Annotated in this window: 50 protein-coding genes and 3 pseudogenes (1 of these 53 cut by a window edge); 10 read left to right on the top strand and 43 right to left on the bottom strand. The window is 39.4% G+C overall.

Features of this window, described 5'->3' with window-relative positions:
• The 37 genes from atpC to F606_RS0112670 all read right to left on the bottom strand — a co-directional run.
• Window positions 1–278: ATP synthase F1 subunit epsilon (atpC, locus tag F606_RS0112850; protein ID WP_019554299.1), on the bottom strand; the 278-nt coding region annotated here is incomplete at its 3' end.
• Between the two features lie 3 nt (window positions 279–281).
• On the bottom strand, window positions 282–1,694 hold the full coding sequence (atpD, locus tag F606_RS0112845) for a F0F1 ATP synthase subunit beta (protein WP_019551799.1): 1,413 nt from the start codon (window positions 1,692–1,694) through the stop codon (window positions 282–284).
• 15 nt (window positions 1,695–1,709) lie between these two features.
• Window positions 1,710–2,567: an ATP synthase F1 subunit gamma gene (gene atpG / locus F606_RS0112840; protein ID WP_019551798.1), complete on the bottom strand. Its 858-nt coding sequence runs from the start codon at window positions 2,565–2,567 to the stop codon at window positions 1,710–1,712.
• Window positions 2,568–2,587: 20 nt separating this feature from the next.
• The gene (gene atpA / locus F606_RS0112835) at window positions 2,588–4,105 is read right to left on the bottom strand and encodes a F0F1 ATP synthase subunit alpha (RefSeq protein WP_019551797.1); all 1,518 of its coding nucleotides are present in this window, start codon (window positions 4,103–4,105) and stop codon (window positions 2,588–2,590) included.
• Window positions 4,106–4,131: 26 nt separating this feature from the next.
• A complete protein-coding gene (locus tag F606_RS0112830; protein WP_019551796.1) occupies window positions 4,132–4,671 on the bottom strand; it encodes a F0F1 ATP synthase subunit delta in 540 nt (179 codons plus the stop codon).
• Window positions 4,665–5,168 (bottom strand): F0F1 ATP synthase subunit B, encoded by a 504-nt coding sequence (atpF, locus tag F606_RS0112825; RefSeq protein WP_019551795.1) that lies wholly within the window; start codon window positions 5,166–5,168, stop codon window positions 4,665–4,667. Before atpF ends, F606_RS0112830 begins: the two co-directional genes overlap by 7 nt.
• A gap of 84 nt (window positions 5,169–5,252) precedes the next feature.
• The gene (atpE, locus tag F606_RS0112820) at window positions 5,253–5,504 is read right to left on the bottom strand and encodes a F0F1 ATP synthase subunit C (protein WP_019554298.1); all 252 of its coding nucleotides are present in this window, start codon (window positions 5,502–5,504) and stop codon (window positions 5,253–5,255) included.
• A gap of 51 nt (window positions 5,505–5,555) precedes the next feature.
• Window positions 5,556–6,227: a F0F1 ATP synthase subunit A gene (atpB, locus tag F606_RS0112815; protein WP_019554297.1), complete on the bottom strand. Its 672-nt coding sequence runs from the start codon at window positions 6,225–6,227 to the stop codon at window positions 5,556–5,558.
• A gap of 14 nt (window positions 6,228–6,241) precedes the next feature.
• Window positions 6,242–6,628, bottom strand: coding sequence for a hypothetical protein (locus F606_RS0112810; protein WP_019554296.1), 387 nt, complete (start codon window positions 6,626–6,628; stop codon window positions 6,242–6,244).
• Between the two features lie 308 nt (window positions 6,629–6,936).
• Window positions 6,937–7,176 carry an AtpZ/AtpI family protein gene (locus F606_RS0112805; protein ID WP_019554295.1) on the bottom strand — a complete coding sequence of 80 codons (240 nt, stop codon included), beginning with the start codon at window positions 7,174–7,176 and terminating at the stop codon, window positions 6,937–6,939.
• Window positions 7,177–7,257: 81 nt separating this feature from the next.
• Entirely contained in the window at window positions 7,258–8,424 is a 1,167-nt protein-coding gene (gene wecB / locus F606_RS0112800; RefSeq protein WP_019554294.1) for a non-hydrolyzing UDP-N-acetylglucosamine 2-epimerase, read from the bottom strand.
• A 93-nt stretch (window positions 8,425–8,517) separates the two neighbouring features.
• Window positions 8,518–9,546 (bottom strand): glycosyltransferase family 4 protein, encoded by a 1,029-nt coding sequence (locus F606_RS0112795; protein ID WP_019554293.1) that lies wholly within the window; start codon window positions 9,544–9,546, stop codon window positions 8,518–8,520.
• 147 nt (window positions 9,547–9,693) lie between these two features.
• Window positions 9,694–10,353, bottom strand: coding sequence for a nucleoside triphosphate pyrophosphohydrolase family protein (locus tag F606_RS23495; RefSeq protein ID WP_019554292.1), 660 nt, complete (start codon window positions 10,351–10,353; stop codon window positions 9,694–9,696).
• Between the two features lie 347 nt (window positions 10,354–10,700).
• The gene (locus tag F606_RS0112785; protein WP_019554291.1) at window positions 10,701–11,159 is read right to left on the bottom strand and encodes a deoxycytidylate deaminase; all 459 of its coding nucleotides are present in this window, start codon (window positions 11,157–11,159) and stop codon (window positions 10,701–10,703) included.
• Window positions 11,160–11,227: 68 nt separating this feature from the next.
• Complete coding sequence (gene upp / locus F606_RS0112780; RefSeq protein ID WP_019554290.1) at window positions 11,228–11,863, bottom strand: uracil phosphoribosyltransferase; 636 nt, start codon at window positions 11,861–11,863, stop codon at window positions 11,228–11,230.
• Window positions 11,864–11,882: 19 nt separating this feature from the next.
• Complete coding sequence (glyA, locus tag F606_RS0112775; RefSeq protein WP_019554289.1) at window positions 11,883–13,127, bottom strand: serine hydroxymethyltransferase; 1,245 nt, start codon at window positions 13,125–13,127, stop codon at window positions 11,883–11,885.
• Window positions 13,128–13,217: 90 nt separating this feature from the next.
• Window positions 13,218–13,661: a ribose 5-phosphate isomerase B gene (gene rpiB, locus F606_RS0112770; protein ID WP_019554288.1), complete on the bottom strand. Its 444-nt coding sequence runs from the start codon at window positions 13,659–13,661 to the stop codon at window positions 13,218–13,220.
• 53 nt (window positions 13,662–13,714) lie between these two features.
• Entirely contained in the window at window positions 13,715–14,179 is a 465-nt protein-coding gene (locus F606_RS0112765) for a low molecular weight protein arginine phosphatase (protein WP_083924034.1), read from the bottom strand.
• A 129-nt stretch (window positions 14,180–14,308) separates the two neighbouring features.
• A complete protein-coding gene (locus F606_RS0112760; protein ID WP_019554286.1) occupies window positions 14,309–15,355 on the bottom strand; it encodes an L-threonylcarbamoyladenylate synthase in 1,047 nt (348 codons plus the stop codon).
• A gap of 69 nt (window positions 15,356–15,424) precedes the next feature.
• A complete protein-coding gene (prmC, locus tag F606_RS0112755; protein WP_019554285.1) occupies window positions 15,425–16,294 on the bottom strand; it encodes a peptide chain release factor N(5)-glutamine methyltransferase in 870 nt (289 codons plus the stop codon).
• Window position 16,295: 1 nt separating this feature from the next.
• Window positions 16,296–17,363, bottom strand: a complete 1,068-nt coding sequence (gene prfA, locus F606_RS0112750; RefSeq protein WP_019554284.1) for a peptide chain release factor 1 — start codon at window positions 17,361–17,363, stop codon at window positions 16,296–16,298.
• 38 nt (window positions 17,364–17,401) lie between these two features.
• Window positions 17,402–18,313: a DUF1385 domain-containing protein gene (locus F606_RS21125; RefSeq protein ID WP_019554283.1), complete on the bottom strand. Its 912-nt coding sequence runs from the start codon at window positions 18,311–18,313 to the stop codon at window positions 17,402–17,404.
• Window positions 18,314–18,411: 98 nt separating this feature from the next.
• Window positions 18,412–18,612 carry a 50S ribosomal protein L31 gene (gene rpmE / locus F606_RS0112740; protein ID WP_019554282.1) on the bottom strand — a complete coding sequence of 67 codons (201 nt, stop codon included), beginning with the start codon at window positions 18,610–18,612 and terminating at the stop codon, window positions 18,412–18,414.
• 13 nt (window positions 18,613–18,625) lie between these two features.
• Window positions 18,626–18,844, bottom strand: coding sequence for a hypothetical protein (locus tag F606_RS23490; protein WP_091828312.1), 219 nt, complete (start codon window positions 18,842–18,844; stop codon window positions 18,626–18,628).
• Window positions 18,845–19,281: 437 nt separating this feature from the next.
• On the bottom strand, window positions 19,282–20,019 hold the full coding sequence (locus F606_RS22365) for a nuclease-related domain-containing protein (protein ID WP_019554279.1): 738 nt from the start codon (window positions 20,017–20,019) through the stop codon (window positions 19,282–19,284).
• 34 nt (window positions 20,020–20,053) lie between these two features.
• A complete protein-coding gene (locus tag F606_RS0112720; protein WP_019554278.1) occupies window positions 20,054–22,069 on the bottom strand; it encodes an LTA synthase family protein in 2,016 nt (671 codons plus the stop codon).
• A gap of 95 nt (window positions 22,070–22,164) precedes the next feature.
• Window positions 22,165–22,944: a DeoR/GlpR family DNA-binding transcription regulator gene (locus F606_RS0112715; RefSeq protein ID WP_019554277.1), complete on the bottom strand. Its 780-nt coding sequence runs from the start codon at window positions 22,942–22,944 to the stop codon at window positions 22,165–22,167.
• Window positions 22,945–23,011: 67 nt separating this feature from the next.
• Window positions 23,012–23,923, bottom strand: coding sequence for a glycyl-radical enzyme activating protein (locus tag F606_RS0112710; protein ID WP_019554276.1), 912 nt, complete (start codon window positions 23,921–23,923; stop codon window positions 23,012–23,014).
• Window positions 23,924–24,086: 163 nt separating this feature from the next.
• Entirely contained in the window at window positions 24,087–25,130 is a 1,044-nt protein-coding gene (locus tag F606_RS21115) for a tetratricopeptide repeat protein (RefSeq protein ID WP_019554275.1), read from the bottom strand.
• 184 nt (window positions 25,131–25,314) lie between these two features.
• On the bottom strand, window positions 25,315–26,418 hold the full coding sequence (locus tag F606_RS0112700; RefSeq protein ID WP_019554274.1) for a M48 family metallopeptidase: 1,104 nt from the start codon (window positions 26,416–26,418) through the stop codon (window positions 25,315–25,317).
• Between the two features lie 163 nt (window positions 26,419–26,581).
• Window positions 26,582–28,018, bottom strand: coding sequence for a 6-phospho-beta-glucosidase (locus F606_RS0112695; RefSeq protein WP_019554273.1), 1,437 nt, complete (start codon window positions 28,016–28,018; stop codon window positions 26,582–26,584).
• 35 nt (window positions 28,019–28,053) lie between these two features.
• Complete coding sequence (locus F606_RS0112690) at window positions 28,054–28,371, bottom strand: PTS sugar transporter subunit IIA (protein ID WP_019554272.1); 318 nt, start codon at window positions 28,369–28,371, stop codon at window positions 28,054–28,056.
• A gap of 41 nt (window positions 28,372–28,412) precedes the next feature.
• The gene (locus F606_RS0112685; RefSeq protein WP_019554271.1) at window positions 28,413–28,712 is read right to left on the bottom strand and encodes a PTS sugar transporter subunit IIB; all 300 of its coding nucleotides are present in this window, start codon (window positions 28,710–28,712) and stop codon (window positions 28,413–28,415) included.
• 132 nt (window positions 28,713–28,844) lie between these two features.
• Window positions 28,845–28,970 (bottom strand): hypothetical protein, encoded by a 126-nt coding sequence (locus F606_RS23830; RefSeq protein ID WP_281166773.1) that lies wholly within the window; start codon window positions 28,968–28,970, stop codon window positions 28,845–28,847.
• A gap of 12 nt (window positions 28,971–28,982) precedes the next feature.
• The gene (locus tag F606_RS0112680) at window positions 28,983–30,422 is read right to left on the bottom strand and encodes a glycoside hydrolase family 1 protein (RefSeq protein ID WP_019554270.1); all 1,440 of its coding nucleotides are present in this window, start codon (window positions 30,420–30,422) and stop codon (window positions 28,983–28,985) included.
• 246 nt (window positions 30,423–30,668) lie between these two features.
• Window positions 30,669–31,235 carry an RNA 2',3'-cyclic phosphodiesterase gene (gene thpR, locus F606_RS0112675; protein WP_019554269.1) on the bottom strand — a complete coding sequence of 189 codons (567 nt, stop codon included), beginning with the start codon at window positions 31,233–31,235 and terminating at the stop codon, window positions 30,669–30,671.
• A 40-nt stretch (window positions 31,236–31,275) separates the two neighbouring features.
• Window positions 31,276–31,569 carry a hypothetical protein gene (locus tag F606_RS0112670; protein ID WP_019554268.1) on the bottom strand — a complete coding sequence of 98 codons (294 nt, stop codon included), beginning with the start codon at window positions 31,567–31,569 and terminating at the stop codon, window positions 31,276–31,278.
• 300 nt (window positions 31,570–31,869) lie between these two features.
• On the opposite strand from F606_RS0112670, the gene F606_RS0112665 reads away from it, so the two are divergent.
• The 3 genes from F606_RS0112665 (at window position 31,870) to F606_RS23965 (ending at window position 33,560) form a co-directional block, all read left to right on the top strand.
• Complete coding sequence (locus F606_RS0112665) at window positions 31,870–32,757, top strand: sugar phosphate isomerase/epimerase family protein (RefSeq protein ID WP_019554267.1); 888 nt, start codon at window positions 31,870–31,872, stop codon at window positions 32,755–32,757.
• 88 nt (window positions 32,758–32,845) lie between these two features.
• Window positions 32,846–33,166 (top strand): PTS lactose/cellobiose transporter subunit IIA, encoded by a 321-nt coding sequence (locus F606_RS0112660; protein WP_019554266.1) that lies wholly within the window; start codon window positions 32,846–32,848, stop codon window positions 33,164–33,166.
• 298 nt (window positions 33,167–33,464) lie between these two features.
• A complete protein-coding gene (locus F606_RS23965; protein ID WP_071595054.1) occupies window positions 33,465–33,560 on the top strand; it encodes a transposase family protein in 96 nt (31 codons plus the stop codon).
• Between the two features lie 167 nt (window positions 33,561–33,727).
• Here the strand turns inward: F606_RS23965 and F606_RS23700 are convergent, their stop codons facing one another.
• The gene (locus tag F606_RS23700) at window positions 33,728–34,033 is read right to left on the bottom strand and encodes a hypothetical protein (protein ID WP_245542122.1); all 306 of its coding nucleotides are present in this window, start codon (window positions 34,031–34,033) and stop codon (window positions 33,728–33,730) included.
• Between F606_RS23700 and F606_RS23695 the strand changes: the two are divergent.
• The 4 genes and pseudogenes from F606_RS23695 to F606_RS21965 form a co-directional block, all read left to right on the top strand.
• Window positions 33,942–34,442: pseudogene (locus tag F606_RS23695) on the top strand (transposase); the annotation flags it as partial. The gene F606_RS23700 and the pseudogene F606_RS23695 overlap by 92 nt on opposite strands.
• A gap of 176 nt (window positions 34,443–34,618) precedes the next feature.
• Window positions 34,619–34,699 (top strand): annotated as a pseudogene (locus F606_RS23690) (hypothetical protein); the annotation flags it as partial.
• 45 nt (window positions 34,700–34,744) lie between these two features.
• Window positions 34,745–35,026: a hypothetical protein gene (locus F606_RS23685; RefSeq protein ID WP_245542121.1), complete on the top strand. Its 282-nt coding sequence runs from the start codon at window positions 34,745–34,747 to the stop codon at window positions 35,024–35,026.
• 412 nt (window positions 35,027–35,438) lie between these two features.
• Complete coding sequence (locus tag F606_RS21965) at window positions 35,439–36,560, top strand: glycoside hydrolase family 3 N-terminal domain-containing protein (RefSeq protein WP_051083350.1); 1,122 nt, start codon at window positions 35,439–35,441, stop codon at window positions 36,558–36,560.
• Window positions 36,561–36,753: 193 nt separating this feature from the next.
• Here F606_RS21965 and F606_RS0112645 read toward each other — a convergent pair whose 3' ends face one another.
• Together F606_RS0112645 and F606_RS0112640 are read right to left on the bottom strand one after the other, a co-directional pair.
• Window positions 36,754–37,161, bottom strand: coding sequence for a ferritin family protein (locus F606_RS0112645; protein ID WP_019554264.1), 408 nt, complete (start codon window positions 37,159–37,161; stop codon window positions 36,754–36,756).
• 67 nt (window positions 37,162–37,228) lie between these two features.
• On the bottom strand, window positions 37,229–37,579 hold the full coding sequence (locus tag F606_RS0112640; RefSeq protein WP_019554263.1) for a hypothetical protein: 351 nt from the start codon (window positions 37,577–37,579) through the stop codon (window positions 37,229–37,231).
• 225 nt (window positions 37,580–37,804) lie between these two features.
• Between F606_RS0112640 and F606_RS0112635 the strand changes: the two genes are divergently transcribed.
• The 3 genes from F606_RS0112635 to F606_RS22730 all read left to right on the top strand — a co-directional run bounded on the left by F606_RS0112635 (window position 37,805) and on the right by F606_RS22730 (window position 39,556).
• Entirely contained in the window at window positions 37,805–38,131 is a 327-nt protein-coding gene (locus F606_RS0112635; RefSeq protein WP_211210074.1) for a hypothetical protein, read from the top strand.
• Complete coding sequence (locus F606_RS0112630) at window positions 38,110–38,397, top strand: hypothetical protein (RefSeq protein WP_019554261.1); 288 nt, start codon at window positions 38,110–38,112, stop codon at window positions 38,395–38,397. Before F606_RS0112635 ends, F606_RS0112630 begins: the two co-directional genes overlap by 22 nt.
• Window positions 38,398–38,866: 469 nt before the next feature.
• Window positions 38,867–39,556: an IS4 family transposase gene (locus tag F606_RS22730; protein ID WP_071595053.1), complete on the top strand. Its 690-nt coding sequence runs from the start codon at window positions 38,867–38,869 to the stop codon at window positions 39,554–39,556.
• A gap of 131 nt (window positions 39,557–39,687) precedes the next feature.
• On the opposite strand, the pseudogene F606_RS24115 reads toward F606_RS22730, so the two are convergent.
• The 3 genes and pseudogenes from F606_RS24115 to F606_RS0112610 form a co-directional block, all read right to left on the bottom strand.
• Window positions 39,688–39,902, bottom strand: a pseudogene (locus F606_RS24115) (IS5/IS1182 family transposase); the annotation flags it as partial.
• Window positions 39,903–40,177: 275 nt separating this feature from the next.
• A complete protein-coding gene (locus F606_RS0112615; protein WP_019554257.1) occupies window positions 40,178–41,188 on the bottom strand; it encodes a Gfo/Idh/MocA family protein in 1,011 nt (336 codons plus the stop codon).
• A 76-nt stretch (window positions 41,189–41,264) separates the two neighbouring features.
• Window positions 41,265–41,421 carry the 3' end of a sugar phosphate isomerase/epimerase family protein gene (locus F606_RS0112610; RefSeq protein ID WP_019554256.1) on the bottom strand. The gene runs 677 nt beyond the window's last position, so the window shows 157 of its 834 coding nt (coding positions 678–834); the start codon falls outside the window, past its right edge; it ends in the stop codon at window positions 41,265–41,267.

Genomic DNA, 41,421 nt, shown 5'->3' with positions numbered 1-41,421 from the left:
GCACGATTGATATCAATATTGATTGGCAGTTCAGCCGCCGATGCTAAGATCGTAATCTTATCTGGCTGCACTTCCATAAAACCGCCGCTCACAGCAATAAGCTGCTCACCAGCATCTGTCTTAGCCCTCATAGCATGAGGAATCAATCCAGTAATAAGCGGAGCATGATGCGGTAAAATGCCAAGTTCACCACCCGTACTACGGACAATAAGCATATTAACATCGGTTGTATAAACAACTTTTGTTGGAGAAACAATTTCCAGCTTTATTGTAGCCATGAATTATTCCCCCTTTTTCATTTTGCGATCTGCTTCTATAACCTCATCAATAGTACCAGCCATATAGAAAGCGGCTTCTGGAATATCGTCATGTTTACCTTCTAAAATTTCTTTAAACCCGCGAATCGTTTCTTTCAGTGGAACATATTTCCCTGGTGAACCAGTAAATACTTCCGCTACGAAAAACGGCTGGCTTAAAAATCTTTGAATTTTACGCGCTCTGGCAACAACGAGTTTATCATCATCTGATAATTCTTCCATACCCAAAATCGCAATAATATCCTGCAATTCTTTGTATTTCTGAAGGACTGCCTGTACACCACGAGCTACTTCATAATGATCTTCACCAATAACATGAGGGTCAAGAATACGAGAAGTAGAATCCAGTGGATCCACTGCTGGATAAATACCTAATTCGGCAATTTGACGAGAAAGTACTGTCGTTGCATCCAAATGGGCAAATGTTGCAGCTGGAGCGGGATCTGTCAAATCATCAGCCGGTACATATACGGCCTGTACCGAAGTAATAGACCCTTTTTTCGTTGATGTAATACGTTCTTCAAGCGCACCAACATCGGTTGCCAGTGTAGGCTGATACCCAACTGCAGACGGCATACGACCGAGCAATGCAGATACTTCAGACCCAGCTTGAATAAAACGGAAAATATTATCAATAAACAAAAGTACATCCTGACCTTGTACGTCACGGAAATATTCTGCCATCGTAAGACCTGTTAATGCTACACGCATACGAGCACCTGGTGGTTCATTCATCTGTCCATAAACAAGTGCTGTCTTATCAATAACGCCGGATTCTGTCATTTCTGACCACAAATCATTACCTTCACGCGTACGTTCACCTACACCAGCAAATACGGAGTATCCACCATGCTGTGTTGCAATGTTATGAATCAATTCCATAATCAGAACTGTTTTACCAACACCAGCACCACCGAACAAACCGATTTTACCACCACGGGAATACGGTGCAATAAGATCGACAACCTTAATCCCCGTTTCGAGAATCTGTGTTGAAGTTTCCTGTTCGTCGAATTTTGGTGCAGAACGATGAATTGACCAAAATTCTTTATTGCCAACCGGCGCTGGATTATGATCAACCGTTTTACCAAGTACATTAAATACTCGACCAAGGGTTTCATTCCCAACAGGTACTTTAATTGGAGATTTCGTATCGACTGCTTCCATTCCACGAGTCAAACCATCGGTAGAACTCATTGCGATACAACGAGTGACACAATCACCCAAATGCTGCATAACTTCAACTGTCAAATCAATCTTCACTTCACCTGCGACCCCCTGAATGGTGATCGCATTTAAAATTGCTGGTAGTGAATCCGCTGGAAATTCAATATCTACGACAGGTCCAATGACCTGTACTACTTTACCATTAGCCACTATAAGAAAACCTCCTTACTTCAAGGCTTCCGCACCACCCACGATTTCTGTGATCTCGCGGGTAATGTTTGCCTGACGCACTTTATTATAATGCAAGTCTAATTTGTCAATGAGTTCTTCGGCGTTGTCCGTTGCATTGCTCATCGCAGTCATACGGGAACTTAGCTCACTTGCGGAAGCTTGGAGTAACGCCGCATATATTGTTGTTACCAAGTATTGTGGTAATAAGAATCCTAGCACTTCACCAGCGGATGGTTCATAAATATATTCTCCACTTGATGCATCCTTTTCACCATCTCCAAGATCGTCAAACGGCAATAATTTAATCGTTGTCGGAATGGAGGTGATTGCCGAGATGAATTTTGTATATACCATATAGATTTCATCACATTCACCTGCTGTGAATTTTTTGATGAGATCCGAAGCGATTTCGCGCGCATTATCATACGTAGGGCGTTCGCTGATACCGGTATATTGACTCACGATACTGTAATGGCGGTTGACGAAATGATCTCTCGTTTTTCTGCCGACCGTGACTAAATCCACTTCGGATTTGTTTGAAATATGCGCTGCTGCTTCTTTAAAAACATTACTGGCATAAGCACCAGCAAGACCTTTATCCGAGGCAAGCACGAGATAGAGTTTTTTTCCATCTTGACGCACTTCGAGCAGCGGATGGCTGAATTCGCCGCCTGCATTTGCCGCTACATCGGCAATAACCTGACGCATTTTATCAGCGTATGGCTTATTGGCCACTGCCGATTCCTGTGCCCGGCGCAAGCGAGCTGCAGCTACCATTTTCATGGCTTTTGTGATTTGCTGGATACTTTTTACGCTTTTTATACGACGGCGTATGTCTTGTAAACTAGCCAATTAAAAATCACCTCGCTGCATTATGCTTTCTTATAAGAAAATGTTTCCTTAAATTCACCAATTGCCTTGTTGATCTGTTCTTCAAGGGCATCGTCGAGTTTTTTCTGTTCAATAATTTTTGCACCAATTTCAGCATGCGTGCTATTCATGAATTTGAGGAAGCCCTGATGGAAGCGCACTACCTGATCTACTGGAATATCCGCTAAAAACCCTCTTACTGCGGTATAAATAATCAGTACCTGATCTTGTACTAAAAGTGGTGAATACTGTGCCTGTTTCAACGTTTCTACCATACGTGCACCACGATCGAGCTGATCTTTGGTAGCTTTATCAAGATCCGAACCAAACTGCGAAAAAGCAGCAAGTTCACGATATTGAGCAAGGTCAAGACGCATACGCCCGGAAACTTGTTTCATCGCTTTAATCTGAGCACTACCACCAACACGTGATACCGAAAGACCTACATTGATAGCCGGTCTAATCCCAGAATAAAACATTTCTGTTTCAAGCATGATCTGACCATCTGTAATTGAAATAACATTTGTCGGAATATATCCGGAAAGATCGCCTGCCAAAGTTTCGATAATTGGCAGTGCCGTAATGGAACCTGCACCAAGTTCATCTGATAACTTTGCCGCACGTTCCAAAAGACGAGAATGTAAATAAAATACGTCCCCAGGGTATGCTTCACGACCTGGTGGTCTACGAAGCAATAAGCTCATGGCACGATAAGCTGCCGCATGTTTCGAAAGGTCATCATATACGCATAGACCATGCTGGCCTTTGTACATGAAATATTCCGCAATTGCCACACCGGCATAAGGAGCCAAATACTGAAGTGGTGCACTATCTGCAGCCGTTGCAACAACAACAACTGAATATGCCATAGCGCCCTGATCTTCTAATGTTTTTACCACACGAGCAATTGTCGATGCTTTCTGACCAATTGCTACATAAACGCAGAAGCAATCCTGTCCTTTTTGATTTAAAATTGTGTCAATCGCAATTGCTGTTTTACCAGTACCACGGTCACCAATGATAAGTTCACGTTGTCCACGACCAATTGGCACCAAAGCATCAATTGCTTTAATCCCTGTTTGCAATGGTTCATGTACTGATTTTCTATCAGCGATACCAGGAGCCGGATATTCAATCGGACGATTTTCTGTCGATTCAATAGGCCCTTTGCCGTCAATTGGACGACCCAAAGCATCCACCACACGTCCGATCATTGCTTCACCAACAGGTACCTGCATGATACGGCCAGTTCTTTTAACCGTGTCGCCTTCTTTAATAAGTACATCGCCACCGAGAATAACGGCGCCGACGTTATCTTGTTCAAGGTTTAATACTAAACCATAAATATCGTTACCAAAGTCAAGTAATTCTCCCGCCATAGCTTTTTCTAAACCATGGATGTGAGCAATACCATCACCAATTTCGATAACAGTTCCTACATCATCAACATTCAGATCCACATCATAGTTTTTGATCTGTTCCTTGATAATGGCTGTTATTTCTTCTGGATTCATTTTCATACTACTCTGTCACCCCAATCTACAAGTTAATTTGCCATTAATTGTTTTTGTAATGATTGCATCTGGCGTATTATGCTGCCATCGATAAGTCTATCACCGATTTTTACAACTACACCGCCGATAATGCTCTGATCTATTTTTGTCCGAACCACAACTTTTTTCCCTGTAGATTCTTCCAATTTTTCAATCAGTTTTGCTTGCTGCTTTTCATTTAAAGCAGATGCTACCGTAACTTCTGCATGAATGATATTTTGAGCAGCATTTGACAGAGTTTGATATTCTCTGACAATTTCTTGTAATAAAACTTCACGACGTTTGTCGATGAGCAGCATCAAAAAATTATAAACTGATACAGACAGTTCTTCCTTAAACAGTTTAGCGCAAAGATCTTTTTTTGCATTTGGCTGAATTTGAGGGTTCACTAAAAATGAGGCTAATTCTTTATGTGCATCAATTTCGCTGGCAACTGTTTTTAGATCAGTGCCATATTCATCGATTTTACCATCATCTTGTGCTACTTCAAAAATTGCCTTCGCATATTTATTTGCCAACTGCATGTTTAACATGGCAAACCACCCATTTTGTCTTTGTCTAGTTTATCGATGAATTCACCAATCAAGCGATCATTAGCTTCTGTATCAATATTGCTGCCAATAATTTTTGTTGCTGCAGCCATTGATAAAGCGACAACTTCGCCTTTTAACTGGGCTACGGCCCGCTCACGTTCGTGAACGATTTCTGCCTGAGCGGCTTTGCGCATTTGATCGATCTCACGTTTTGTTTCATTGATATGTGCTTCGCGCTCTTCTTGCGCTCTTTTAATCGCCTTATCTACGATTTCTTGTGCTTGTATTCTAGCGGTTGCAAGCTGATCATGGTATTCCTTCAGAAGTTCCTGTGCTTTAAGCTCATCTGCTTCTGCGGATTCAATGCTTTTCGCAATTTGATCTTCACGCTCTTTTAAAACTTTCATCAAAGGTTTATAAGCAAATTTTGTTAAAATTGCTGCCAAAATTAAAAAGTTAAAAATCTGTGCAACCAAAGTCATATTAATGTCAACCATTCTGCTGCCTCCTTATCTCACGTATAAAGTGGGCGACGGCATTCTTATGCTGTCGCCCTCACATAAAAAGTCTATGACAATTCATTATTTGATTAATGGATTTGCATATAACAGAACGATGGCGATAACGGCTGCGATAATTGGCACAGCTTCAATCAAACCTACTGAAATTAATGTGTTAATGAATAAAACATTTTTTGCTTCTGGCTGACGAGTTAAGCCCTCAATAAATTTAGACGTAACTAAACCATTACCAATACTTGCCCCTACTGCTGCTAAACCAATAGCTAACCCTGCTCCGATTAAAGCAGCTACTACCATAATTGAATGTTCCATAGAATAAAATCCCCCTTAAAATAATTAAAAATATTGTTTTTTAAACGCATCTTAGTGGTTGTCTTGTTTTACTGCACTGGCTAAATAAGCCATAGACAACATTGTAAAAATAAACGCCTGAACCCCGCCTACAAAGAGGCTGAATGCGAGCCAAATCACACTTGGAATCGGCATCCAAATTGGTACTAACATCAGCAGGATAATAATGAGTATTTCTCCTGCCAGTATATTACCAAATAGACGAAATGCCAGTGTAATAGGTTTTGCCAGTTCTTCAATAAGATTGATGATGACAAACGGTGCAAACGGCTGAAAAAAGTGTTTGATATAGCTGAAGCCTTTAAAATAAAGCCCCAACACATGTACCATACAAACAATCATCAGTGCAAGACCAAGTGTTGTATTCAAGTCACTCGTTGGCGATGAAAGCGTCGGTATCATACCAAGCCAGTTTGACGTCAGAATGAACATGAACAAAGAGATTAGCAGCGGTGCTACTAGTTTGCCTCTTTCCCCCATCGTAGCATTGATCTGACTCTGCAGCCCTGTAATAATGATTTCCAGGACATTTTGCCATCCTTTTGGAATGACATGCAGGCTGCGTGTTGCCAATATGGCAATAAGAATCACAATTGCCATCGCAAGCCAGGTCATGTACAATGTATCCATGTTGAAACTAAATCCGGCAATCTGTGCTACGTGACGAACACCGATTTCATGCATACATATCACTCTCCCTATTTTTTTCTATTGACATCGCTATTGTAGGCATAAACAATAGCATTGATCATCATGATCATAGACATTAAAAAGAAGCCAATTACAACAAGCCAAAAGGTTTCTGTTGAAATACGAACGGCCGCAATAAAAGTACCCAGAATCATTACCAACCGAATCAGCCAGCCGATCTGCATACTTTTTTTTGCCGCATCCATATTTGATGCATCACTTTTCAAAATTCTATAACTAATCACTATCCAGCAAGATATTCCTAAGATACATCCAGTAATAAGCGGCACAACAAGATATAATTTCTGCAGCATCCCTAACGGAATACTTAAAATCGCTACGCTCAAAATTGTTTGAACTAGAATTTTCCTGCCTAATGTCAATAACTTTTCCATATTCCACCACCAACAGTGTTCTAAACCGCTAGCGGCACAGAATATCTGCCTAATCTATTCATCATGAAGTTAAAAATTCATTTTGTCTCATAACTGTTATTAATAAAACTTTTATTCGTAACGTATTCGACAAACCGCAAAACTTTTCCTGTGAAAAAGTTTTTATTTTATTAATTTATAACCTTCAAGATAAGCAAAGCTTTATTTTGATGAATAGCTTTCGCCCCCACCAGTCATAACTAAAAAGTATAACAAGATAAATGTATATAATATTTATTTATCGCATTTCATCTTATTATAACACATTCTCATGATTTTCCAAGTAATTTTTTACCTGTTACCCATAAAGCCATTATAAAGCCTAAAAAGATACCAGCAAGCGTTCCTTTCGGGGCGATATTAAAGTATTCATCTGCCAATTTCCCCATATAAATAAACAGACCTACCGTGATAGCAAAATTGATTCCAATGCCGCTTACAAAGGTCAAAGCTTGTAATGTTGTGTGTTTCGAGCTGGGATTTTCATTTTTTTTCTCCTTTTTGTCCATTATTTCCGAGCCTCCACCATTTACATTACTTATTATAGTATAACAGCCGACTATCAAGAAAAATGACAGCCGGCTCTATGCTTATTTTTTCTCTGCTTTAAATATATCTGGTTTGTGACTGACAAATCCATATTTCCAAAGAATCGCTTCAATGATACGTTTGGCTGCTTTACCATCACCGTAAGGATTGCAAGCTCCTGACATTCGAGCATATTCGATCGGATTGAGTAAAAGAGCTCTTGTTTCATCATATATTCGTTTTTTATCAGTACCAATCAATTTTACGGTCCCGGCAGCTACTGCTTCAGGCCGTTCTGTAGTATCACGCAAAACCAAAACAGGTTTGCCAAGTGCTGGTGCCTCTTCCTGCACACCGCCAGAATCGGTGAGGATAAGATAAGATCGATACATCAAATTGGCAAAAGGTTCATAGTCCAAAGGATCTATCAAATGTACATTTGGCATATCGCCCAATTCCGTTTGAACAACTTCGCGTACTTTTGGATTTTTATGTACAGGAAAAACAATTTCTACATCGGCAAATTCTTCAACAATTTGTCGAAGGGCCTTATAAACGTGACGCATCGGTTCTCCCAAATTTTCACGGCGATGTGTCGTGACTAAAATAATTTTTTTATTTTTGTAGTCGATATTTTGCAGCATTTCATTGTCAAATTGGTATTCTTCGCAAACCGTCTTGTGTAAGGCATCAATAACGGTATTACCCGTAACAAAAACATTTTCACCTGTAATATTTTCTTTGGCTAAGTTCGCCGCCGCTGTATCGGTCGGTGCGAAATGAAGATCCGTCAAAGCTCCTGTGAGTTTCCGATTCATTTCCTCAGGAAATGGTGAATATTTATTATGGGTTCGAAGACCCGCTTCCACATGTCCAACTGTTGTCTGATGATAAAATGCTGCCAAAGCTCCAGCAAAAGTTGTTGTTGTATCACCATGGACCAAAACAATATCCGGTTTTTCTTCACTTAATACTTTATCAAGCCCCATCATAGCTTTTGTTGTAATATCAAATAAAGTTTGTCCCGCTGCCATAATATCAAGGTCGTGATCCGGTTTGATTTGGAATAATCCTAAAACTTGATCCAGCATATCTCTATGTTGTGCCGTAACCGTAACGATTGGCGTGATCAAATCAGGATATTTGGTCAATTCCAAAACGATCGGGGCCATTTTAATTGCTTCTGGTCGTGTCCCAAATACCGTCATCACCTTAATTTTTTTCTTCATAAAATAATTTGCTCCTTCCACACAAGCTTCAAGCCAAATGTCATACATAATTTTTTGTACTTATAAAATAGGCAGGTTTTCGCCTGCCTATCATCAATGCATTCTTATTGATTTTTTCGAATCAAAAATACCCAGTTTTTTCGCCCCAAAAAGCACCGCAAAAATCACTGCAATAATAATTAAAATTGCAATACCGCTGCTCACTTCGGTCAAGGCAATTGCACTAAGCCCTAAAACTCCACTAATGACATACATCAAAAGTACTGCCTGCCTTTGTGTAAATCCTAAATCCAATAGTCTATGATGCAAATGTCCACGATCCGGTTTAAAAATCGGCACACCGCCGCGATAACGACGAACAATCGCAAAAGCCGTGTCCAATATTGGCAGGCCCAGTGCAAAAATCGGCACAATCAAGGCAATGGTCGCAGCACTTTTCACAGCACCAATAATCGAAATACCAGCCAGCATATACCCTAAAAACATACTGCCCGTATCACCCATAAAAATTTTAGCTGGATTGAAATTATACTGTAAAAACCCAAAAGCCCCACCGGCTAAAGCTGCAGTAAGCACTGCGATCAGCAAATAGTCCTGCTGCAATGCCACCAGTAAAATAGTAATGGCTGCAATTGTTGATACGCCTGCAGCCAGCCCGTCAAGACCATCTATAAGGTTTACCGTATTTGTCAGACCGACAACCCAAAAAATCGTTATTGGAATAGCTAAATATTCAAAATAAATCATATCACCGAATGGATCGCTGATAAAATCAATACGCACATCAAATGAAACCAATACAACTGCGGCCAAAATCTGCCCCAGCAGCTTAACTTTCGCTGGCAAATTTTTCAAATCATCAATAATCCCGACAATGGCAATAATCGTCCCGCCTAAAAGCAGTCCAATTACTTCCTGTGTAAGCTCAACTGTACATAATACAGCTACCATAAACGCAATATAAATACCAATTCCGCCTAGCCGTGGAATTGGCGATTTATGCACTTTTCGTGCATCCGGAGCATCCATAGCTCCCATTTTAACAGCCAAAGAAATAATGCCCGGCGTCAAAATATACGCAACAACCACCGCAATCAAAAACGCCAAAATATAATCCGGCATAAATTTCGCACCCCTTTTCTATGCAACAGAATAATTGTACATCACCAATTCACCACTGTCAACGATATTATCCTGCCAGAACTTGAATAAAAACCCGCTATTCATCATAAACCAGACACTCATTTCCAGCAAACTTCGAAGCTTATTTTAAACGAAATAACCGCGTACTTTTAATTTAGCAATATGTACCTGAATAAGGTTTTCAATATCCACATCATATTTTTCTGCTAAAATATACATCATCGTAAAGCAACATTGGGCAACATCCAGCAATTCTCCAGCACTGCCAACCAAAACTTCTTTATTGTCGATAACATTTTTTTCGCCTGATGCACCTGCCCTTTTCCCCAAATATTGCGTGAGTTCACCCACTTCTTCCTGTATTTTACAAACCGTTCGCAAAAGTGTCACTTCTGGCAGTAAAAGTTTGGGCAGTGACATGTATTTGTAGTTATCTTCCGTATAAAGTTTATAGACCTGATCTTGTCTAAACGCATACTTTTTTACTTTTAATTTATTTAAATGCCGCTCAATCAAATCATCAATTACAATCGCATAGTTTTCTTCCATGACAAACAGCATTGTAACACAAGTCTGCGCAACATCGAGCAGCTCACCATTGACCTCCGCTAAAGATTCACGGGCCGCAGCAAGTTCAGAAATTTCATCTGGGCGCAATCTTTCATAAGGCAAAAAAGTCAACGTAGCCCTTGCCAGTTCACCAGATTCCTCGACTATTTTTAATAGAGTTGAATATAAAGTTGGCGATAATTTATTAAGTTTTGGCAATCCAATTATATTGAACATACTGTTGCTCCATTTCTCCTATAAACTATATAAGTTATGAATCTTATTATACTTGATTTCGCAAGGAACTTATATGTATTTTTAGCTGCGCCATTATAAAAAAGTACACTTTAACTTGCGATTTTTATAAGATATATATGGCATTAAACATTTTATATGGCACTCGTCAGGAATGGGGTATAGGGCTCTGTGGCGTTACGTTAGGAAGCAAACGATGCCCTCTTCCTGGCAGACTGATAGATTGGATGTAATTTCTTGAATGCGTTCTATATAGCATACCTTTAAAAGAGTACGAACGAAAATAAAACGCTGCTGAGCCCTTAGCGTCAGCAGCGTTTTTATTTTGCTTAATTTTTTATATCCTTCGGTGCCACTTCAATGATAGAACCATCCGTATCAAGATAGATGGCTTTTTCAACCATTGCGTTGCACAGCATGCGGCGACACAGCAGGCAAGGCTGACCGGAGGCAAGTGTTCCATCTGAATTATAGCCAACAATATAGATTGTTGCGCCCTTCATCTTAACCGGATCCGCATTGATGATTGCATTTTGCTCGGCATGAACCGCAACACAAAGTTCATAACGTTCACCTTTCGGTACATTGCAGCGTTCGCGTTCACAAATACCAGTATCAATACAATTACTCTCACCACGTGGTGCACCATTATATCCGGTACTGATAATAATATGATCTTTCACAATAATCGCTCCATACTGCCTCCGTAGGCAAGTAGACCGCCGGCCTACCGCTTTGGCAATATCAAGAAAATAATCTGTCCATTCTGGACGTGGTGATATATCCATAAACTTAACTCCTTAATAAGAAACAATATCGTAACATAAACTACGCAAAAGGAAGCTAAGCTTCTTTTTTACAAAGTACCAAAGATACGATCGCCAGCATCACCAAGACCTGGCACAATATAACCATGTTCATTGAGACATTCATCTACACTTGCTGTGTAAATAGGTACATCCGGATGTTCTTCATTGACCACTCTAACACCTTCAGGTGCTACAACAAGGCACATAAGAATAATCGATTTCGCACCTTTTTCTTTTAAGAGTGAAAGCGCTGCCGCTGACGATCCGCCCGTTGCGAGCATTGGATCGACAACAATAAGTGTACGTTCACTTACATCGCTTGGCAGCTTGCAGTAATATTCAACTGGTTTCAAGGTTTCCGGATCACGATACATGCCAACATGACCAACACGAGCCGCCGGAATCATATTAACAACTCCATTCAGCATACCAAGTCCCGCCCGTAAAATTGGCACAACACCCACTTTTTTACCGGTTAAAACTTTCGATTTGCAAGTTGTTACTGGTGTTTTTATTTCAATTTCTTTCAATGGAAAATCGCGTGTAATTTCATAAGCCATCAGCATAGAAATTTCTTCTAATAATTCACGAAAATCTTTTGTACCAGTTGTTTCTTTCCGCATAAGCGTAAGCTTGTGCTGAATTAAGGGATGATTGATTACATTGATTTTTAAATCTGACATTAATTTCTTCCACCTCTTATTAATATATAGGATATTTTACGCAAAGTTCATGAACCATATTCTTTGCTGTTTCATGCACCGCAGTATTTTCCGGATCATTTAAAACAAGTGCCATGATTTTTGCGACTTGCTTCATGTCTGCTTCTTTGAAGCCCCGTGTCGTAAGTGCTGGAGAACCAAGTCGAATACCACTGGTTACAAAGGGACTTAGTGGTTCAAATGGAATTGTATTTTTATTAGCAGTAATTCCCACATCGTCCAATAATTTTTCTGCAACTTTACCAGTTAAATTTTTGTTGCGAAGATCCACAAGCATCAGATGATTATCGGTTCCTCCCGACACAATTCTAAAACCATTTGCTGTAAGTTCATCAGCCAGCACAGCCGCATTTTTGACAACTTGCTGTTGATATATTTTAAATTCAGCAGTCAAAGCCTCTTTAAATGCTACGGCTTTAGCGGCAATAACATGCATCAGTGGTCCACCCTGTATTCCAGGAAATATCGCCTTATTAAACTGTTTGCCAAATTCAGCATTTTTACATAAAATAAGTCCTCCACGTGGTCCACGCAGTGTTTTGTGGGTTGTGGATGTAACGACATCTGCATAAGGCAGCGGATTTGGATGAAGTCCGGCTGCAACTAAACCAGCAATATGTGCCATATCAACCATAAATAATGCATCAACCGACTTAGCGATTTCACTAAGCCTTGCAAAATCAATTGTTCTGGCATAAGCACTAGCTCCTGCAACAATCAATTTTGGCTTGCATTCTTGAGCAATTTTTTGCAGCTCATCATAGTCAATACGTTCGGTTGCTTTATCAACACCGTAAGGAACAATGTTGAAATATTTACCGGACATATTGACTGGGCTGCCATGGGTTAAGTGACCACCATCTGTTAAATTCATGCCCATTACGGTATCACCAGGCGTCAGCAAGGCAAAAAACACTGCCATATTCGCCTGTGCTCCGGAATGCGGCTGTACATTTGCATATTCCGCACAAAACAATTGTTTAGCCCGATCAATTGCCAGTTGTTCAACAACATCGACAAATTCGCAGCCACCATAATAACGTTTGCCAGGATATCCTTCAGCATATTTATTCGTGAGTACGGAGCCCTGCGCTTCCATAACTGCTTGACTTACAATATTTTCCGAGGCAATCAATTCCAGTTTATTGCGCTGTCTATTTAGTTCATGATCAATCTGCACCGCAATTTCCGGATCTACAGCAGCTAAGTTGTCTAATAAACTCATCTAAACAAATCCCCCTATAATCAAAAAATATATCAAGCTTGATAGCAGTAAGTCTGCAATCAGCTAGCTTGTAATGTAAGGTACCAATTTCTATTCTTTTTCCAAAGCAGAGATTTTATCAACGCGGCGAGCATGGCGTCCACCAGCAAACTCTGTGGTAACCCAAACTTTCACGATTTCCCCCGCAGGGCCAAAGCCAGTTACCCGGCCGCCCATTGCCAGCACATTTGCATTATTATGTTCGCGAGACATTTTAGCTGAATACACATCTGTACACAAAGCAGCTCGAATACCCTTTATTTTATTCGCAGCAATTGAAATGCCAATACCAGTTCCACAAAGCAAAATACCACGGTCAGCCTCACCAGCCACAACGGTTTGGCACACTTTTTCAGCAATATCAGGATAATCCACGGCAGTATCGCCAAAAGTACCCAAATCTTTCACTTCAATATCAGGAAAATCTGCTAACACTGTTTTAATTTCTTCTTTTAACTCCACTGCACCATGATCACTACCAATTGTAATTTTCATCACTATACCTCCATAGCTAAACAGCTTTTTATTTTGTAACGATTACTCTATTTTTATACCAAAGCTCGAATCATTGGCCAAGCTTTATCAATATTTTTTTTAAGCAGCAATAAACAATTGTGATAACTGCTCAAATCACCGCCATATGGATCTGTGATTTCTTCTTCTGTTGCTTCCACATATTCTGTCAAAGTAAAAACTTTGCGACCGGCCGTTGGCAGTGCACGCAAAATTGCATCACGGTGCTGACGCGTCATGGTAAATACCAAATCAGCTGCCTCAATCATATTCATAGACAAAGCCGTCGCTTTATGAGAACCAAGTGATAAACCAAGACTCGCTACAGCTGCGCAAGCATTATCAGCTGCCGGAGAACCAGGTACAGCTGCCAGCCCGGCTGAACTAACATAAATCTCATTTGTTAAGCATTCAGCTTTGACTTTATCTTGCAGCACAACGGCAGCCATTGGACTACGACAGGTATTTCCCGTGCAAACGAATAAAACTTTTCTCATCATTTTACCTCCAGGGAATCAAATCTTATCCTCTATTTTACCATAAGACACGAAAATTAAAAATTGAAAGTTGAAAAATAAAAAGCACTGCCCTTTTCTGATTAATACTATACAACTTCCTTGACACTACAGTTATGCGGTTATCGTATTAAAACCACTTGCTTTATTTAGACGATTCATAATCGCAAGCCCCAGTCCAATTTCCGATGTAGCTTCAGCAAAAAGTACATCCACCTTTTTATCATCAAAACTGCGCAAACCTTCATAAAGGCTGGCAGCAATAGCAGATAAATCTGTCTGTGACCCATATATAAACGTTTCACAATCTGTCGGCAGTTTTTTTGCCAATTCTGCACTAACAATCAAGCCAATCTGTTTCTTTTGTAAAGCTGCATCCTTGATTTCAGCTAAAAATCGATCAACCAGTTTTGTACAATTCCCTTTAATGACAACCAAAGGTGCTTTTGGTGCATAATGTCTATATTTCATGCCTGGTGCTTTCGGTACCACATCAGCACCAACTAGCGCAGGGTCCAGAGCAACCTCACCCAAAACTTCTGTTAACATTTCCATGGTAATTGCTCCAGGACGCAGGACAGTTGGCAATAAACCTGTACAATCAACAATGGTTGATTCTACACCAAAGGTAGAAGCCCCTCCATCAATCAGCATATCAATTTTCCCATTCAAATCAGCCAATACTGCTGCAGCTGTAGTCGGACTCGGGCGTCCGGATGTATTGGCACTGGGGGCCGCAATTGGTACCCCAGCAAGGCGAATTAACGCTCGCGCGATATCGTCATCTGGCATTCGTATACCTACGGTGTCGAGACCGCCAGTAATCGCTGATGGCACAACTGCTTTATGTTTTAGAATCATAGTAATCGGCCCCGGACAAAAAGCAGTTATGATTTTTTTTGCAGTTTCAGGAATTTCAACAACTAAATCTGCCAGCATGGCAAAATCACAGACATGTAAAATTAATGGATTATCAGAAGGACGTCCCTTCGCCGCATAAATACCCGCCGCCGCTTTCGCATCAAGACCATTCGCCCCAAGTCCGTAAACGGTCTCAGTCGGAAATGCAACTAAGCCGCCAGATCGAATAATTTTTGCAGCTTGAATTATATTTGCATCCACGGCTTCAAGTTTGTTTATTTTCACAATATTTGTTTTCATGACTATTACCTCTCACCACTCACCTCTTTGACCTTCTAAAAAGGGAGGACAAAAATAGTTTAGCTCTATTTATTTTTTATACAAAATAACGACACGCTCAATTCCCGCGTAATCTTTAAGAATTTCTGCCTTGCCTAATTCTGGGATGGACTCAGCTAAAGCGGCTACCGTTCCTGCTTGGTTTATCCCGACTTCAAAGGCCATAAAGCCACCGTCCTTCAATCGCTCGCTGCCACCGACTATTAACCGGCGATAAAAGTCCAACCCATCCATACCGCCGGCTAAAGCCCCATATGGTTCAAAATCTCTAACTTCCGGTTCTAGTTCGGCAATATCTTCATTTGGAATATAAGGCGGATTTGAAATAATTGCATCAAACTTTTCCGCCGTTAATGGTGCATATACATCCCCCAAATAAAAATCGACACGATCCTTCACTAAAAGTGTTTCGGCATTTTCTGCCGCAACAGTAAGAGCATCTTGCGATATGTCAACCGCCGCAGCACAAGCCAGGGGCAAATAATGCAGCAGGGACAGTACGATAGCGCCACTGCCAGTTCCAATATCAACAAATTTTATTTGTGCTTTATCCTTAAAGCGCTCAATAACGGCTTCTACAAGAATTTCGGTATCAGGACGTGGAATCAGTACCATAGGCGAAACAGCAAATGTAAGTCCCATAAACTCGCGCGCGCCAACAATATAGGCCACCGGTATTCTCTGTACACGTTTTTTTACCATATCCCGAAATGACGCTAGCTCCGCAGCCTCTAAGGGCTCATCAAAATGAATATATAAATAAATACGCTCTTTCTTTAGGACATGGGAAAGCAGTACTTCCGCATCAAGGCGCGGGGAATCCACGCCTTTATCCCGAAAGTACTGCTCCGTCCATTTTATAATACTGCCGATTGTCCAAACTTCATTTTTCATCGCCATATCAATTGACCCGCTTCATTTTTTCAGTCTGATCAGCGGTAATCAAAGCATTGATGAGCTCATCTATTTCACCATTTAAGACAAAATCTAGTTTATGCAGCGTAAGCCCTACCCGATGATCCGTCACACGGCCTTGAGGAAAATTATACGTACGAATCCGACCGCTGCGATCGCCCGATCCCACCTGAGATTTTCGATCGGCTGAAATTTCATCATGCTGTGCTTGTGATGCTTTTTCCTGAACTCGAGCACGAAGTACGCGCATCGCTTTTTCTTTGTTTTTAAGTTGTGATTTTTCATCTTGGCACTGCACAACGACGCCCGTTGGCAAATGCGTAATACGAACTGCCGTTTCAGTCCGATTGACATACTGACCACCAGCACCACTCGCGCAATAGGTATCAATACGAAGTTCATTCGCTTTAATATCCACTTCGACTTCCTCGACTTCTGGCAATACGGCTACTGTAACCGCAGATGTATGAATCCGTCCACTCGATTCGGTTGCTGGCACACGCTGAACTCGATGCGTCCCACTTTCATATTTCAGTTTGCTGTATGCTCCATAACCCAAAATAGAAAATGATATTTCTTTAAATCCCCCAAGTTCCGTCGCATTGGAATTGAGGATTTCTATTTTCCAGCCCTGCACTTCAGCATAACGTGAATACATTCGAAAGAGATCTCCGGCAAAAAGTGCAGCTTCATCACCGCCCACACCTCCGCGAATTTCGACGATAACACTTTTATCATCGTTCGGGTCTTTTGGTAAAAGAAGAAGTGGCAGCTCCGCTTCCAGTTTTTCTTTGATCAGTCTATATTCCACAATTTCAGCTTCAACCATCTTGCGAAAATCATCATCTAACTGTTCAGCGAACATCGCTTTATCATCATCAATTCCCTGGCAAACTTTTTTGTATTCGCGGAACTTCTCCACAATCACCATAAGAGCGGCATGCTCCCGATTATATTTCTGCCATTTAGTCATATCTGAAATGACATCCGGATCACTAATCAATGACTCCAGCTCTAAATATTTATCTTCAACTGCCTGTAATTTTTGCAGCATGTGTACTTCACCCCTAAAACTAAAAACTTAAATACCAATCAACTTTCTGTTGGCAGTGGAGCGACTATTGAAACCGTTTCTGGAAGCGGATCTTCAACAAGTACTGCTTCCAATGCTTGAATAGCGACTTCAACCATATCATCATCTGGTTGGCTTGTCGTAATTTTTTGCAGCCAAAGCCCCGGCAAGATTGCAATATGCACCAATGGATTTTGGCTTTTACCCGAAAAACGGATAATTTCATAAGAAATACCGGCCACTACTGGAAGCAGTATCACCCTTGATAAAATACGCAGCCATAAATCAGGCCAGCCTAAAAAAGCAAACATAATAATACTAACTACCATGACGATAAGCAAAAATGCCGTACCACAGCGTGGATGAAGCGTACTATATTTTTGCACATTTTCGACCGTAAGTTCTACACCGGCTTCATAGGCATGGATTGTCTTATGCTCCGCACCATGATATTTAAACACACGTTGAATATCTTTCATCCGTGAAATACCATAGATATAAACCAAAAAAATTCCTAACCGAAGCCCACCTTCCAATAAATTTAAAAGAATCGGATTCGTAAAAGAGGCATCAATATACTTGGCTGCCGCTGTAGGTATAATGACAAATAGCAAAATTGCCAACCCCAAAGAAAACAGAATTGTCATAACCAATTCTTTATCAGAAAGCTGTTCATCTTCATCACCAGCTTTTTGCGCTGAATACGATAGTGATTTCAAACCCAATACCAGCGATTCACCTAATGCAACTACTCCGCGAAGCATTGGTTTTTTTAAAATTGAATAGCGATCACTAAGCGATGATACAGGATCTACTTTAACACTGATTTGACCAGATGGCTCGCGCACCGCTGTGGATACCATTTTAGGTCCGCGCATCATAACGCCCTCTATAACGGCTTGCCCGCCTACAGTTAATTTATTACTACTCATTTGTAATTCCTCCCATTACACAGAATTACTCCCAACATAAAATACATTCAGATATAAATGAAGCAGAGCATTTCTGCTCTGCTGCCCATTTACATAAATTATTTGCTTCCGTAACGCTTGTTGAATTTTTCAATTCTACCACCAGCAGCAACATCACGTTGACGACCAGTAAAGAAAGGATGACAGTTTGAACATACATCAACACGTAATTCGTCTTTTACAGAACCTGTTGTAAAAGTACTGCCACAACCACAAATAACTTTTGCTTGTTTGAATTCAGGATGAATTCCTTTTTTCATATCTTATTGCACCTCACTTTTCCCCAAATTGGGAATAATTACAAGCTCTCTCTGCGAAAACTTGGTTAGACATAGCTCCCCATTTTGAGGTAAAGCTAGTCGCTTTATAACCTGTTTGAATAATAAACACACTTCCGTTTATTACCCAATAATTATACCATAATGCAATAATAGGTGCAATACACACAAAAAATAATTTGTTTATACTGTATTTACTATTTTCTGAAATCATGCTTATTTTTAAGGTCAACCGACTATAATTTCCTATATTTATGTTATAATATGAATAAGTTTTTAAAAATACTTAAAAATCTTCTTTTGGGAGTGTGCTGCTTTATGTTTGCCGAAAAATTCTCTTATTTTTTTATTGCATTTGCCGTCTTCATTCTTCTCAAAGCTTTGGTTTTTTATCGCTCAGTCCCAATGGTTAATATCTTATTTTATATTTCAATGGCAATATCACTGCTTTGCAGTAATGTCCCAAGAGTAGTTGATATCCCGCTGCATTATGCTTATCCAATAAAAATGGTGGAATATTTCACTTTTTTTGTTTCACTTATCTGTTTTATCGTATTATGTTTTAGACACGTCCTTTAGCTGCTATTCTTTTATTCACAAAAAGAAGGCGGAACGGTTCTTTCTATAGGAACCGTTCCGCCTTCTCTTTTTTCAAGACTGAATAACTCGGGCTTTCTTTTCCAGTAAAGCAACAATATCTTTAATCATATGTTTATCAAGTTTACGCTGAGGACTATAGCGCAAAATATAGTCATTCACATATTTACTGCCCTTTAAGACAACTATCTCGCTTGATGCAATTTCGAGCTGCACCGCGGTATTGGTAAATACTAAAAGCGGCACAACCGAAATGCAAAAACCAGCATTTCGGAGCATACCTTCAATATTATGACGATGCCACTTCGTCTGTTTAATCGGGTTCATCATATTTTTCGTATACAGCTTACCTTTTTGCCCAAATTTATATTGTTTCCACTCGATATCGTCTTCTGTACCGACAATTTTCCCTAAATGATTTTTGCCCTCTACTACAAAAACGCCATTTTCACCAACAACAATAAAATCGGCTTCATCACGAATTCGTTTTTCTTGAATAACAAAATTTGAAAACACATGGTACTGATTGGGTAATTTCCTTACATAAGTCAAAATTTCATTTTCCCCGCGAGCCCCCGCTTGGAGTATTCTATACCGACGACAATAGTAAAAAATCCCCATTAACCAAATCACTGGCAATAAATGAAAGAATGGATTGATGGAAAGTTCTTCCCCCAGCCGAAAAATCATAACTACATAAGTTCCGATCAAACCTGCGCAAACAAATGCACTAAACAAATACTGCCTTGATTGTCTATTTAATGTTTTTTTCCCTTTGTGAACATTAGCCACACTTACACCTCAATTATAAAATAACACAAACAACTCAACGATCTTTTAATAAGTCTGCATTAAGTATCGGGCCATATTTTGCCCGCCACCAGGAAATGCTCCTAATCGCATCAATATAATCCTGTAAAGCCGCTGTGTCGAGTTCTGGTGAATCCCCCCGAATTGATTCCGGCTGAAATTCTGCAAGATCTGCTTTACCAATATAGTCATGCGTCATCCAAAAGCCATAATTTACTGCTTCTTTATTGCCGCGCGTTAAACTAGTCCCCACAGAATGATACGAAAAACCGTGTGGGGCTATCATCTCAATCAAAGTCGGAATGATATCAATTTGGCTGCCTGCAGCATCTTTAGGTAAGATTCCTTTCGTGACCCCCTGCCCTGTAACAATAAATGGAATACCATACCGTTCATACATGGACGGTGTTTTCTCAATATTATAACGATCCGCATGATCGCCAACAATAATAAAAAGACTATCTGGATATTTTTGTTTTGTCTTTTGAATGAAATCTGCCATCATTTTGTCTGCATACCAAAAATGACCTAATTGATTGACCAGCGCCATATCCGCTTGCGCTTCTGGCGGTAAGGCGGCAATCACCTTTTCTTTATCAAACCCTTCTTTGACAACATCCACTGTGAAGGGGGAATGATTTGATACATTCAATATTACGTTGAAGCTTGGTTGATCCGAATCGATACCATCTAACACAGCCTCATAAAGGTATTTATCATCACACCCCCACACACTACCTTCTGCTGCCTTGGCAAAATCACCACGACTATAAAAATGCTGATATCCCTGTGCCAGTGTAAAAGCCTGTATACGTTCCCAAGTCGTTGGCCCCGCATACCAAAAATTTGTATCATAGCCTAATTTTTGAAGCTGTGGTGCACTGGCTGTAGAATAAGGCTCAGCAAAAGCTTCCGGCATCGTGGTAAGATAAAGATTTGCATCGGCAAATCCAGTAACCACACCAGTGACTGCGGAAACTGTACTTGCACCATTTGGCAAAAAAGTCCCTATATAATCACTGTCATTTTTGGCAATAATTTGCTTCATACCATCCGCAATATGAAGGTCTTTATATTTTTCCAGCAGCGGCCAATTCGCATAACTTTCAGAGATAATCACAAAAATGTGCTTAGGTTTTTCAACCAACGGCCCCTGCGCTTCTTTTCGTAAATATTCATCTAAATCATTGGATTGCAGCTGTGTTTTATTCGTGAGCTTTGCTGTGAAAAAACGTATTTGATCCACGTCAAAATTCAGACCATTGCAGGCTTCCAAACGGTTATTCATCGTATAGGCACGATAAATTGCCTGCATATCATCTAAGATCACTTCATTTAAAAAAGGATCTTTGGTCACACCAGCGTTTTCCCAGTCCACCTCTGTAGCCCAGCTAAAGCTGCCGCCAAACATCACAAAAACAATACCCCAGTATAAAAATAGGACAACGACTGCACGACTTACCCACTTAAAACAAGGAAACGAAAAAGACGGCATTTTAAAAACAGCTCTATTAAGCCAATCTGAAAATAGTTTATAAAGAAAAAATGCCAAAACAAAAGCACCAGCCAAACGCAGCGGCAGATAAAATTCCTGTACCAGCGAAAGGCTCAATGCGTACACATCATCGTTGAATGTATTAAAAATCAATTGATTAAATCCCGAATGAAATTGTCTATAATACGGGAAACGCGCACAAAACAGAACGGATAAAATTACAATATAAAAACTACCCACCACTTTACGAACTGTCATTTCGTAAGACGGTGCCAGTACAGTAGCCACGCCGCTGATCAGCAGGGAAATCACGGTAAGAACCCCCGCACTTTTAAGACTAATTTTCGTCCCCACCAGCATAACTGTCAGCACATCATGCATCGTCGCGGTTTTACTCATGTATTCAGACATCCAGCCCAAAAAAATCAGGCGAAATAAACAAAGTAATATGAGAAAAAACAAAAATACCTTGATTTCTTGTTGAACAAATCGACAAAAATTTCGCCAATCAAAAATGCGAGATAAACTCTCTTTCATAAATAAAAAACCTCCTAAAATCCTTGCAAAAAAACAACAACTTAGAAGGTTTCGCTTTGTTATTCAAAAAATCCTCTATTTTTTATATAGAGTGTCTAGTCTTGCAAATATGGCATGATAATTTCGACACCATAACCTGCAGCAATTTCATGTAATTCATCTGTCAATACTGAATCCGTTATAATGCCCGTCAAAGCATCCAACGTTACATAATTATAATTTCCATCATTGCTCATTTTTTTCATGGCTGCAACAAGATAAGCTTTTTTGCTTACTTGAATAATCGCTGCTTTATTGATTCCATCTTCAATATCATACGTAGAAACACTATTTTCTCTTATATCGACGCCTACAGCCCCAACAAAAGCAATATCCGGTTTAAGCCGCGAAATAAAATCTAGTGTCATTCCGCCCCAGAAACCATCTCGACTCTTATTTATGGTACCACCAGCAAATAATACTTTTATTTTAGGATTTTGCGCCAAAATTACTAAAATCTCAATCATATTCGTCACAACTGTAACGTCTTTAGGCTGTTTCGCCAAAAGTGCCGCAATCTCCAGGTTACTGGTAGAAATATCCAAAAAAACCATATCTTTTTCGTGAATCAAATTAACCGCTGCCTGTGCTATTTTTCGTTTGGCGTCTACATCCGTATTGCGGCGTTTGCTGACTTCCATATTGTGCAGATTTTGTCTAAGAACAACGGCGCCGCCATAGGTACGTTTCAAATTACCTTGTTTTTCAAGTGACCCCAAATCTTTCCGTATGCAATCTTCCGTCACATCAAACAATTCGCTGAGTTCTTTTACTTTAACTTTTCCATCATGTTCTAACATTGCTAAAATAGCTTCTTGTCTTTCTTCTAAAAACATATTTCCACCTCAATCTATATTTTTCCTTAAATTCCACGAAAACTTCATTCTACCATTTCTATCAGCTCTAGACAATTAAATTCTTTATACCGGCTTGATATGCCATAGCATAAAAACCATTCATTTCAGACGCACTGTACAGCGGATGATTGTCCTCAAAACAATAGGAAGCTTCCACATGCTCATATTTAGCTTTTGCTAAAGGATTATAATTCAATAATTCATATTTTACATCAGGGAAAATATCCGTAATATATCGACAAATCTGACGAATATTTTCTGAAAACGCTGTATACTCTGGAATCAGTGGAGTGCGAATTACGACTTTATTTCGATGTGGTGACTGTAACACATACTTAATATTATCCTGAATCAATTGTGGATTCACCGACGTTATTTTTTGATGCCGCGCCGCATCAAACACTTTTAAATCGGCAAACAATGTGTCTATATATGGCAAAACCTGCAGCAGATAGTCTTGATCAACAAATAAAGATGTTTCTACTGCCGTGTGAATGTGATTTTTCTGCAAATTTTTCAGCAACTCAAGTGTAAATTGTTTTTGAAAAAACGGTTCACCTCCAGACAATGTAACACCGCCGCCATGAACAAAAAAAGCCTGATCCGACATGACAATTTCCAAAACTTCTTCAATGCTATATTCACGACTATCCATTTTCAATGCGCCGGTAGGACAAATTTCTTCATATCGTTCACCATTTTTAACTTTGGCTTGCGACAAAATCAATTTATTACCGCTGATTTCTATCGCTTTATCCGCTATCTGCAAACAGGAAGCACAAAAAATACATTTATTAGGAAAATACACTAATTTTTTTTCTGGTGAAATACCTTCTGGATTTTGGCACCACACACAGTGCAGCGGGCAGCCTTTCAAAAACACGGTAGTTCGAATACCATCACCATCATGTGTAGAAAACCGCTGTATATCAAAAACAAGCCCTTTTATCATTTTCATCCAAGCCCTCCACCGCATTATTTTATTGTTGTAAATTGTTTATTATCATTTTGTATAATTTTAACCTTATTTGGCCGAAAATACAAGGCTCCTATGAATGCAGCGAAACAAAAACGGCTTTAATAAAAGATTTTTCTTTTATTAAAGCCAATCTGGCAGAAAACTAATATTGATATTTGAGTGGCACATCTTTTATATACTTGCTGTCAAGACCAACGGCACGTTTATAATCCAGCTTCGCTTGCTCCGTTTGTCCTATTTTTTCATATAAATCGGCCCGATTCATATAACAACCAGCATTATCCGGTGATAACTCAATCGCACGATTAAAATCAATAAGGGCCTCTTCATAGTTTCCAATTTCAGCATATAGATTCCCACGATTATTATAGGCATTTGTGTACTTTGGATCTATTTGCAGTGCTTGGCCATACCATTTCAATGCTTTTTGATATTTTTTCATGAATGCATAGGTTATTCCCATATTGTTATAGGCATCTACATAATGCGGCTCTACCTTGACTGCCTTTCTATAAAATTTAAGGGCCTGCTCATTTTCACCAAGTTTTGCGTAAATATTCCCTTCATTATAATATGCATGAATATATTTTTCATCTAACTGAATTGCTTTTTCATAATCTTTTAAGGCTTCCTGATATTTTTCCATAAGTTCATAAATATTGCCACGATTATTATAAGCATCCGTAAACAAAGGATTTAGCTCAATCGCCTTGCTATAATCCGCAACCGCTTTCTCATATTGAACCAAATTTCCATAAACAATTCCACGGTTATAATAGGCCTTGGCATGCTTAGGATTGCCAGCAATAACTTGTGTATAATCTTTTAATGCCTTTTCATATTCACCAAATTCATTATATATATTACCCCGATTATTATAGGCATCAAGATAAGAATGGTCAAGAGCAATCGCCGTATTATAATCACGCATTGCTTCATTATACTTTCCCAGACGGTAATAAACGTTCCCACGATTTTTATACAATACAACCTGTCCCGGATCCAATGCAATTGCTTTACTATAAGAACGTACACTTTCCCAATAATCACCCTGTGCCTGCGAAATTTCGGCCTGTTTTATATCTTGCTGCGCTTCATTTGTGCCTATCGTTTGAGCAAAAACCATCGGATTCAAAATCAAAATACAAACCATAATAAAAAAGATAAACATTTTTTTATTTACCATGATGAATCCCCTTCTTGTTATTAAAGTCAAAATCCATAGCTCTTATTTTACTATAAGCTATTTAGCTTTTGATTTCAAGGATTTTCCTTTTATTGCTGGTAAATCAGCATTGGCAAACAGTTTTATAAATATAGAACTTCATAAACCGAAAGAGCAGTCGCACCAATGCAACTGCTCTTTTAGTTTAGCGAATATGATTTAATTTATCTGCAAGTGCATCAGCATCTGCTTCATTGCTATTCGATGCCAAAATAGCTTGAGCACCCATTTTCACAAGCCCATTTTCCACATAAGCCTCCGGTGCCGAATTATTATTATGATAAACTGCTGCCAAATTTCCGGCAATCAGGTAGGCACGTTCTGCACTACTCATTGAATCCGTTGCACCAGCTGTCATAAATTCTTTACCATTTACTTTAATTACACCATTATCGACCGTTACATGTTGATTGCTGTATTCCGTAAGTTTCTTCGAATAATTTTCCCGGCGTTCCTCGTTTTTAGGATGATCCGATGGTGAAAAAATCTCACCAACAAAATTACTGGATGAACTCCCCATCTTTTCAATGACACGCTGCCAAACAGCCGCTCCAGCACCCGGATTATAGCCAGCATGGCTCGCATAACCAAACGCTAAATTATCTGCTTCCCACTCTTGTGGTTTTGTAATATTAACAGCGGTTGCATAGTTTGCCAATACATTAACACCAGTTGCTTCGATACCACTCGTTTGCGACCCCCACACACTAGCAATTATGCTAACTGGCACCGCTTTTTTAAACCCTTGAACCGGATGATCTTTTTGACCATGCCCCATTTCATGCCCTACTACAAAAGCTACTTCATTTTCATTATAATTTAGCAAATCAAATAAGCCTGCATTTACGCTCATATTATGACCTAGTGTACAATATGCATTAAATGTTGTTTGATTATTCACAAAATAATTGTAGGGTTTACTTGTAATAGAAGAATCGCTTTGCGCAATCGATGCGGAAAGCCTAGTCATAATATTCGTCAAAAGTTCATTTTTATAAGGGTCTTCATTCACGCCATCTTTCTTTTTTATTTCTTCAAAATATTCATTTCGTCCATCATTATTATAATAATTCAATTCTTTATTAAATTTAGTATATTGAATAGCACTGCCTACAATAGCTCCCGCAGCACCACCAATATTAAAAGCCTCCGCTTTGATTGGCTGCAGCACCGAAAACCCTATTGTAAAGGCAATTGCTGCCATGCTAATCGATGCAATTGCTTTTTTACCACATTTTTTCGTTATCATTTATTGAAATACACTCCTTTGTTTTTATCATCAATCCATAAAACTATATTTATTATAACATTTCCACCCGTCCTATAGTGCGCATTTACTGAAAAATAAGAAAATTATCCTATAAAAAAATGTCTTTGGACTCATAAAATCCAAAGACATTTAAACTCTAATCTTATATATTGCTAAGATCTTCACCATTGCTCGAAATAACTTTTTGATACCAGTAAAATGATTTTTTCTTCGTGCGGTCTAAGCTTCCATGGCCTTCATTATCTTTGTCTACATAAATAAAACCATACCTTTTTTCCATTTCCCCCGTGCCAGCTGAAACTAAATCAATCGGTCCCCATGGACAATATCCTAAAAGTTTAACACCATCCAGATCAATTGCTTGTTTCATCTGTTCAATATGGGCAGCAAAATATTCTATACGGGCATCATCTTGAATCATCATATTGCCGACTTTAGATTCATGCAATCCAATACCATTTTCAACAACCATAAGCGGAAGCTCATAACGTTCTGTAAGTACTGCCAATGCATACCGCAGGCCAACCGGATCAATTTGCCAGCCCCATTCTGATTGCTTAAGATATGGATTATCTACGGCGATAGTGGCACCGCCACTCACTGACTTCATCTTCGCCGCATCAGAAGATACCACAAAACTCATATAATAACTAAAAGCCAAATAATCCACGGTACCTGCCGCAATAATTTCTAAATCTCCCGGCTCCATGGCAATTTTATATCCCTTATTTTCCCATTCTTTAAGAGCATATGCTGGATAATGACCACGACAATGCACATCACCAAAAAAATTACGCATATGCATTTTCTCGAGCTGCTTAATCTGATCTTCCGGATTGCAGCTCTCTGGATAAACTGGCTGATAGGATAACATACAGCCTATTTTAAACTCTGGATTTATTTCATGTCCTTTTTTCACAGCCAAAGCCGCTGCCACAAATTGATAATGTGCTACTTGATACATCACTTCTTTTTTATCTTCACCATCTTTATAGAGAACACCAGAATTCGTAAATGCTGTAAATGGAACTTCTAATTCGCTTTGATTATTGATTTCATTAAAAGTCATCCAATAATGCACTTTATCCTTATATCGTCTAAAAACAGTTTCAGCAAAACGAACAAAGAACTCTATCATTTTTCGATTTCGCCAAGCACCATATTGTGATACAAGATGATAGGGCAGCTCAAAATGCGATAAAGTAATCACCGGCTCAATGCCATATTTATGTAATTCATCAAAAAGGTCATCATAAAATTGCAGTCCAGCTTCATTCGGCTCCAATTCATCGCCATTTGGGAAAATACGGGTCCAGGCAATACTAGTTCGGAAACATTTAAATCCCATTTCACCAAATAAACTAACATCTTCCTTATACCGATGGTAAAAATCAATTGCATCATGATTCGGATAATTCAAATTTTCTTTAACGCCATCGGTGATTTGGCGAGGCTGCCCATGCCGCCCAGCAGTCATTACATCCGCAACGCTTACCCCTTTGTCACCTGCTTGCCATGCACCTTCTAACTGGTGCGCTGCAACAGCGCCACCCCATAAAAAATCTTTTGGAAATCCCATATATTCAACTCCCACCGTTCTACACTTTATATTTTTTAATGTTTATCAGCAAATTTCTTATATACATCAATAAATTCTAAAGCAATAATCTTGAATCCCTCAGCGCTCATTAACTGATCTTCCGCATGCAAAAGTAAAAGGTTAATTCCCTCGCTTGTACCTTCTGCTTCTTTTTGCAAGAGACCAGCATGCGCATCATGACCTTCATTGAATACTTCATCACCATCTTTGATCAATGTTTCTGCTTTAGAAAATTCACCCAATTTTGCCTGTTGAATTGCCTCTATATAGCAACTACGAGCGGTGCCAACGGCAGATATAATTTGAAATGCTGCTAATTCTAAACCATTCATCCTGTATTTCCCCCTACATTTTCCTTGATCTACTAAACTAATTAACCGATTTTGCTCTTGGCAAATTCAACAACACCCTTGCCATCCATCCGTCCATACATACGCATATCAATTGCCTCAACCAGAACACCTGGACATTGTGCCTTGATTTTATTTAAAGCAAAACGGACTTGTGGTCCAAGTAAAATAAGATCCGCATCGCTCGCCTGTTTGATAGCTTCTGAGGTTGGGTATGCTGAAATCTGACATTCATACTGCATCTGCGCTGCTGCTTCTTCCATCGTTTTAACCAGCATACTAGTGGACATGCCCGATGCACATAATAAGACAATTTTCTTCATAATAAATTCTCCTCGCATAATGTATTTATCTATTGATTAAGAATGTTCTGTATTTGTTGTCTCAATTCCTTTTTCTTCTACTGCGTCCAATTCTTCTTTAAAATAAATATTATATTGTATTTTTATATAAACTTACAATAAATAGCGGTGATACACCGTTCGCGCATCACAGCCTTCTGCCTGACAGTATTTATAGCAAATTCCTCGTACACATAAAATTGCTAAAATTCCAAATGTAGAACCCGCTACTTGATTCAATGCTACCGCTCATCATAAATGTTTTCCATTCGAAGAAATCACCTTTTTATACCAGTAAAAGCTATCTTTTTTATAACGATTCATACTTGAACCTTCTGGTTCTTCTCGATCGACGTACACAAGACCATACCGTTTTTGATACCCATTTAACCAACTGAGCAAATCGGTAAAAGACCAGACACAATAAGAAATAATATCACAACCATCCTGCACTGCTTCCTCCAACGCCAAAACATGTTCGCGCAAATAATCGATTCGATAGCCATCATGAATTTTACCATCTTCCAGTATATCAAATGCCCCTAAGCCATTTTCCGAAATAACAATTGGCAAATGATAACGGCTGGTGACTTCACGGCAGGCATATCGCAAACCACTAGCATCAATCGTCCAGTCCCAATCCGTTGTCATAAGATACGGATTCGGTGGATTTTTATATAACCCTGGTACACCTTTAATTTCCGTTGTCCCCTTTTTACCGGCCGTATTCATCGTCCCATAGGGATCAACACCCCCGTGCAGCGGATTATATTCACAAACAATAGATTGATAATAATTGATTCCCATAAAATCAAGTTTTGCCGCTGCTGCCAAAAGTATAGTTTTATCATCCGCTTCCATTTCTGGAACCAGCCCTTTTTTATCTAAATAATTCCAAGTAAATGCTGGATAACGGCCATAAGCATAAATATCCATCCACCAAAAACTATTCATTTCATCAAAATTAATCTTAGCTATTACATTTTTCGGATCGCAGTCAAAAGCATAACTCGGCGAAAAAGCAAAACTAGCACCGATCTTACCATCGGGCACAATTTGTTTAAAGGCTAAGACTGCTTTCGCATGGGCCATATTAACATGATGATTCACTTGATAAAACATTTTTTGTGCATCGAATTTACCTGGCGGATGTGCGGCTAACAACCAGCCAAAAGTTGTAAAAATATTTTGTTCATTAAATGTAATCCAATATTTAACCTTTCGGCCAAGACGCTTAAACAAACATTTTGCATAGGCTGCATAATCATCAACAATCTGGCGATCTTCCCAACCACCATAGGCTGTGTCAAGCGCTGCCGGAATATCCCAATGGTATAAGGTTACCATTGGTTCAATACCATATTTTAAACATTCGTCAACTAAATTTTCATAAAATTGCAACCCCTTTTCATTGACAGCTCCCCTTCCTTCCGGGAAAATTCGTGCCCAAGATACGGAAAAACGATATGTTTTCAGACCTAACTCTGCCATTAAAGCAATATCTTCTTTGTAACGGTGATAATGATCTACTGCTACATCTCCCGTTGTATCTTTAAAAGTCTTATCTTTAATACGAACAAATTGATCCCAATTTGTTAATCCTTTACCATCTTCCTGGTAAGCTCCTTCAACCTGATAAGCTGCCGAAGCACAACCCCAAAGAAAGTTTTTTGGCATCTCTATCATTTCCATAATCATATCACTTCAGCGCGCATTAATTTATTTCTTAAGATATTTAAACTATAACATAACAAAAAAAGGCGTTCAATAGATTGAACACCTTTTGGAATACCGTTTCATGATTTAGCAAAAAAGAGCAGGTAGCCTGAAACAATATTACACACCACTGTGTTTTTATGGAAAAAACCACTTTTACCATAATCGTCAATTATATCCAACTCAACCAACCATATTTTAAATTTCCTCAACATTCAAAAATCAGCTTTCCACTAACTTATGTTTTGGTAAGACAGAAGAATAAAGTTTGGTATAGACTAATTTCCCCGCAATTTGTTCTGACTTTATTAGACTGACTTGATCAACCATCATTTGCATTTTTGGAATATGAGTAGCAAACTTTGCAATGTCAAAACTATCGAGCATCGTCACATTACGTCCCAAGGTTAAGTGTGGTTTCAATTTACGTTTTTCAATGCTGCATCCAGCTTCATCCAAAAATTCACAAAGCTGGTTATACAATTCTGGTAAAACCCGCACGTCCTGTAGTTCACGCATACCAATCCAATAAATATCACCTCCATGTTTTTTCAAATGATCTAATCGCTGAAAAGAAATAGTAAAGGGATTTACCGAAACTTGATCCATGGCTTTTTTAATTCTAACTATTTTCCCTGGATTAACCTCCCCAATAAAAACTAACGTAAAATGTAAATTATCAAAATACGTAAAATTTCCCTGTCTCGCCTTCACTTTAAGTTTTTTCGCCGTTGTATATAATTTTTTTTTCAAATCTTCAGGAAAATCAATTGCAATAAATAATCTCATGCCACACCTTACCTTTATATTTCTTTCATTAAAAATAATTTCACCTAAAAATTAAAAGCAAAACAGAACCAACAAATAAAGTAAGCCCAAAAGCACGCAAAAATTTGCTCAAAGCGGCTACTCTTTTATTTTGCAGTTCAGCGAGCATCGCTGCTGCCTCGATTAGCAAAAAAGAAACAGACAAAAAAACAACTGGTATATCGTTCTTCCACAGTGCATAAAATAAAGATCCTATCGCAATAATATAACAAGTTCGCCGCATGCGTATTGATTGCCGATCCGCCATTGATGTATCTGTTTTAACAAAATCATCATCCCACTCTTTTTTTCGCATGTTGCGCCTCCTTTTTCAATCCAGTGCCCATATCTTATTGTAAAAGATTCACCTTGAATAAATCAACCTTTTTAATAAAGAAAAGTTATGCTTCTTAAAAATTATTTAACCTCATTCAACCAGTTTATAACGTAGTACATTATTCACAATTCAGTTTATTCTAAAAATTATGCATAATAGAGAAAAATATATTGACAAAAGCTTTGTTAAATGGTATTTTAATATCAATAAGTAATCAAAAATAGATCATAATATAACCATAATATAATCATTCAAAAAGTTTAATAAGGAGGAATTTTTATGAAAATCGCATTTGATGTCGATGTTTTATCAAAACAAATGAGCATAACCGATATGGTACATAAAGTCTCTGAATGGGGATATAAATTCATTGAGCAATCGCCCCATCCGCGTATTAATCCTTTTTACAAGCATCCTAAATTTAGTCGCGAATGCCAAAGCGAATATCAAAAAGCTTTAAAGGAAACTGGAGTGGAAATCTCTTCATTTATTGTTGTATATCGATGGTCTGGGCCTACTGAAGAACAAAGACAGTTTGCTGTTAAAAATTGGAAGCGTATGATTGAAATTGCCGTCGATATGAATGTACCCGTAATCAACACTGAACTTTCTGGGGACCCTCACCAGCCAGAGATTTGTGAAGGCATGTGGTATCGTTCCATGGAAGAACTACTTCCTATTATTGAACGTGAAGGCATTCGCATCGAAATCCAGTCACATCCTTATGATTTTTGTGAAAACAATAATGAAACTGCTGATTTAGTAAAATCATTTCGCAGTGAAAATTTAAAGTATTTATACTGTGCAGCTCATACGTTTTTCTACGATCAGGGAAAAGGTAATATAAATGGAATGCTTGATTATGCCGGCAACGATCTGTCACATGTACTCTTTGCCGATACCATGAATCACACACTGGATTGCCGTTATATTCTTAATCCACCTGGAGTCGATGCAACCATCCATCAACATTTAGGTCTTGGTGAAGGAGAAGTGGACTTCAATTGCCTGTTTGAAAAGTTACGTGAAATGAAATTTTCCCAACGAAAATTCAAAGTTGGGGGAGAATCAATTGCCTGTGTTTCATTATTTGGTTATCCTGAAAAAATAGCCAGACAAGCCATTGACACACGTGAAAGAATCGAACAGGAACTTCTCAGTAACTAACTTACTGTCTATTGAAAAAAGCATTGCTAGCTTTTATTCAGTACAGCACTGCTTTTTCATAAATAAAAGAAATAAAGGAGAAATCATTATGTCTACTACAGAAGAAACAGCTTTTTCTATTATATCACTTGCCGGTGATGGCAGAGCCGCGCTGACAAAAGCTTTAAAACTCGCTCGAAAAGGAGACTTTGGTGAAGCAGAAGAAGTGGTTAAAGAAGCCGATGAACATCTTATGAAGGCACATCGCCTTCAAACCGAAGAACTTCTAAAAAAAGAAGCCGATGGCACATTAAAAGACCCTTTCAATGTTTTAATCGCGCATGCCCAGGATTATGTGATGACTGGCATGGTTATGAAAGAAATGACATCTGAAATCATTAACCTCTATACACAAATCAGAGCAAAATAATAAAAATAAAAATACACCAGATATAATTTAGACATAACTAATAGCCTCGCATATTTGAGGTTCTATAATAAATGTTGGGGTAAGCAAAAAACAAATTGCTTATTCCAACATATTTTTTTGCATAAAAAGAGAACATAAAGTGAATAACTCATTTACAATTAAAATTATCACAACACTAACCGAAAGGGGTTATCATTTATGCTCGATACTAAGTTGACTACACTTTTCTTAGACTTAGAAGAACTTTCTATTATAAATGTTACGCAAAATTCACTGACGGTCGTCTCATAAACTCCACATATGCCCGTCCTGCGGGCAGCAGACGCAAACAGTCAATGATTATCGCCTTCAAAAAATAAAACATCTTCCTTTATTACTCAAACTTCGCAGATAAATAATCGCCTATGAGCCTTGAAAATTCAATATTTATGACAATAAAAATAGCATGAACCACAACCATTTTGTATAATAAAATTGCGAAATAAAACCATACAAATGGAGGCTCATGCTATGAAAAGTATAACACAAGACAACCATCAGACGAAATGCCTTTCGGCAAAATCAATGCGATTTTTTCAGCAGTATCGTATTGCCAAAATCTTGCACACCGCCAATGCCAACAAAATCATGGGAATTCCAGCTATGCAGATTTTCCTGCTGGCCGTCAGCATCGTATTCCAGCACAAGTCTCTCTATATGCAGATGAATCTCTATCCGGACACGCTGCCATTCGGCAAGGATACGTTCTACCGTTTCATGAATTCCTGCCATACGAATGCGCAAGTTCACTACACTGCTGAATTCCAGTATCATCCGACACTCTATTGAGCCATTGACTGACGAGAAGAGACGCAATGTACTTATCATCGATGACTCTATTTTTAGCCGGTCTCGTTCGAAAAAGGTCGAGCTGTTGGCGAAGGTATTCGACCATGCACATGGTCTTTACACCTTCGGCTTCCGTATGCTCACTCTCGGATGGTCAGATGGCAATACCTTCCTGCCGGTCAGCCATTGCCTTTTGTCTACGGCGAATCAGAAAAATCGGATCAATGAAGCTTCGACTAAAGTGGATCCACGTACCAACGGAGGTAGGCAACGCAAGCTGGCACAGCTGAAAGCAACGGATGTTGTCCTAAAGCTGCTCAAAGAAACAAAGGCTGCTGGCATTTCTGCGCAGCATGTCTTATTTGACAAATGTTTCTGCGCTCCAGCTTCATTAACAGCCATAAAGGATATTGGTTTTGACGTCATCGCTATGGCAAAGAAAACCAGCAAGATGCAGGATGTTAAAGCAATTTACCAGCAAAATACGAAACGCCGCGGCCGTGCTAAATATCTGCTTTCCGTAGAAGCGGGAGCCGTTAAGGACGGCAAGGCATTCCTGTCCGCTTCGTCTATGTGCATAACCGCAATCGGCGTAAAGACTATCTGGTACTGGTTACGACCGACATGTCCCTTGGCGAAGAAGAAGTCATCAGCCTATATGGGCGACGCTGGGGCATTGAGGTTTTCTTCAAGATCTGCAAATCTTATCTGCATCTCAGTAAGGACTGCCGTTCGATTTTCTACGACGCCATGACCGCACATGTAGCTGTGGTGTTTACCCGATATATGTTGCTGGCTGTAGAACAGCGGGAGAACCAAGATTTGCGCAGTATTGGCGAACTCTTCTATCTGACTATTGATGAATTACCAGATTTACAGTTTCTGGAGGCACTCCATCTTGTACTACTACAATTTGCCGAATTGATTCAGAAAAATTGCTTGCTAAGTGAGCAAGCCGTCCAACTGATGCTGGATTCATTTCTACAGGAACTACCATCCTTATGGGCTGAAAGTCTGCCAAAATCTTCATGATATTGGAATCTACTGGCCGATTTATATTGATTTTTCAAGGCTCACAGTATATTTTTCATGTGCGAAGTTTAAATTCATTAGTAATATGTCAATAAGCAATATCCGGTGCAAACATCGCTGTATTGACATATAGCTACACCCTTTTTTTAGTCATAAATTATCTGATCTTGCAATTTCGTCAGGGATACTATATAGAACGCATTAAACATTTTATGGCAATCGTCAAAATGGGGCATAGGGCTGAGTGGCGTTACATAGGAAGCAAACGATGCCCTATACCCCATTCCTGGCAGACTGATAGACTTGATGGAATTTCTTTAATGCGTTCTATATATATATGCTTTTTCTGACGAAATGTTTTTATAGACGTAGTGATACTGATGGTATCGGATAAGGCAAGGGCAATACTATTATGAATAAGAAAAAAATCATTGTTATTGGTGGTCTGGGAATGCTCATTTTAGCGATCGTTTTTGGCCATTTTGCGGCGAATAGCAGTCAGGGGCATAATTTAGCGGTTCAGTTTGGAATTGTAGAAGAGACTGCTAAGCCAGCCACGGTGAAGGCGGTTAAACAGCTGACGATTGATGAGCAGGTCGAAGGCGTTCTCAGTAAAATGTCAGACGGTCAGAAAATTGGGCAGATGCTTATGATTGGCATACAGGGACAGAATGTCGATGATAATTTACGCTATAGTTTGAATAAGTACAATATAGGTGGTATCATTTTATTCGATTGGAACATGGACACACCCCAGCAAGTGCAGAAACTTACTGCTGATTTGCAGAAAGAAGCCAAACAGGCGGAAGATTTGCCGCTTTTTATTGCTGTTGACGAAGAAGGCGGTCAGGTTGTCCGTATGTTACAGTATTTGACCGTGGCACCGGAAGCTGAAAAGTTGGGACAATCTGGAGATGAACAAGCCGTGGCTGATTATGCTCACAAGACAGCAGCTGAAATCAAGGCATTAGGTATCAATGTGAATTTTGCACCGGATGCCGATCTAGGATTGTCACATGGCCGTTCGTACAGTAAAGATCCGCAGCAGGCTGCAAAATTTGTCGCGGCGGCTGGAGCTTATCAGGCCGATCAGCTGTTGTTTAGTCTGAAACATTTTCCGGGTATCGGCAAATCGAAAGTGGATTCGCATTTGATGTCTTCAGAGATTATGGTGACACGTGATAAGTTGGAAAAAGAAGATATCACACCATTTAGGTTCATTATCAATTCTATAGATAATAGTGATTTTTTTATCATGGTTTCACATTTAAAATATCCGGCTCTCGATGCCGAAAATCCAACGAGTCTCTCGCATGCTATTATGCAGGATATTTTGCGTCAACAGCTGCGTTTCAATGGTTTGATTATCACGGATGATATGGAAATGGGCGCTGTAGCAAAACTTTATTCTTTTGATGAACTTGGTGTGCGGGCAGCCATGCCGGAGCGGATATCGTGCTGGTCTGCCATGAATACGATCATGAAATCGCTGCTTATAATGGCATGCTGCAAGCACTGCGTGACGATCGGTTAAGCCGAGACCGAGTTGATGATGCGGTCGGAGGATACTTCAAGTAAAGCTGACCCATATTAATAAATCCTAACAGCCATAACAATACTTTTAGGATTATTAAAGAAAAGTCGTAATTCACCTGCAAAACGCAAAAAAGCCTTATAGAAATTGAGTTATTGCAATTTCTATAAGGCTTTTTTGTCATGATCATTTTTTAAGCTTTAGCATAGTCTTTAAGGATTTTCGCTAAAATCACCCCATGACGTTCTTCATCTTTTGCGCCGGCATCAATTTCAGCAGCGGCTGCATCTAAGCCAAGTGTACGCGCTGTTGCAGCAATTTTGGCAATTTGGACAGCGCCAGCTTCTTCGGCTTTTTGAACCTGCGCCAGCATAGCAAAAATATCCTGTGGAACTTCTCCATTTAATACTGCATATAAACCAGCATGACGGGCTTCATCGTTGGCAATCGTTATAAGCGTTTCGGCTAGATCGTTGAGGCCTTGTTCTTTAGCTAAACGACTGAGTGCATAATAGAGCATCACGCCATGTGCTTCCGCTTTCATGTAAGAATCTACTTGTTTTTCCAGAGCCGTTCCTTTAGTGATTTTATATAAACTCATGGTTCATTTCTCCTTCAAAGATCGTTTTTTCCATTCTAATGTGGGTTTATGCAGTTGGGATGTTGTTTTAGGCTTGTTTCATTGCTGCATCATAATCAATGGTAATACCAACACCAAAATGCACAAATAATTCAGGATAACCATTAAGTGGCAGCCAATAAGAAACCATCTTGCGGCCGGCATACTCTCCTTTAACATAAGTCGCTTTGCCGGATTTTAAGGCCTGATTTGCCAGGCAGCCACGATGTGCTTCTGGAGTTCCCTGCTTTGCACAATTCATACCCACTTCACGCATGCCGCGGCAGGCTTCATTTATTGCAACTACGGTGCGGCTTTTATGTACCAGGGTAACTGGTTCGGGGAAACTGCCCCACATTAATTCAAAAGCTTTTATTACACTAGGATCTATTTCTATCATTTTCAACTCTCCATTTCTATTTATAATACATTTCTCTCAGAAAGACGCAGCTGTGTCGATTTTATTGCATGCTTTTGTATTTGATTGCAAAAAATAATGTTTGTTTTTGTTGATCATTTTTCCCGGACTCTCCTTTAATTTTCAAAAACAAGGTATATTATTGATTATAATAGATAAAATATTAGTCCATAAAATTTTAAGGGGATGTCTTACCTGCTGAAAAATTTGATGTCGGTAAAATGGGGTATTACATTAGCTGTGTTAACAAATTTATTGGGATTTGTTCTTGGCGCTGCTATGGGTGGTGCCGAAGCACAGATCAAAGATGCTTGGACGGCAGCAGCTCAGCCAGGTTTGACGACTATTTACCAGAATGATCCACAAAAGATATCGGCGATTGTTGAGAGTTCTTGGAAAATGTTACAGCGGGCCCACATGCATGCAGCAGCAGTTGGAACAGCAGCATTAGTTTTGATAGCAATTTTGGCGCAGCTCAATATTTCGGACTTATCTAAAAAAGTTTTTTCTTTATGTTTGGTCTTGGTGGATTAGGGTATTCTTTTTCATGGTTGTATGTGGCATTTATGGCATCTTCCGTCGGCAGTATACCTCAGACGAAAGATGCCATTCATATTGTAGCAGCATTATCGATCGCTATGCTGCTTTTTTGGTACAGCGTCAGTTTTGGCACTCAGTATGAAAGCTTTATTTACTGCAGCAAAAGAGGACTCTTTGTGATAAACGTGATGGGAAGGTTGAAGTCAAATAAAGAATTTTTGGCAAAAACGGTCATTCATGCGTTGCGAGCCGAAGGATAAGTCTTCAATCAGATTATAGCTTGAACACTGGAATAAATAAGATTGTCTGAGAAACATAGAAATTTTCTTAGACAGTCTATTTTGCGTTGAAAAATTAAAAAAAACTATAAAAAACATTAAATTAGTACTAAAATAATAGAATAATAGTTAAAATCTCAAACTTCGCAGATAAATAATCGCCTATGAGCCTTAAAAATTCTATCTTTGTGACCGTTCTATTAGCATGAACCACAACCATTTTGTATAATAAAATTGCGAAATAAAACCATACAAATGGAGGCTCATGCTATGAAAAGTATAACACAAGACAACACATCAGACGAATGCCTTTCGGCAAAATCAAGGGAATTCCAGCTATGCAGATTTTCCTGCTGGCCGTCAGCATCGTATTCCAGCACAAGTCTCTCTATATGCAGATGAATCTATATCCGGACACGCTGCATTCGGCAAGGATACGTTCTACCGTTTCATGAATTCCTGCCATACGAATTGGCGCAAGTTCACTACACTGCTGAGTTTCAGTATCATCCGGCACTCTATTGAGCCATTGACTGACGAGAAGAGACGCAATGTACTTATCATCGCTGACTCTATCTTTAGCCGGTCTCGTTCGAAAAAAGTCGAGCTGTTGGCGAAGGTATTCGCCCATGCTCATGGTCTTTACACCTTCGGCTTCCGTATGCTCACTCCCGGATGGTCAGATGGCAATACCTTCCTGCCGGTCAGCCATTGCCTTTTGTCTACGGCGAATCAGAAAAATCGGATCAATGAAGCTTCGACTAAAGTAGATCCACGTACCAACGGAGGTAGGCAACGCAAGCTGGCACAGCTGAAAGCAACGGATGTTGTCCTAAAGCTGCTCAAAGAAACAAAGGCTGCTGGCATTTCTGCACAGCATGTCTTGTTTGACACATGGTTCTGCGCTCCAGCTTCATTAACAGCCATAAAGGATATTGGTTTTGACGTCATCGCTATGGCCAAGAAAACCAGCAAGATGCATTACCGTTACCAGGGCAAGATGCAGGATGTTAAAGCAATTTACCAGCAAAATACGAAATGCCGTGGCCGTGCTAAATATCTGCTTTCCGTAGAAGCGGAAGCTGTGAAGGACGGCAAGACACTTCCTGTCCGCTACGTCTATGTGCATTGCTCAAGTTGAATCCCTTTCTTTGACGTAATGCGTTCCAAATCTTCTGCCCGTTTCTGCTAGAAAGTCTTTGAGATTTCAAATGCTTGGTTTGTGCTTCTAAAGGCATCTTGCTGTGATTCCCATGAATGCACTGTGCTTTTAAGGATTTCCAGCCTCTGCCGTGGCGTCGCCTGATTTTTTTCGATATGAGAATATGTATGGTAAAGCTCTGATAAATCCATCCCTTCAACAAAGTAGCGCAGTAGGCGGACTGGGTCATCCTTTGGAATTCTAAATTTGATATTTAATGGAAGATGCAATTGATAAGAACTCCCAAAAGGTGTATACCTTTTGGTGTAATATTTGGTTTTTGCATACTTAAATTTTACACGTACTCTCAGACTATTAAAAGCCTGAGAGTTCTTTTTTTTGCAAAAAAACTGCCGCACGCTTTTATAACGTGCGACAGACACTTTTATCCTTCCTTGTATACAAGCCATAAAATGTGCGTCTTCGCTCGGACCTGCAATATAAATTAAACTGCGGAACCTTAGAAAAATCTTGTATATATTATAATTAATTCATGATCGCATTGTCGATTTTGGCGCTGAATTTGAGCAAGATTCAATGCAAAAATTCATATGTGCTACTTTATTTATAAAAGCCTGGTTTTTCTATAGCTGGTTTGATTTTTTCGATAGCACCGCTCGTCTGTGCTCTTACTAAAGCATCTGCTGTAATCGCTGCAAGATAGCCATCCCATGTTGTCGGTCCACCAATGATATTTTTTTCCGCATCATTGACCCAGCTCTGGACTTCAGCATCATAGGCATCGTGGAATCTCACGAAACAGTCCGTATCGATAGTTGTCGCAGCTGCTGCATTCTTACGGATGCTCGGGTAAGCCGGGTTCGGCATCTTGATGGCACCATCTTCACAAACCACTTCGCAATTGATATCGTAACCGAATTTGCAATTAACAAATACTTCATTATCAACACAGATGCCATTTTTCGTGCGCAACAGCATAATTTGCGGGTCCTGAAGTTTTGAATGGGAATATTTTGTTACACGCGGCATTAGAACCTGTGCCGACACAAAGTCATCACCTACGAGCCAATGAATAACATCAATTTCATGAATAGCGGTGTCATGTACTGCCATCGGCGTGTCATAGTTCGTGCCAACTTCCGGATTGCGATGCGTGCAATGTACCATTAGTGGTTCACCATAATGACCGGATTTAATGGCTTCCTTTACTTGTAGATAGCCCTTATCATAGCGGCGCATGAATCCTAGTTGGATGAGATGTTTACCGGATTTAACCTCAGCATCAATAACCTCCAAACAATCCTCAGCTGTCGTACACAATGGTTTCTCGCAGAAAATCCGCTTACCTGCTTTAATTGCTAGCAGCAATGCTGCTTTATGTGCAAAGCCAGGGGTAATGATAAATACCGCATTGACCTCAGGATCATTGATTAGATCGATCGCATCTTTATAAATTTTGCAGTCTACACCAGCAACTGCAGCACCTTTCTTAGCCAGCTCATCCACCATATCAGCCACAGCGACAACCTTTGCCCCCTGAGTTCTTTCCGTCAGACGTTTAATATGATCTCTGCCCATTCCGCCGCAACCAATAACACCTACATTTAACATAATAATTTCCTCCTCTAGACTTATCGTATTTTTTATTTCTGTGTATTTTAGGGATCGCTGATAAATTCACCATTCCTTAAAAATTTCTTTTAATAACAGTCTCTGATTTTTCTTTACCAATGCGATAGACTTCATCTGGATTCATCTTGTAATATTCTGGGCGGAAAAGCTCGAGCGATACAATATCCGCATTCCAGCCAATCTTCTTAAGATTCTGGAAAATTTCATCAAGA

It is taken from the genome of Propionispira raffinosivorans DSM 20765 (assembly GCF_000381065.1).
In the GTDB taxonomy this organism is placed as follows: domain Bacteria; phylum Bacillota; class Negativicutes; order Selenomonadales; family Selenomonadaceae; genus Propionispira; species Propionispira raffinosivorans.
The sequence above is the reverse complement of the archived record's forward strand: the minus strand, read 5'-3'. Positions and strand labels throughout refer to the sequence as shown.

Coding starts and splice junctions, on each gene's coding strand:
- atpA (WP_019551797.1), bottom strand. CDS start 4,105: ATGAAAATGAATCCAGAAGAAATAACAGCCATTATCAAGGAACAGATC.
- F606_RS0112830 (WP_019551796.1), bottom strand. CDS start 4,671: ATGTTAAACATGCAGTTGGCAAATAAATATGCGAAGGCAATTTTTGAA.
- atpF (WP_019551795.1), bottom strand. CDS start 5,168: ATGGTTGACATTAATATGACTTTGGTTGCACAGATTTTTAACTTTTTA.
- atpE (WP_019554298.1), bottom strand. CDS start 5,504: ATGGAACATTCAATTATGGTAGTAGCTGCTTTAATCGGAGCAGGGTTA.
- atpB (WP_019554297.1), bottom strand. CDS start 6,227: ATGCATGAAATCGGTGTTCGTCACGTAGCACAGATTGCCGGATTTAGT.
- F606_RS0112810 (WP_019554296.1), bottom strand. CDS start 6,628: ATGGAAAAGTTATTGACATTAGGCAGGAAAATTCTAGTTCAAACAATT.
- F606_RS0112805 (WP_019554295.1), bottom strand. CDS start 7,176: ATGGACAAAAAGGAGAAAAAAAATGAAAATCCCAGCTCGAAACACACA.
- wecB (WP_019554294.1), bottom strand. CDS start 8,424: ATGAAGAAAAAAATTAAGGTGATGACGGTATTTGGGACACGACCAGAA.
- F606_RS0112795 (WP_019554293.1), bottom strand. CDS start 9,546: ATGCCGGATTATATTTTGGCGTTTTTGATTGCGGTGGTTGTTGCGTAT.
- F606_RS23495 (WP_019554292.1), bottom strand. CDS start 10,353: ATGTTCAATATAATTGGATTGCCAAAACTTAATAAATTATCGCCAACT.
- F606_RS0112785 (WP_019554291.1), bottom strand. CDS start 11,159: ATGGATATATCACCACGTCCAGAATGGACAGATTATTTTCTTGATATT.
- upp (WP_019554290.1), bottom strand. CDS start 11,863: ATGTCAGATTTAAAAATCAATGTAATCAATCATCCCTTAATTCAGCAC.
- glyA (WP_019554289.1), bottom strand. CDS start 13,127: ATGAGTTTATTAGACAACTTAGCTGCTGTAGATCCGGAAATTGCGGTG.
- rpiB (WP_019554288.1), bottom strand. CDS start 13,661: ATGAAAATTACAATTGGTAGTGATCATGGTGCAGTGGAGTTAAAAGAA.
- F606_RS0112765 (WP_083924034.1), bottom strand. CDS start 14,179: ATGATGAGAAAAGTTTTATTCGTTTGCACGGGAAATACCTGTCGTAGT.
- F606_RS0112760 (WP_019554286.1), bottom strand. CDS start 15,355: ATGAAAACAAATATTGTGAAAATAAACAAACTTGAAGCCGTGGATGCA.
- prmC (WP_019554285.1), bottom strand. CDS start 16,294: ATGGCGATGAAAAATGAAGTTTGGACAATCGGCAGTATTATAAAATGG.
- prfA (WP_019554284.1), bottom strand. CDS start 17,363: ATGCTGCAAAAATTACAGGCAGTTGAAGATAAATATTTAGAGCTGGAG.
- F606_RS21125 (WP_019554283.1), bottom strand. CDS start 18,313: ATGAGTAGTAATAAATTAACTGTAGGCGGGCAAGCCGTTATAGAGGGC.
- rpmE (WP_019554282.1), bottom strand. CDS start 18,612: ATGAAAAAAGGAATTCATCCTGAATTCAAACAAGCAAAAGTTATTTGT.
- F606_RS23490 (WP_091828312.1), bottom strand. CDS start 18,844: ATGATTTCAGAAAATAGTAAATACAGTATAAACAAATTATTTTTTGTG.
- F606_RS0112720 (WP_019554278.1), bottom strand. CDS start 22,069: ATGAAAGAGAGTTTATCTCGCATTTTTGATTGGCGAAATTTTTGTCGA.
- F606_RS0112715 (WP_019554277.1), bottom strand. CDS start 22,944: ATGTTTTTAGAAGAAAGACAAGAAGCTATTTTAGCAATGTTAGAACAT.
- F606_RS0112710 (WP_019554276.1), bottom strand. CDS start 23,923: ATGAAAATGATAAAAGGGCTTGTTTTTGATATACAGCGGTTTTCTACA.
- F606_RS21115 (WP_019554275.1), bottom strand. CDS start 25,130: ATGGTAAATAAAAAAATGTTTATCTTTTTTATTATGGTTTGTATTTTG.
- F606_RS0112700 (WP_019554274.1), bottom strand. CDS start 26,418: ATGATAACGAAAAAATGTGGTAAAAAAGCAATTGCATCGATTAGCATG.
- F606_RS0112695 (WP_019554273.1), bottom strand. CDS start 28,018: ATGGGATTTCCAAAAGATTTTTTATGGGGTGGCGCTGTTGCAGCGCAC.
- F606_RS0112690 (WP_019554272.1), bottom strand. CDS start 28,371: ATGAATGGTTTAGAATTAGCAGCATTTCAAATTATATCTGCCGTTGGC.
- F606_RS0112685 (WP_019554271.1), bottom strand. CDS start 28,712: ATGAAGAAAATTGTCTTATTATGTGCATCGGGCATGTCCACTAGTATG.
- F606_RS0112680 (WP_019554270.1), bottom strand. CDS start 30,422: ATGGAAATGATAGAGATGCCAAAAAACTTTCTTTGGGGTTGTGCTTCG.
- thpR (WP_019554269.1), bottom strand. CDS start 31,235: ATGAGATTATTTATTGCAATTGATTTTCCTGAAGATTTGAAAAAAAAA.
- F606_RS0112670 (WP_019554268.1), bottom strand. CDS start 31,569: ATGCGAAAAAAAGAGTGGGATGATGATTTTGTTAAAACAGATACATCA.
- F606_RS0112665 (WP_019554267.1), top strand. CDS start 31,870: ATGAAAATCGCATTTGATGTCGATGTTTTATCAAAACAAATGAGCATA.
- F606_RS0112660 (WP_019554266.1), top strand. CDS start 32,846: ATGTCTACTACAGAAGAAACAGCTTTTTCTATTATATCACTTGCCGGT.
- F606_RS23700 (WP_245542122.1), bottom strand. CDS start 34,033: ATGATAAGTACATTGCGTCTCTTCTCGTCAGTCAATGGCTCAATAGAG.
- F606_RS23685 (WP_245542121.1), top strand. CDS start 34,745: ATGACCGCACATGTAGCTGTGGTGTTTACCCGATATATGTTGCTGGCT.
- F606_RS21965 (WP_051083350.1), top strand. CDS start 35,439: ATGAATAAGAAAAAAATCATTGTTATTGGTGGTCTGGGAATGCTCATT.
- F606_RS0112645 (WP_019554264.1), bottom strand. CDS start 37,161: ATGAGTTTATATAAAATCACTAAAGGAACGGCTCTGGAAAAACAAGTA.
- F606_RS0112640 (WP_019554263.1), bottom strand. CDS start 37,579: ATGATAGAAATAGATCCTAGTGTAATAAAAGCTTTTGAATTAATGTGG.
- F606_RS0112630 (WP_019554261.1), top strand. CDS start 38,110: ATGTTTGGTCTTGGTGGATTAGGGTATTCTTTTTCATGGTTGTATGTG.
- F606_RS22730 (WP_071595053.1), top strand. CDS start 38,867: ATGAATTCCTGCCATACGAATTGGCGCAAGTTCACTACACTGCTGAGT.
- F606_RS0112615 (WP_019554257.1), bottom strand. CDS start 41,188: ATGTTAAATGTAGGTGTTATTGGTTGCGGCGGAATGGGCAGAGATCAT.